The 56790-nt window shown below is 64.2% G+C and carries 51 protein-coding genes (2 of these 51 only partly in view); 30 read left to right on the forward strand and 21 right to left on the reverse strand.

The genetic code is table 11. From position 1 onward, the window contains the following. The 3 genes from RFM40_RS07860 to RFM40_RS07870 form a co-directional block, all read right to left on the reverse strand. Window positions 1–144 carry the beginning of a lysylphosphatidylglycerol synthase transmembrane domain-containing protein gene (locus RFM40_RS07860; protein WP_320225548.1) on the reverse strand. 894 nt of this gene lie to the left of the window's left edge, so 144 of the gene's 1038 nt are visible here — the first part of the coding sequence; the start codon lies at window positions 142–144; the stop codon falls past the left edge of the window. Window positions 145–397: 253 nt separating this feature from the next. Beyond that, a complete protein-coding gene (locus RFM40_RS07865) occupies window positions 398–1048 on the reverse strand; it encodes a LysE family translocator (protein WP_320225547.1) in 651 nt (216 codons plus the stop codon). Between the two features lie 37 nt (window positions 1049–1085). Next, entirely contained in the window at window positions 1086–1709 is a 624-nt protein-coding gene (locus RFM40_RS07870; protein WP_320225546.1) for an FMN-binding negative transcriptional regulator, read from the reverse strand. A 76-nt stretch (window positions 1710–1785) separates the two neighbouring features. On the opposite strand from RFM40_RS07870, the gene pdxR reads away from it, so the two are divergent. Further along, window positions 1786–3213, forward strand: coding sequence for a MocR-like pyridoxine biosynthesis transcription factor PdxR (pdxR, locus tag RFM40_RS07875; RefSeq protein WP_320277357.1), 1428 nt, complete (start codon window positions 1786–1788; stop codon window positions 3211–3213). Between the two features lie 9 nt (window positions 3214–3222). Here pdxR and RFM40_RS07880 read toward each other — a convergent pair whose 3' ends face one another. Together RFM40_RS07880 and RFM40_RS07885 are read right to left on the reverse strand one after the other, a co-directional pair. Further along, window positions 3223–4044, reverse strand: a complete 822-nt coding sequence (locus RFM40_RS07880; RefSeq protein WP_320225543.1) for a L,D-transpeptidase — start codon at window positions 4042–4044, stop codon at window positions 3223–3225. Between the two features lie 173 nt (window positions 4045–4217). After that, a complete protein-coding gene (locus RFM40_RS07885; protein WP_320225679.1) occupies window positions 4218–4880 on the reverse strand; it encodes a haloacid dehalogenase type II in 663 nt (220 codons plus the stop codon). 152 nt (window positions 4881–5032) lie between these two features. Between RFM40_RS07885 and RFM40_RS07890 the strand changes: the two genes are divergently transcribed. The 5 genes from RFM40_RS07890 to RFM40_RS07910 all read left to right on the forward strand — a co-directional run bounded on the left by RFM40_RS07890 (window position 5033) and on the right by RFM40_RS07910 (window position 10928). Continuing rightward, complete coding sequence (locus tag RFM40_RS07890) at window positions 5033–5911, forward strand: branched-chain amino acid aminotransferase (RefSeq protein ID WP_320225542.1); 879 nt, start codon at window positions 5033–5035, stop codon at window positions 5909–5911. A gap of 108 nt (window positions 5912–6019) precedes the next feature. Further along, complete coding sequence (locus RFM40_RS07895) at window positions 6020–6622, forward strand: superoxide dismutase (RefSeq protein ID WP_320225541.1); 603 nt, start codon at window positions 6020–6022, stop codon at window positions 6620–6622. Window positions 6623–6783: 161 nt separating this feature from the next. After that, the gene (locus tag RFM40_RS07900; protein WP_320225540.1) at window positions 6784–7224 is read left to right on the forward strand and encodes a c-type cytochrome; all 441 of its coding nucleotides are present in this window, start codon (window positions 6784–6786) and stop codon (window positions 7222–7224) included. A 9-nt stretch (window positions 7225–7233) separates the two neighbouring features. Continuing rightward, window positions 7234–8178: a cytochrome c gene (locus RFM40_RS07905; protein WP_320225539.1), complete on the forward strand. Its 945-nt coding sequence runs from the start codon at window positions 7234–7236 to the stop codon at window positions 8176–8178. A gap of 152 nt (window positions 8179–8330) precedes the next feature. Beyond that, on the forward strand, window positions 8331–10928 hold the full coding sequence (locus RFM40_RS07910; protein WP_320225538.1) for an AMP-binding protein: 2598 nt from the start codon (window positions 8331–8333) through the stop codon (window positions 10926–10928). A gap of 35 nt (window positions 10929–10963) precedes the next feature. On the opposite strand, the gene RFM40_RS07915 is transcribed toward RFM40_RS07910, so the two are convergent. Both RFM40_RS07915 and RFM40_RS07920 read right to left on the reverse strand, forming a co-directional pair. Further along, window positions 10964–11353, reverse strand: coding sequence for an SET domain-containing protein (locus tag RFM40_RS07915; protein WP_320225537.1), 390 nt, complete (start codon window positions 11351–11353; stop codon window positions 10964–10966). 145 nt (window positions 11354–11498) lie between these two features. Then, on the reverse strand, window positions 11499–13598 hold the full coding sequence (locus RFM40_RS07920; RefSeq protein WP_320225536.1) for a S9 family peptidase: 2100 nt from the start codon (window positions 13596–13598) through the stop codon (window positions 11499–11501). A 109-nt stretch (window positions 13599–13707) separates the two neighbouring features. On the opposite strand from RFM40_RS07920, the gene RFM40_RS07925 reads away from it, so the two are divergent. Continuing rightward, the gene (locus tag RFM40_RS07925; protein WP_320225535.1) at window positions 13708–14076 is read left to right on the forward strand and encodes an SH3 domain-containing protein; all 369 of its coding nucleotides are present in this window, start codon (window positions 13708–13710) and stop codon (window positions 14074–14076) included. 412 nt (window positions 14077–14488) lie between these two features. Continuing rightward, window positions 14489–14914, forward strand: coding sequence for a Ros/MucR family transcriptional regulator (locus RFM40_RS07930; protein ID WP_320225534.1), 426 nt, complete (start codon window positions 14489–14491; stop codon window positions 14912–14914). A 70-nt stretch (window positions 14915–14984) separates the two neighbouring features. On the opposite strand, the gene RFM40_RS07935 is transcribed toward RFM40_RS07930, so the two are convergent. Both RFM40_RS07935 and RFM40_RS07940 read right to left on the reverse strand, forming a co-directional pair. Then, window positions 14985–15413: a SufE family protein gene (locus tag RFM40_RS07935; RefSeq protein WP_320225678.1), complete on the reverse strand. Its 429-nt coding sequence runs from the start codon at window positions 15411–15413 to the stop codon at window positions 14985–14987. Window positions 15414–15651: 238 nt separating this feature from the next. Next, complete coding sequence (locus RFM40_RS07940) at window positions 15652–16044, reverse strand: DUF5330 domain-containing protein (RefSeq protein WP_320225533.1); 393 nt, start codon at window positions 16042–16044, stop codon at window positions 15652–15654. A gap of 531 nt (window positions 16045–16575) precedes the next feature. On the opposite strand from RFM40_RS07940, the gene RFM40_RS07945 reads away from it, so the two are divergent. The 4 genes from RFM40_RS07945 (at window position 16576) to RFM40_RS07960 (ending at window position 19892) form a co-directional block, all read left to right on the forward strand. After that, the gene (locus RFM40_RS07945) at window positions 16576–18318 is read left to right on the forward strand and encodes a sensor histidine kinase (protein WP_320225532.1); all 1743 of its coding nucleotides are present in this window, start codon (window positions 16576–16578) and stop codon (window positions 18316–18318) included. Beyond that, window positions 18293–19087 (forward strand): peptidoglycan-binding domain-containing protein, encoded by a 795-nt coding sequence (locus RFM40_RS07950; RefSeq protein WP_320225531.1) that lies wholly within the window; start codon window positions 18293–18295, stop codon window positions 19085–19087. Before RFM40_RS07945 ends, RFM40_RS07950 begins: the two co-directional genes overlap by 26 nt. Window positions 19088–19274: 187 nt before the next feature. Then, a complete protein-coding gene (locus tag RFM40_RS07955) occupies window positions 19275–19514 on the forward strand; it encodes a type II toxin-antitoxin system ParD family antitoxin (protein WP_320225530.1) in 240 nt (79 codons plus the stop codon). A 30-nt stretch (window positions 19515–19544) separates the two neighbouring features. Then, window positions 19545–19892 carry a DUF1491 family protein gene (locus RFM40_RS07960; RefSeq protein WP_320225529.1) on the forward strand — a complete coding sequence of 116 codons (348 nt, stop codon included), beginning with the start codon at window positions 19545–19547 and terminating at the stop codon, window positions 19890–19892. Between the two features lie 657 nt (window positions 19893–20549). Here RFM40_RS07960 and RFM40_RS07965 read toward each other — a convergent pair. From RFM40_RS07965 to RFM40_RS07975, 3 genes are all read right to left on the reverse strand, one after another. Then, on the reverse strand, window positions 20550–21560 hold the full coding sequence (locus RFM40_RS07965; RefSeq protein WP_320225528.1) for a hypothetical protein: 1011 nt from the start codon (window positions 21558–21560) through the stop codon (window positions 20550–20552). A gap of 437 nt (window positions 21561–21997) precedes the next feature. Continuing rightward, complete coding sequence (locus tag RFM40_RS07970; protein ID WP_320225527.1) at window positions 21998–22546, reverse strand: DUF1254 domain-containing protein; 549 nt, start codon at window positions 22544–22546, stop codon at window positions 21998–22000. After that, entirely contained in the window at window positions 22539–23123 is a 585-nt protein-coding gene (locus RFM40_RS07975) for a DUF1214 domain-containing protein (protein ID WP_320277358.1), read from the reverse strand. The genes RFM40_RS07970 and RFM40_RS07975 overlap by 8 nt, the downstream gene beginning before the upstream one ends. 378 nt (window positions 23124–23501) lie before the next feature. Between RFM40_RS07975 and RFM40_RS07980 the strand changes: the two genes are divergently transcribed. Next, window positions 23502–23912 carry a RidA family protein gene (locus RFM40_RS07980; protein ID WP_320220042.1) on the forward strand — a complete coding sequence of 137 codons (411 nt, stop codon included), beginning with the start codon at window positions 23502–23504 and terminating at the stop codon, window positions 23910–23912. Window positions 23913–24019: 107 nt separating this feature from the next. Then, window positions 24020–25216 (forward strand): DUF930 domain-containing protein, encoded by a 1197-nt coding sequence (locus RFM40_RS07985; RefSeq protein WP_320225524.1) that lies wholly within the window; start codon window positions 24020–24022, stop codon window positions 25214–25216. 168 nt (window positions 25217–25384) lie between these two features. Here RFM40_RS07985 and RFM40_RS07990 read toward each other — a convergent pair whose 3' ends face one another. Then, a complete protein-coding gene (locus RFM40_RS07990; protein ID WP_320225523.1) occupies window positions 25385–27541 on the reverse strand; it encodes a transglycosylase domain-containing protein in 2157 nt (718 codons plus the stop codon). Window positions 27542–27703: 162 nt separating this feature from the next. Then, on the reverse strand, window positions 27704–28342 hold the full coding sequence (locus tag RFM40_RS07995) for a TetR/AcrR family transcriptional regulator (RefSeq protein ID WP_320225522.1): 639 nt from the start codon (window positions 28340–28342) through the stop codon (window positions 27704–27706). 111 nt (window positions 28343–28453) lie between these two features. Between RFM40_RS07995 and RFM40_RS08000 the strand changes: the two genes are divergently transcribed. The 3 genes from RFM40_RS08000 (at window position 28454) to RFM40_RS08010 (ending at window position 32980) form a co-directional block, all read left to right on the forward strand. Continuing rightward, complete coding sequence (locus RFM40_RS08000) at window positions 28454–30865, forward strand: GcvT family protein (RefSeq protein WP_320225521.1); 2412 nt, start codon at window positions 28454–28456, stop codon at window positions 30863–30865. 12 nt (window positions 30866–30877) lie between these two features. Beyond that, window positions 30878–32431 carry a trimethylamine methyltransferase family protein gene (locus RFM40_RS08005; RefSeq protein ID WP_320225520.1) on the forward strand — a complete coding sequence of 518 codons (1554 nt, stop codon included), beginning with the start codon at window positions 30878–30880 and terminating at the stop codon, window positions 32429–32431. Between the two features lie 141 nt (window positions 32432–32572). Beyond that, the gene (locus tag RFM40_RS08010) at window positions 32573–32980 is read left to right on the forward strand and encodes a DUF3168 domain-containing protein (RefSeq protein WP_320225519.1); all 408 of its coding nucleotides are present in this window, start codon (window positions 32573–32575) and stop codon (window positions 32978–32980) included. 15 nt (window positions 32981–32995) lie between these two features. Here the strand turns inward: RFM40_RS08010 and RFM40_RS08015 are convergent, their stop codons facing one another. Next, entirely contained in the window at window positions 32996–33394 is a 399-nt protein-coding gene (locus RFM40_RS08015) for an ester cyclase (RefSeq protein WP_320225518.1), read from the reverse strand. A gap of 527 nt (window positions 33395–33921) precedes the next feature. On the opposite strand from RFM40_RS08015, the gene RFM40_RS08020 reads away from it, so the two are divergent. From RFM40_RS08020 to RFM40_RS08075, 12 genes are all read left to right on the forward strand, one after another. Continuing rightward, window positions 33922–34221 (forward strand): hypothetical protein, encoded by a 300-nt coding sequence (locus tag RFM40_RS08020; protein ID WP_320225517.1) that lies wholly within the window; start codon window positions 33922–33924, stop codon window positions 34219–34221. A gap of 66 nt (window positions 34222–34287) precedes the next feature. Next, window positions 34288–34953 (forward strand): response regulator transcription factor, encoded by a 666-nt coding sequence (locus tag RFM40_RS08025; protein WP_041002188.1) that lies wholly within the window; start codon window positions 34288–34290, stop codon window positions 34951–34953. Between the two features lie 22 nt (window positions 34954–34975). Then, the gene (locus RFM40_RS08030) at window positions 34976–36364 is read left to right on the forward strand and encodes an ATP-binding protein (RefSeq protein WP_320225516.1); all 1389 of its coding nucleotides are present in this window, start codon (window positions 34976–34978) and stop codon (window positions 36362–36364) included. Next, window positions 36364–36948 carry an RT0821/Lpp0805 family surface protein gene (locus RFM40_RS08035; RefSeq protein ID WP_320225515.1) on the forward strand — a complete coding sequence of 195 codons (585 nt, stop codon included), beginning with the start codon at window positions 36364–36366 and terminating at the stop codon, window positions 36946–36948. Before RFM40_RS08030 ends, RFM40_RS08035 begins: the two co-directional genes overlap by 1 nt. Window positions 36949–37066: 118 nt before the next feature. Continuing rightward, a complete protein-coding gene (gene ccmI / locus RFM40_RS08040; RefSeq protein ID WP_320225514.1) occupies window positions 37067–38200 on the forward strand; it encodes a c-type cytochrome biogenesis protein CcmI in 1134 nt (377 codons plus the stop codon). A gap of 3 nt (window positions 38201–38203) precedes the next feature. After that, entirely contained in the window at window positions 38204–38647 is a 444-nt protein-coding gene (gene ccmE / locus RFM40_RS08045; RefSeq protein ID WP_320225513.1) for a cytochrome c maturation protein CcmE, read from the forward strand. A 5-nt stretch (window positions 38648–38652) separates the two neighbouring features. Then, window positions 38653–40641 carry a heme lyase CcmF/NrfE family subunit gene (locus RFM40_RS08050; protein ID WP_320225677.1) on the forward strand — a complete coding sequence of 663 codons (1989 nt, stop codon included), beginning with the start codon at window positions 38653–38655 and terminating at the stop codon, window positions 40639–40641. Beyond that, window positions 40638–41102 (forward strand): cytochrome c-type biogenesis protein, encoded by a 465-nt coding sequence (locus RFM40_RS08055; protein WP_320277359.1) that lies wholly within the window; start codon window positions 40638–40640, stop codon window positions 41100–41102. Before RFM40_RS08050 ends, RFM40_RS08055 begins: the two co-directional genes overlap by 4 nt. 129 nt (window positions 41103–41231) lie before the next feature. Further along, window positions 41232–42776, forward strand: coding sequence for a Do family serine endopeptidase (locus tag RFM40_RS08060; protein WP_320277360.1), 1545 nt, complete (start codon window positions 41232–41234; stop codon window positions 42774–42776). Window positions 42777–43075: 299 nt separating this feature from the next. Further along, on the forward strand, window positions 43076–43750 hold the full coding sequence (locus RFM40_RS08065) for a response regulator transcription factor (RefSeq protein ID WP_320225676.1): 675 nt from the start codon (window positions 43076–43078) through the stop codon (window positions 43748–43750). Window positions 43751–43758: 8 nt separating this feature from the next. Beyond that, a complete protein-coding gene (locus tag RFM40_RS08070) occupies window positions 43759–45228 on the forward strand; it encodes a sensor histidine kinase (RefSeq protein WP_320225510.1) in 1470 nt (489 codons plus the stop codon). Further along, window positions 45228–48209: a bifunctional [glutamine synthetase] adenylyltransferase/[glutamine synthetase]-adenylyl-L-tyrosine phosphorylase gene (locus tag RFM40_RS08075; RefSeq protein WP_320225509.1), complete on the forward strand. Its 2982-nt coding sequence runs from the start codon at window positions 45228–45230 to the stop codon at window positions 48207–48209. The genes RFM40_RS08070 and RFM40_RS08075 overlap by 1 nt, the downstream gene beginning before the upstream one ends. Window positions 48210–48219: 10 nt before the next feature. Here the strand turns inward: RFM40_RS08075 and RFM40_RS08080 are convergent, their stop codons facing one another. The 4 genes from RFM40_RS08080 to pepN form a co-directional block, all read right to left on the reverse strand. Beyond that, complete coding sequence (locus RFM40_RS08080) at window positions 48220–48510, reverse strand: hypothetical protein (RefSeq protein ID WP_320225508.1); 291 nt, start codon at window positions 48508–48510, stop codon at window positions 48220–48222. 136 nt (window positions 48511–48646) lie between these two features. Then, the gene (locus RFM40_RS08085; protein WP_320225507.1) at window positions 48647–48907 is read right to left on the reverse strand and encodes a type II toxin-antitoxin system prevent-host-death family antitoxin; all 261 of its coding nucleotides are present in this window, start codon (window positions 48905–48907) and stop codon (window positions 48647–48649) included. Window positions 48908–48987: 80 nt separating this feature from the next. Beyond that, window positions 48988–51309, reverse strand: a complete 2322-nt coding sequence (locus RFM40_RS08090; protein ID WP_320225506.1) for a PAS domain-containing sensor histidine kinase — start codon at window positions 51307–51309, stop codon at window positions 48988–48990. 307 nt (window positions 51310–51616) lie between these two features. Further along, a complete protein-coding gene (pepN, locus tag RFM40_RS08095) occupies window positions 51617–54262 on the reverse strand; it encodes an aminopeptidase N (protein ID WP_320225505.1) in 2646 nt (881 codons plus the stop codon). Window positions 54263–54415: 153 nt separating this feature from the next. On the opposite strand from pepN, the gene RFM40_RS08100 reads away from it, so the two are divergent. Beyond that, the gene (locus tag RFM40_RS08100) at window positions 54416–55363 is read left to right on the forward strand and encodes a DMT family transporter (RefSeq protein ID WP_320220023.1); all 948 of its coding nucleotides are present in this window, start codon (window positions 54416–54418) and stop codon (window positions 55361–55363) included. Window positions 55364–55365: 2 nt separating this feature from the next. Here RFM40_RS08100 and RFM40_RS08105 read toward each other — a convergent pair whose 3' ends face one another. Both RFM40_RS08105 and RFM40_RS08110 read right to left on the reverse strand, forming a co-directional pair. Beyond that, a complete protein-coding gene (locus RFM40_RS08105; protein WP_320225504.1) occupies window positions 55366–56178 on the reverse strand; it encodes a helix-turn-helix domain-containing protein in 813 nt (270 codons plus the stop codon). Window positions 56179–56430: 252 nt separating this feature from the next. Further along, a protein-coding gene (locus RFM40_RS08110) for a uracil-DNA glycosylase (protein WP_320225502.1) crosses the window boundary here: on the reverse strand, window positions 56431–56790 show its end. Its footprint extends 564 nt past the window's final position; the window shows 360 of its 924 coding nt (coding positions 565–924); its start codon lies beyond the right edge, outside the window — the gene reads right to left on this strand; the stop codon is at window positions 56431–56433.

Raw genomic sequence — 56790 nt, forward strand, 5'->3', positions numbered from 1 at the left:
GTCGATCGCGGCCATGCTGGCCATGACGTCACCGAAGCCGACGCTTGAGGAAAGCATCAGGTACGCAGCAAGAAAAATGATGATCGTTGGGACAAGGAGACTTCTCGCGCGAAATGTGTTTCTGCCCTGTTCGCTACTCAGCATATGCACGCGCTCCGGAACTCGGCGGTTTTCGTGTTCGGATCTTTATGGCTGGGCCGTGAAGCGAACTTCCGGAATCCGGCCGGACTTTGCACCCCGGTGTTTGGTCGGAGGTTCGTCTCCAGGCCAGGGGCGATGACCGTCTTTTTGATCTACGCGGTCTGCCATGGCCTGTGCCTCGACTCAAGCTTCGGTGAGAACGCAGCAGATTCTGCAAAGTTCCAGACAGCGCTTGCGGCTTTATCTCGTCCGGTAATCAGAGGGCGGGACGCTTGGCTATGGCAAGGCCGATGCCGAGCGCGATCATAGCGCCGCCTGAGGCCTCTCGCAGGCAGCGTATCACACCGCTGCGCCCCGCCGCGCCTTCCCTGATGCGGCTCGCCGCAAAAGCGACGACGACATCGGCGAGTGTGTTGAGCGTTACCGATACGAAGCCGAGGGCCATGAACTGCAGGGCGACGTGGCCGGCGCTGAGGTTCACGAACTGCGGAATGAAGGCCAGGAAGAAGGCCGCCGTCTTCGGGTTCAACGCCTCGACCAGCACCCCTTCGCGAAACGCGCGCCGCGCGCCGACCGCGGGCGCCGGAATGCCGTCTTCCAGCATTGTCTTTGCCTCGCGGCGGGCTGACTGGAAGGTGCGGAAGCCAAGCCAGACGAGGTAGGCGGCACCGATCAACTTCAGTACCGTGAACAGTTGCGCGCTTGCGAGCACGAGGGCGGAGACACCCAGGCTGCCGGCAAGCACATGGACCATGCCGCCCAGGCCTGTCCCGAAACTGGAGGCGATGCCCTCCGCGCGCCCGCCGGCGAGGGTGCGCGCGGCGACGTAGAAGATGCCTGGACCAGGCGTAATGGCGAGCAGGAGCGCCGCGGCGAAGTACAAGGCGAACTGGGTCAAATCCGGCATGACGGACTCGGGCCACAGAAGTGGAGGGAGGGCGGGTTCACGACGGGATGAGAGGGGCGACCTCACGGTCGGAAGGCCGATCGCTCGCCGCGAGACCAGATGCGACACCGGCGCGGTCGGCCGGGTTGCGGTTCTGGCTCATCTTGCGCTTGCCTTCGAGCCTCGTGATAGGCATGCGCAGGCCGACTATCCCCTTTAATTGCGCCTGGATGAAATCCATTGGCGCATCCGCCACCGCCCAGGACGAGGGGCGCCCGCCTTCATGCAGATTGGTCAGACGCGTGACCACGTCGAGCAGCCTGTCGGCGTCCTCGAAGAATTCGACCGGTCCATAGGCATGGACGGCGACATAGTTCCAGGTCGGGACGACCTTTCCGGTTTCCTGCTTGGTCTGATACCAGGCCGGCGTCACATAGGCGTCCGGCCCCATGAAGATCGCCAGGCCGTCGCCTAGCGGCGGTACTCGCCACTGCGGATTTGCCTTCGCGACATGACCGTAGATAACGCCATGCTCGCCCTCTGTCTCGTCGAGGAAAAGCGGCAATGGCGTCGCCAGCGGTCCGTCCGCCGTGGCGGTGACCAGCGTCGCCAACCGCGCCGCGCGGATCGTTGCGCTCAGGCTCTCATGATCATCGTCGCGGAAGGCGGGCGGGATGTACATGGCGAAACTCCTTGCGTTGAAGGAAAAGATGCCTGAAAGCTGGCTTTCTTGGAACATCCAGTTTTGAAGGTTTTCAGTGGTCCAGTTGGAACAGGATGGCGTGGCACGCCGGATCATTGCGGCGATCAAGGCACAGATACACAGCGGGGCCTACCGGCCCGGCGACCGTATGCCGTCGACGCGGGCCTTCGCAGCAGAATGGGGAGCGTCACGAACCACGGTAACGGCGGCCTACAACCAGCTCGACGCCGAAGGCTATCTGATCATCCGGCAGGGGGCACGTGCGATCGTGGCTCCGGGACTGGAGACAGCGTCGGTGGAGTCGCCCGTCACGACTGCTTCGGCCCGGAACCTTTCCGCGTTCGCCCGACGTCTGCTCACTCTGCCTCCGCCAGCGGAACAGCAACCGGCCAGGGTCGCGGATTTCCGCTATGGCGACCTGTCCGGGGCTGACTTCCCGGTCCTGGCCTGGCGGCGGGCGTCGAACAAGGCCATTCTCCGGCGCGGCGCTCGGCTTTGCTATGGCGATCCTCAGGGGTCTTCCGCTCTGCGCAACGCGCTCCAAACCTATCTCTGGCGCGCCCGCGGCATCAGCTGCACGCCTGACCAGATCGTCATCGCCAACGGCTCGCAGCAAGGGCTCGACCTCTGCGCGCGGCTGCTGCTCGATCCCGGCGATCCGTTCGTGATCGAGAACCCGGGCTATCTGCTCGCCCGTCATGCCTTCGTGGCGGCAGGAGGCATTGCTGTGCCCGTGGCGGTCGACGCGGACGGGCTAAGAACGGATGCGCTGCCGCCGGCCCGTCTGGCCTATGTCACGCCGTCGCACCAGTTTCCGCTCGGCGGCGTGCTATCGGCGACGCGGCGGCGTTCGCTGCTAGCCTGGGCCACCGGCACCGGGGCCTATGTTGTGGAGGACGACTATGACGGTGAATACCGTCACGACATTACCCCCATCCCGCCTCTGCAGACCCTCGACGCAAACTCCGTCATCTATGTCGGCACGTTGTCCAAGACGCTCTCGCCCACCTTGCGGCTCGGCTATCTCGTCGTGCCTGTCAGCCTGCGTCGTGCGTTCAGCGAGGCGAAGCGCCTGATCGACCGGCATGCTCCAATGCTGGAACAAGATGTGCTGGCCGACCTTTTGGCGAGCGGCGCCTATGAGCGTCACGTCCGCAGCATCCGCAGGAAAAACGCCGAACGCAGGGTAGTCCTGCTGCACGCGCTGGCCGATCGTCTGGGTCCGAAGGTCACGGTCGCGGGGGCCGACACCGGATTGCATGTCGTTGCCTGGACGAACGGCATCGCCGCCGAACGCGAGCCGGAGATCATCGCGGCCGCGCGGGCTGTCGGGATCGGCCTCTATCCGGTATCGCCGCTCTATGACCCGGCCGCGCCGCGACCTGCAACGGCTGGCTTCATTCTGGGCTACGCCGGGTTCGACACGGAGGCGCTGCGACGCGGCGTTGCGGTGCTTGCGACTGTACTGGCCGAGCACCGCTGAGCCGGCACTTCAGAAGATCTCGTTTGTGAGCCGCCTTACCGGACCGAGCATCACCGAGCCGGTCGGCACGCCGTTATCGATCGGGATGGCCCGGCGCTCCGGCATGTCGGCCACCGGCTCGCCGATATCCGCTGTCACGACAACAGGGGTCTTGTTCGGCACGCGATCATAGAGGTCGATGATGTCCTGGTTGATCAGGCGCACGCAGCCCGACGAGACCGACTTGCCGATCGACCACCATTCCGGCGAGCCGTGCAGGCGGTAGAGCGTGTCTTGATTGCCCTGGAACAGATAGAGCGCGCGGGCGCCGAGCGGGTTCTTCAGTCCGCCTTGCATGCCGCCATTCTTGGCGCTGAATTGCGTCAGTTCCGGCTGGCGGGCGACCATCTCGTCCGGCGGCGTCCATTTCGGCCACTTCTGCTTCCATTGCACCATGGCATCGCCCGACCACTCAAAGCCCGCGCGGCCGAGGCCGACGCCGTAGCGGATCGCCTGGCCGCCCTCGCGCACCAGATAGAGGAAGTGGTTGGTGGTATCGACCACGATGGTGCCCGGCCGCTGTCCGGTCGGATCGGGAACGATCTGGCGCAAGAACCTGTGATCGATCTTGTTCGCCGGGATGGCCGGCAGGTCGAAGCCGTTGTCCGACATCGCCCCATACATCGTCTCGTAGTCGCCGAGCGGCGGCTCGACATAGGCCGGCGGTGGCGGCTGGACGGGTTCGGGACCCGGACCCGTGGTCGAGCAGGCGGAAACCGCGGCCGAAGCGGCGCCAAGGGCTGTGAGATTGAGGAAGCCACGACGGCTGATGCGGAAGGAAGCGTCTGACATGGTTGCCTTTTCTAGGTCTTTAATTCGCAAGAAAGCATGAATCCGCAGGCTGGCTGCCGGCAGCTCCAATAACAGTCGGTGGTGATAGGCGGTTCCAATTCTGGCCTCAGGGTGGACAAACAAAGGCGAAGCTGTGATCGCGACACATCTGTTGCACTGCAGCAACAGCGGCCTTAGACGCCTCCCAAAAGGCCTTCCAGCGAGGGCAGGATCAGCCCCGGCGGAAAATCCCGGTATTCGTCCGGCTGGTTGGTGCGGTTGATCCAAACGGTACGGAAGCCGAATTTGGTGGCGCCCGCGACGTCCCAGCGGTTGGAGGACTGGAACGACACCGCTTCCGGGTAGAGCCGCCAGCCGGTGACCACCATGTCGTAGACCGACGGGTCGGTCTTGAAGCGATTGATCTCGTCGACCGAGAAGACGTCATCCAGGATCTGGTCGAGGGCCGCGGATTTCACCGCCGCCCGCAGCATTTCCGGCGAGCCGTTGGAGAGGATCGCAAGCTTCGCGCCGGATGCCTTAAGTGCCTTCAGCACCGCCGGCACTTCCGGATAGCAGTCGAGCCGCCAATAGGCTTCCAGCAGCCTGGCCCTTAACGCCGGATCGGCCGAGGGCACCTTGCGCAGTGCGAAGTCCAGTGCCTGCTCCGTGAGTTGCCAGAAATCGGCATAGGCGCCCATCAGCGTCCGCACCCAGGAATATTCGAGCTGCTTGGCGCGCCAGATTTCGGAAAGCAGTTGGCCGTCCGGGCCGATCTCGCCGGCATGGCGGCGCACGGCCGCGTGCACGTCGAACAACGTGCCGTAGGCGTCGAAGACATAGGCCGCATGATGCATGAGGAGAAGTTTTGCGGCGCGCCGGGGCGCAGCGCAAGCGATGATTGCAGTCAAGTGCCTCTGGCCTCAACGATTTTTGCCGATGTCGGTTGACGCAGGCTGTCAAAGCATCGTCCTATGGCGCCCTGAAATCACTCGTTTGGACGGCGAACATGACACTGGCGGCGGCGGCGCAGTCCGCGACATGGACCTATGTGGACGGCGACTGGTACGAGGGCAACGTCGCCATTCTCGGACCGCGCAGCCATGCCATGTGGCTGGGCACCAGCGTCTTCGACGGCGCCCGCTGGTTCGAGGGCGTGGCGCCCGATCTCGATCGCCATGCCGCGCGTGTCAACGCCTCGGCGATCGCGCTCGGCCTGAAGCCTTCCATGACGACGGAAGAGATCGTCGGGCTGACCTGGGATGGCCTGAAGAAATTCGACGGCAAGACCGCCGTCTACATCAGGCCGATGTACTGGGCCGAGCATGGCGGCTATATGGGCGTTCCGGCCGATCCGGCCTCGACCCGTTTCTGCCTTTGCCTCTACGAATCGCCGATGATTCCGCCTTCCGGCTTTTCGATCGGCGTCTCGCCGTTCCGGCGGCCGACCATCGAGACGATGCCGACCAACGCCAAGGCCGGCTGCCTCTATCCCAACAACGGCCGCGCCATCCTCGAGGCCAAGATGCGCGGCTTCGACAATGCGCTGGTGCTGGACATGCTGGGCAATGTCGCCGAAACCGGCACCTCCAATATTTTCCTCGTCAAGGATGGCCATGTGATGACGCCGGCGGCGAACGGCACGTTCCTCTCCGGCATCACCCGCTCGCGCACGATCAACCTGCTCGGCGACTACGGCTTCACGACCACCGAGAAGGCATTGTCGATCCGCGATTTCCTCGAAGCGGACGAGATCTTCTCGACCGGCAACCATTCGAAGGTGGTGCCGGTCACCCGCATCGAGGACCGCGACCTTCAGCCCGGGCCGGTGGCCAAGAAGGCGCGCGAGCTCTATTGGGATTGGGCGCATTCGACTTCCGCCGCCTGAGCGGATAAAAAGGCGATCGGCGCTTCGTTCTGGAGTTGCCCCAACCCATTCCAGACCTATCTTAGTTCGGTAGTTTCACCGGATTTTTTCCACGAGGGAGTATCATCCATGGCTTTTGAGTTGCCCGCTTTGCCTTACGACTATGAGGCCCTGCAGCCTTACATGTCGAAGGAGACGCTGGAGTATCACCACGACAAGCACCACAAGGCCTATGTCGACAACGGCAACAAGCTGGCCGCCGAGGCTGGAATGGGCGACCTTTCGGTCGAAGAGGTCGTGAAACAGTCCTTCGGCAAGAATGCCGGGCTCTTCAACAACGCCGCCCAGCACTACAACCACCTTCATTTCTGGAAATGGATGAAGAAGGCCGGCGGCGGCAACAAGTTGCCGGGGGCGCTGCAGAAGGCCGTCGACAGCGATCTCGGCGGCTACGACAAGTTCAAGGCCGACTTCATCGCCGCTGGCACCACCCAGTTCGGCTCTGGCTGGGCTTGGCTCTCGGTCAAGGATGGCAAGCTCGCGATCTCGAAGACTCCCAACGGCGAGAACCCCCTGGTCCACGGCGCTTCGCCGATCCTCGGCGTCGATGTGTGGGAGCACTCCTACTACATTGACTACCGCAACGCGCGGCCGAAATATCTCGAAGCATTCGTCGATAGCCTCATCAACTGGGACTATGTCCTGGAGCTCTATGAGAAGGCGAAAGGCTGATCAATTCGACAAAAAAGCCCCGGCATGCCGGGGCTTTTCTTTTCCGCCTGCGCGACAGCTTGGTGCTGACAGCGAAATCCTCTGACGTCGAATGGAATAGTTCCGCCGCGACGTCCGTTAACGTTCCAGTTGCGAAACCCCCTTCACCATGGAGCCATTGAATGAGAAAGCTCGTCCTCGCCATCTCTATGCTCGCCTTTGCCGGTTCGGTCGCCTTTGCCGATCCGATCAAGGATCGCCAGGCCCTGATGAAGGAGCGCGGCAAGCTCGCCGGCCAGTTGTCGAAGGTGGTCAAGGGCGAGGAAGATTTCGACGCGGCCGCGGTGCTGACCACACTCAAGGCCTTGCAGGCCAATGCCGAGAAATTCGATGCCGAGAAACTCTTCCCGGCCGGCAGCGACAAGGGGCACGACACCACGGCTGCGCCGAAGATCTGGGAAGACATGGCAGGCTTCAAGGCAACCGGGGACAAGTTGCTGGCCGACGTCAAGGCCGCGGTCAACTCGCCGCCGGGCGATGTCGATGCGCTGAAGGCGCAGCTCAACACGATCGGCGGCGACTGCGGCACCTGCCATCAGAGCTACAGGATCAAGAAGGGCTGATCGCCTGCCATGGCCTGGCTGAAGAAGCTCGTCGGCACCGTTATCGTGCTGGGCGGCGCCGGCGCGATCGCCGGCTGGGCGCTGTCCGCGCCCGCCAGGCTTGATACCGCGGCTACCGCGCAACTCGGGCCGGGCGACGCCGCCAGGGGCAAGCGCATCTTCAATGCCGGCGGCTGCACGTCCTGCCATGCCAGACCGGGGTCGAAGGGTGACGCTCGCTTGGAGCTTGCCGGCGGGCTGGAGCTGAGGACGCCGTTCGGCACCTTCGTGCCGCCTAACATCTCGCAGGATCAAAAGGACGGTATCGGCGCCTGGAGCGAGGCGGATTTCGCCAATGCGATGCTGAAGGGCGTCTCGCCCTCCGATGAGCACTTTTATCCGGCCTTTCCTTACGCCTCATACGCACGAATGAAGCCGGCCGATGTCGCCGACCTCTATGCCTTCATGAAGACACTGCCGGCGGTCGCCGGCAAGGCGCCCGGCCACAAGCTCTCTTTCCCCTTCAACATCCGTCGCGGCATTGGTCTCTGGAAGCGGCTCTATCTCAGCCCCGAGCCGGTGATCGCCTTGCCTGACGGCGCGCCGGACAAGGTGCTGGCCGGCCGCTATCTGGTCGAGGGCCCCGGCCATTGCGGCGAATGCCACTCGCCCCGCGACTTCGCCGGTGGCGTCAAGAAGGCCGAGTGGCTGGCCGGCGCCGTGGCGGCGGAAGGCAAGGGCGTTGTGCCCAACATTACCCCGGAGGGCGGCACGAAGGACTGGTCGGAATCCGACATTGCCAACTACCTCGAAACCGGCTTCACGCCCGATTTCGATTCCGTCGGCGGCGCCATGGTCGAAGTGCAGCGCAACATGGCCCAGTTGACGGCCGACGACCGCGCCGCGATCGCCGCTTATCTCAAGGCCGTCCCGCCGCACCCCAACGGCTATCCGGCGCGCAAGCCGGCGAGCTGATTTGATGCACGCGGCGTCAGACCCGCGAATACATCGGCGATGGCGTCAGTGCCCCAGTGGTTTGGCATCGCAACCAGCATCACATTAGTTGACTTGAATACTCATGTATTATAGGCGCTTCGGGCCCATTCCCAGCGGACCGAAGCTTGCCCATGCCCTCCATCGACCTTGTGTCCGAATTCGCCCATTGCGAGCAGCGTGCGGCGCTTGTCTTCGCCGACGGACGAACGCTCTCCTATGGGGAACTCGGCAGCCTTGCGCTACGCTTCGCCTCGCAGTTGGGACAAGGAAAAAAGCGGCTCGTGGCTATCTCGGCAGAAGCCTCCGAGCATGCGGTCGCTGCCTATCTCGGAGCTCTGCAGGCTGGGCACGCAGTGGCCATGCTGCCACCCTGCGATAATAGGCAGTGGGACGATTTCCTGGCAGCCTTCCAGCCGGATTTCACCTACAGGCCGGCCGACGGCCGCTGGCGTCTCGTTGAGGAAGCTCGGCCCGCCAGAGATGCAGAGCCGCTGCATCCCGATCTCGCGCTGCTGCTGATGACGTCCGGCAGCTCGGGCGCGGCCAAGGCGGTCAGGCTTTCCTACGGCAATCTCGAAGCCAATGCGCGCTCGATCGCAACTTACCTCGAACTCTCTTCCACCGACCGGGCCGCTCTCGTGCTGCCGCTCCACTATTCTTACGGGCTGTCGGTCCTTAACTCGCATCTGATTGCGGGCGGCAGTGTCCTCTTCCCCGGCGTCTCGGTCATGGACAACGATTTCCTCGGGACGATCGATGATGGTGGCTGCACGAATCTGTCCGGCGTACCGTATTCCTACGAACTTCTGGAAAGGGTGCGTTTTCGCGACGCTGAGCTCAAGGCGTTGCGCATGATGACGGTGGCGGGCGGGCAGCTTGGCCCCGACCTCATCCGCCTTTACCGGGACCACATGCGCGCCAGGGGCGGCCGCTTCTTCGTCATGTATGGCCAGACCGAGGCGACAGCACGCATGGCTTTCGTGCCCTCGGAGAGCCTTTCCGACAGGGAGGAGCGGATCGGCGTGGCCATCCCGGGCGGCAGCCTTGGCATAGTCGATGCTGAAGGGGTGCCGATCAGGCGATCGGGCATTCCTGGAGAGCTCGTCTATCGCGGTCCGAACGTAATGATGGGTTACGGCGTGCAGCGCCGCGACCTCGCGCGCGGCGCCGAGGTCGAGACCCTGAACACCGGCGACATTGCCGTACAGGACGAGCATGGTTTCTTCCGCATCGTTGGGCGCAAAAGCCGCTTCGCCAAGATTGCAGGCCTCAGGATCGGCTTCGATATCATGGAGCAGGCGCTGGAGCGGGCGGGCATTGCCGCTGCGGTAGTTGGCGACGATCGGGGGTTGCAGGCCTATGTAATCGGCGCCGGCTCGGTGGGGAGAGCACAGCGCATCCTTGCTGAGGTCAGTCGCCTGCCAGCCAATCTGGTTCGAGTTGCGACGCTCGAGGACTTTCCCAGGCTTGCCTCCGGCAAAATCGACTATGCTTGCCTCCAGCGGGAGATGTTGAAAGGGCGGACGGAAATCCGCTCCGAGACGGGTGGCCTGCTCGGTGCCTACGCCCGCGTGTTCTATCCGCTCGCCGTCGGCCGCAATGACAGCTTTGTCTCCCTCGGCGGAGATTCCCTTCGCTTCCTGCAACTGGTTCTGGAACTCGAACGCCTCGGCATGGACCTGCCGTACGGCTGGGAACGCTTGAGCATTGCCGAACTAGCGAACCGCCAGGGGGAGGCGCGGCCTCCCGAACACGGGCACGCAAGCGAGATGCCGGCTGATTTGGTGCTGAGGGTTATCGCGATCCTGCTGGTGGTGCTGCATCACGAGACGCTGTGGCCGATCCCCGGCGGCTCCGGCGTCATGATGCTGCTTGTCGGCTACAGCCTGGCGCGTTTCCAGTCGGCCCATTTCGTTGCCGGTCGAATTCGGCACGCGCTGAGACCCGCGATCGACGTCCTGATCCCGTATTTTTTCATTGTCGCCGCCTACGCTGCTGCCTGGCGGGCGGTGCCCTGGGCCTCGATTTCGCTTACCGGGAACTTGGGCTATGCCGAACCGGAACGTCACGAGATGATCCCGTATCTTTACTGGTTCATCGAGGCCTATTCGCAGACGCTCCTGCTCTTCGCCCTCATCTTTGCCATTCCTGGAGTGCGCAAGCTCGCCCGGGCCCAACCTTTCGTTTTCTCGCTTGGCCTTTTGATTTTTGCCGCTGCCGCGCGTTTTTCAGTCCCGCTGTTCTCCGACTTGGGCAATCGCCAGATCTTTGCGATCTACTGGGTCTTTCATTTGGCCGTGTTTGGTTGGTGTGCCGGTCTTGCCGACAGTCCGGTAAGAAAGCTCGTCCTGACCGGATTTGCCGTAGCTGTGCTGGGTTATTTCGCCTTCTGGGAGTCGGTCTGGTTGGGGACGACGGTCAAGTATCTGATGGTCTTCGCGGCGCTTTTGGTTCTTCTTTACCTGCCGCGTGTTCGCCTGCCGGCCGGAGTAGGGCGGGTGGTTGCGCAGATCGCTGTTGCGGCTTTTCCGATCTACCTATTCCATCGTTTCGTCCCGGAACTGTTGATGGCCCCCGTCGCGGGTGTGCTGCCGGCTCCCATCTTCCAGCTGCTGGCGATTGCCGGCGGCATCGCTATAGGAATCATCGCCGGCAAATGCTTGGCAGGCATGCGAATCCTGCGCGGCAGATTTGCCATGGGAGGCCAGCCGGAATTGCGCTCCGCCTGAAGCGCCTCATTGCAGTCGTTCTGAACCGCTTTCCGTTACGGGTGACGATCGCCCAAAAAATCGAAGCCGTTTTCGAAAAAGTGGTTGTAGTCGCAGGTTAGTTCCTCGCCGGGCGCGATGTCGCGCAGCGCGTAGGTCTCCTCAGGCGAGGAGACGTCGCAGTTTGGCTCGTCCGCGTGGTTCATGTAGCGCGCGTCATCCGCCTCAAAGACGATGAAGTTGGGATCGCGCCGGTCCGGATAGGAATAGCGGTCGAGATAGGTCTTCACCGGACCGCTTTCGTTCTCATAGGTCTGGACGGGAATGCGCCTGTCGAATCTCGGGTCGAGCTTCCAGATGAGTGCGCCCTTCGGAATGCGGTGTTTGGCGAAGACACCAATGCCCTGGATAAGCGATTTGTCGAGATAGACGTCGACGAGCAGCATGGCGGACCCTTACGAAATTCAGTGGCGAGCGCGCAGCGAAAAAGCCGCGAATTGGGTAACGCGCAGCCATCGCAATTGCGAGCGGAAAATTGGGCAATTCCAGGAAAAGTGTGAAGCGGTTTTCCGTCCGGAATTGCGTGATCGACTAGGTCTTGCCGGTCACTTTCAAGGCATAGGCGTAGATGTACGCGATCTCCTCCAGCCGCGAGAACCGGCCGGAGGCGCCGGCGTGGCCGGACTCCATGTTGATCTTGAACAGCACCGGGTTGTCGCCGGCCTTGCGGTCGCGCAGCCGGGCCACCCATTTGGCCGGCTCCCAATAGGTGACGCGCGGATCGGTGAGCCCGGCCAGCGCCAGGATCGGTGGATAGTCGAGCGCAGCGACATTGTCGTAGGGCGAATAGGCCGCGATCGTGTTGTAGTCGTCGGCGGAAGCGATTGGGTTGCCCCATTCGGGCCATTCCGGCGGCGTCAGCGGCAGGCTGGCGTCGAGCATGGTGGTGAGCACGTCGACGAACGGCACTTCGGCGACGATGCCTCCGAAACTCTCGGGCGCCATGTTGGCGATCGCCCCCATCAGCATGCCGCCGGCCGAGCCGCCTTGGGCGACGATGCGGTCGTGTTGCGTGTAACGCTCGGCCACCAGATGGCGCGCGCAGGCGATGAAGTCGGTGAAGGTGTTCATCTTGTGCGCCCGCTTGCCGTCGTCGTACCAGCCATAGCCCTTGTCCTTGCCGCCGCGTATATGCGCGATGGCGAAGACGAAGCCGCGATCGACGAGCGAGAACCAGTTGGTGTTGAACGCCGCCGGCACCGCGATGCCGTAGGAGCCGTAGCCGTAGAGCAGGCAGGGAGCCGAGCCGTCGAGGGGTGTGTCGCGGTGGTGCAGGAGCGAGATCGGCACCAGTTCGCCGTCGGCGGCAGGCGCCATCAGCCGACGTGTGACATAGCGCTCCGGATCGTGGCCCGAAGGCACTTCCTGCGTCTTCAAAAGCGCGCGCTCGCGGGTGCGCATGTTGTAGTCGAACACCTGCGCCGGCGTCGTCATCGACGAATAGGTGAAGCGCATCACCTCGGTGTCGTATTCGTAGGAGCCGGAGAGACCGAGCGAGAAGGCCTCCTCGTCAAAGGAGATGAAATGTTCGTCGCCGTTCGAGCGGTCGCGTACCACGATGCGCGGCAGGCCTTCCTTGCGCTCCAGCCTGACCATGTGATGCTTGAAGCCGAGCACCGACAGGATCAGCCGGCCGGGTTCATGCGGCACCAGTTCCTTCCAGTTGGCGCGCACCGGATCTTCGGCCGGCGCGGTCATGATCTTGAAATCCTTGGCGCCATCGGCATTGGTGAGGATGAAGAAGACGTCGCCGCCTTCCTCCAGATCATATTGCAGGCCGGCTTCGCGGACCGCTACCAGCGTCGGCTCGGCCAACGGCTCGCCGGCGCGCAGTAGCCGGTATTCCGATGTCTCATGGTCGTTGATGCCGATCATGATCCAGTCGTTGGAGCGCGTGCCGCTGACATCCATAAAGAACCCCGGGTCGGTCTCCTCATAGATCAGCCGGTCGTTTTCAAGCCTGTCGCCAAGTGCATGGAAGAACACTTTTGACGGGCGGTGGTTGTCGTCGAGGCGGGTGTAGAAGAAGCCGTCGTCGCCGGCGTTCCACACACCGCCGCCACCGGTATCAGGGATCTGGTCGGCCAGTTCCTTGCCGCTGGCGACATCGCGCACGCGCAGCGTGAAGAATTCCGAACCCCTGTCGTCGAACGCCCAGAGCAGCTTCCTGTGATCGGCCGAATGGTCGACGCCGCCGAGACGGAAATAGGGCTTGCCTTCGGCTTCCGCGTCGCCGTCGAGCAGGATCTCGTCGGCGCCGCCGTCGCGCGGCGTGCGGAAGTAGCGCGGCTGCTCGCCGCCCTGCCGGAAGGACGAGCCATAGGCATAAGGACCGTCCTTCATCGGCACGGTGGAGTCGTCTTCCTTGATGCGCCCCTTCATCTCGGCGAACAGCTTGGCCCGCAGTTCGGCCGTGTCGGCCATCAGCGCCGCCTGGTAGGCATTCTCGGCCTCGAGATGGGCGCGGATGGCGCCGTCGAGGAGCGATGGATCCCTGAACATCTGCTGCCAGTTGTCGGCGCGCATCCAGGTATAGTCGTCGGTGCGGGTGATGCCGTGATGCACATCGAAGACGGGGCGTTTGTCGGGCCGCGGCGGGTTGGCGGTCGGGAAGGCGAAAGGTCTGGTCATTACGTCTCGCTGTGGAATTTGCTTGAATGGCAAATGAACACGCCGCTCAGCAGGGGTTCAAGGGGCGGGGTTCAAGGTGGTCTACAGAAGTAAGTTGAAGGGGGAAAAGATGAGATCCTATGTTCGCGCCGCCGCGGCTTTTGCCGTCGCTTCGACAGTGCTGGCCTTTTCCGGTCAGTCTCATGCAACCGTATTCGCCGCCTGGCAAGTGGCGGGCGTGCCGTTCGGCGACACGCTCAACGCGCGCAAATATCCGTCAAACACATCGCAAAAGCAGGCCGCCTATCCGAATGGCACCGTCTTGCAGATGACCGGCCGCTGCACGGGCGGGATGGATCTGCTCGACATTGCCGGCCAGCCGCACTGGAAGCAGCGGCAGGCGATCCGATATCGCTGGTGCGAGGTCTGGCACGATCCGGCACAGAACGGTCATTTCATCACCGGCTGGGTCTACGGCAAATATATCGCGCCCTATTGAGAGATCTGTCGCGGCCATCTGCGTTGCCCGCTCCACGCGAGGATGAGTGTTCTTGCAGCCTGTGGTCTGCAGGATTCTCCGTGCTGGCGGCCAAGCATTTGTCAAGCATTGACGACTTTCTTTGGCGCTGCCCGAGGTGTAAAGCGTACTTGACGTAGCGTCAGGCCGATCTGGTCCGGCCAGAAAAATCTCGCTAAGTTACACGGCGCACGAATTTTTGAAGCTGAATTGGCAATATTTGATGAATATCGCCGAATATAATTCAATAAGCGAATTGACTTACTTGCAGCATAGCGTCATTAAGATAGCGCGACGCGAATCGCAGAGGCTTGCCTATATGAAATTCGCGCGATGCCCAATCCCAGAAAAAGGGCGCAGTCTAAAAACAAACTCTCGTTGGGGCCTGAACACAATGGATATCGTCGAAACACCTTCAAGGAATAGTGACGCGCTGATCGAGCTGACCGCCGATGTCGTCGCAGCCTATGTCAGCAACAACCCGGTGCCGGTCGGCGAACTGCCGAACCTGATCGCCGATGTCCATGCCGCGCTCGGCCGCGTCGGCGGCACGAGCGAGCAGCCATCGGCCGAGAAGCAGAAGCCGGCCGTCAACCCGAAGCGCTCCGTGCATGACGACTACATCGTCTGTCTCGAAGACGGCAAGAAGTTCAAGTCGCTGAAGCGCCACCTGATGACCCATTACAACCTCACTCCGGAAGAATACCGCGAGAAGTGGGGTCTTGACGCCAACTACCCAATGGTCGCTCCGAACTACGCCGCGGCCCGTTCGCAACTGGCGAAGAAGATGGGCCTCGGCCGCAAGCGCAAGGGTCGCTGACCGCGCCGCTCGCGTTCGGCAATTCGACGGCGCCCTTGGGGCGCCGTTTTGCTTTCAGGAAGGCGAAGAGTCAGGCCGTCTGCTTCAAGGCGGCATCCGCTTCGCGCTTGATGCGCTTGATCATCGAGCGAAGCCCGTTGGCGCGCTGCGGCGACAGATGCTCGTCGAGGCCGAGCTCTTTCAGCGTCACTTCCGCGTCGGTGCTCTGGATCTGGCTGGCCGGCCGGCCCGAGAACAGCGCCAGCATGATGGCGACGAGGCCACGCACGATGTGGGCGTCCGAATCGCCCTGGAAGCGGATCACCGGATCGACGCCCGGTCCTTGCTCGGTCGTCAGCCATACCTGGCTGACGCAGCCCGGCACCTTGTTGGCCGGGGTGCGTTCGGCCTCGGGAAAAGGCGGCAGCGCCTCGCCGAGCTCGATCACATAGCGGTAGCGGTCTTCCCACTCGTCGAGCAGGGAGAAATCGTCGCGGATCGTTTCGATCGAGGTCCTCATTGCCCGCATATAGTGACCCGGCGCCGCCGCGTCACGGAAAAAGAAAGACGCCGCGGGCGTCGAGAGGTCGGACGGGCCCGCGGCGTTAGAGCAATTCCAGGAAAAGTGTGAAACGGTTTTCCGTCCGGAATTGCGCCAAAAACTAAACAGAGAGCAATTCCAGGAAAAGTGCGTAGCGGTTTTCCGTCCGGAATTGCGCCAAAACTAAAGAAGCCGAGCGAACGGTTGAAAAAGAATCTCAGTTCTTCGCCGTCAGCATCACCGGGATGTTGACCTTGGCGGGCAGCACGACGTCTTCGGCAACGCTGCCGGTGGTCTCGACAGAAGTCTCCGCAACCTTCGCCTCGGGCGCGGCTGCCTTTTCCGACTGCTTGTCGTCCAGCATGGCGGCGGCGATCTTGGCGGTTTCCTGGGCGCGAACAGTGATGGTGTGCATGGCCGATTTGCCGGTCTCGCAGACGTCCGGCTTGCGCTCGCAGATGCCGGCAATGTCGCCGACCGCCTCGCGCGCCGCAAACAGCGCCTGGATCGGCCCGACCGCCTCGCGGCCATCCTCGTCGGGGCCGACGCTGAGCGGCAGTGCCAGAAGCACCAGCGAAAACCAGAAAGCCATCCTGATCAGAAAGCCCATCTCAATGCCTCTCGTCGTGACAGGATCATGCATCCATCGGCATGACCTCTTTTATGGGCAGGATAGTGGCACGGGCGCGCAAAGGACGGCTTGCGCCGAAGCCGCGAATTTTCTTCAAATTTTAGATAAATTCGAAAGGATTGGTTTTCGAGATTGATTTCATTCAAGTCTCATCGATTGCATTAACTTTACGATAACCATCTATATATCTGTTTTAACATGGAAATTTCGGCAAGAGCCGGCGCCGGCGCTGGGTTTTCAGAAGACCGGGTGCGCCGGCTGCGGCTAACGCTCCATTTACCATGGGGGCAGATCGACCGGCTTTCCCATGCCGGCGTCCCAATATTTGCCGCGGGCGCGGCGATCGCCTCGTCTGCCTTATCCATTCCTTAAACGCTGGATGCCAGTTTCAAGCCAATTAAGATTCACCTGCAAAGCAGGGCAGTTTCACGACCGGGTACGAGTGCGTTGAGTTCGATTACGACCAGATACGTTCATCTGCCTGGCGCGGTTGCCGCCGGCTGCGAACGCATGGTTCACCCTACCGTCACGGGCGAGACTGAGCGCCTGCGTCAGCGCCGCTTCATCGGCGTCATGCTCGCCGCTCCGTTTCTCGCCGCGGGCGCGGCGGTGACGCTGGTCACCTCAAGTCTCGGTGCGGCCGTTACCGTGGGCGCGATCTTTGCCGCTTTCGGCCTATGCTGGTTCGCCGCGCTTCTGGTCGCCGCCACCGGCCGCATGGCGCTTGCCGGCCGTACGGCGGTTACGATTGGTGGTATCGCACTTGCTGGCGCTATTGCCGCGGCAGGCGGTCTGGCCTCGCCGGTAGCCCTGCTTGCCGTCGCTTTGCCGGTCGAAGCCTGGTGGATCGCCGGCTCACGGCGCGCAGCACTTTCGGGCGCGCTGGCGGCTCTTGCCGCCATTCTGCTGCAGCCCTTCGCGAACCAGTTGGTGCCGCTCGGCGCGGCCGGGATCGCCAGCTGGCACTGGCTGTTGCCGCTTGCCTGGGCGCTGACGCTGCTGCCCCGCGCGGCGGCCTTCGCCAATCCGGCCAGCGGGCGCCAGGCTGAGCCCGCGGCCGACCGCCTCGAGGAGATCATCGACGCCGTGGTGCTGCGCGTCGGCCGCCAGGGCGACGTGCTCGACGCTTCGGCCAAGGCGCGTTCCATTCTGAAGCTGGCGCCGGAGCTCTTGCTCGGCACGGGTCTGTTCGAGCGCGTCCATCTTTCCGACCGCGTTGCCTATCTCACCGCGCTCGCGGACATGCGCGAGGGCGCGCCGAAGCGCCGGCTCGACCTGCGCATCCGGCTGCCGCGCGACGGTGGCGGCTCGGCCGACAATTTCCGCCCGTTCCGCCTGGAATTGATGCGCGGCGGGCTCGAGCCGGAGGTCTTCACCCTCGTGCTGCGCGAGAACGACGACGTCGCTGCTCTGCGCGAAGAGCTTGCCTCGGCGAAGGAAGCCGCCGCGGCCGCCGAAGTGGCCAAGGGCCGTTTCCTGGCGGTGGTCAGCCACGAGCTGCGCACGCCGCTCAACGCCATCATCGGCTTCTCCGACATGCTGCTGCACGAGATGTTCGGCGCCTTCCGCGATCCTCGCCAGAAGGAATATGTCGGCCTGGTCAGGGAGTCCGGCCAGCATCTCCTGTCCGTCGTCACCTCGATCCTCGACGTCTCGCGCATCGAGGCCGGCGCCTATGCGACCGAGCTGGAACCGTTCCGCTTCGTCGAGGCGGTCGATATGTGCCGCTCGATGATGCGGCCGCTGGCCGACGCCAAGAGCATCGCGCTCGCCGCGCAGGTGGCGCCGGACGCCGGCGAGATCAACGCCGACCGCCGCGCCGTGCAGCAGATCCTGATCAATCTCGTTTCGAACGCCGTGAAGTTCACGCCCGACGGCGGCAATGTGGTGATCGGCGCCAAGCGCGTCGGCTCGCGGCTGCATTTCTGGGTCAGCGACACCGGCATCGGCATCGCCGAGGAGGATATGGCCAATCTCGGCAAGCCGTTCATGCAGATCCAGAACGACTATACGCGCCGTTTCGAGGGAACCGGGCTCGGCCTGTCGCTGGTCAAGGGCCTGGTGGCGCTGCACGAGGGCACGATGTCGATCGAGAGCGCCCCGGGCGAAGGCACCACGGTGACGATCAGCCTGCCGGTGAACGGGCCGAAGCGGCGCTCGGGCGCGCCGATCGGGGTGCTGCCGATGCCGGTTGCAAAGCCGAAGGGGGATGCAGATGGGGACAGCAATGGCTCGCTCCGCAAGACGGCCTAAGGTGGTCGAACCCGAGCGCGGCGTCCTTGCCGAGGGCGCTGTGGCCGTCGGCCAGGTGATCTCGCGAAATCCGGTTCTGGTCGGCGGCTCGACCGCCTTCCTGGTGACGCTCTTCTACGTTTCGGCCAACGCGCTCTGGTACCAGCCCTTCCCGCACACAGGCGCCTTCTTCGCCACCAGGAGCATCGAGAATTTCCCGCACACCGTCTCCGACGAACCGGAGACCACCATCAATATCGTGCGCCAGGCGCCGGTGCAGCCGGCTCCCAAGCCCGACCCGGTCGTCCAGCAGGTGCAGGGCATCTTGAAGGACCTCAATTTCTACGACGGCACGGTCGACGGCCTCACGGGGCCCGCCACGCGCAAGGCCATCCAGGCCTATCAGCTCAAGGTCGGCTTGCCGGGATCGGGCGAGATCGACGGCGCGCTGCTCGATCAGCTCGGCGCCAGGCAGACGACCGCGGCCATTCCGCACCCGGCGCCGCGGCCGGCCGATGGCGCAACGGCCCAGGCCGCCAAGCCGGCCCCGGCGGCAATTCCGGTCTCCGCCCCGGCCGATGGTGCAACGCAGACGCCCGACGCCCGCATCATTAAGATCCAGGCTGGCCTCAAGGCATTCGGCAATGACGAAATGCAGCTCGACGGCGTCGTCGGCACCCGCACCAAGGCCGCGATCAAGGAGTTCCAGGCGCTGTTCGGCCTGCCCGAAACCGGCGAGCCGGACGAAGCTGTCTACGTCAAGATGCGCGAGATCGGCCTGACGAACTGAGTCGGGATTTGTCCCGTCGCGTATCGTATCCTGTCGGCAGCGAGCGCCCGGTCCTCCGACAATCACGGTTTCTTCTACGCTTGCCGTTGGAAGGCCAACGAGCAGGAATGGCGCATAAAGTCGAAACCAAAGGTCCTAATGTCTGACATCTATTGCTATTGGGGCCATGCCAAGGCACGAGGTCGCGATGCCAAACTTCATCCGCAAACAGGTCGAATCCGGCCGCTGCAAGAATGCCAGCGAGGTTGTCCATGCGGGCCTGCGGATGCTTGAAGATTTCGAGGCGGAGCGGGAGAAGTGGCTGCGCAGCGAAATACCCTCCCGTCTCGCCGAGCTTCGGCAGAATCCGGCGAGGGGCATCCCGGCCGATGAAGTCTTTTCCGAACTGGATGCTCGTCACCGCGCCAACTTGGCAAAAGCCAAGTAAGGAACCGCGCATGCCATCCGGAATCCTGCCATGCGCGTGACCACCGATCTTTGGGTGTCGGCTCTTGTGCGCCGCGTGTTCGGCGCCGGCGGTTTTGCCGCCGTGGTCAAGCGCGGTGCGACCGAGGCGGGCGCCGTCTTCGTGCTGTCGCGTGGGCGGCTGGGGGAGGTGGCTCTCTACGGACCGGCGCCGCAGACGAGCTACGATTCGGCCAAGCCCGACGAGCGCTTCTTCACCATGCTCGACTCCGGCGACGAAGCCGCAGCATTCGATGCGCGGCTGGAGAGAGAAAAAAAATTCGATCCCGACATCTGGGTGATCGAGATCGAGGCGGGAGCTGCTCCTGTCGAAGAACTTCTGTCCGTCAAAGCGGAATAGGCCTCGGCCTGTTCGGGATCTTGCAAAAACAAATCAGAGCAGTTCAGCGTTTCAGCCAAACGCTGAACTACCTGGATTGTTCGGCAAGGCGACTGTCAGCGTGCGTTGGCCGCCGGCGCCGTCTTGCCCTGATCAACCGACGGTGGGGTCTTGGACGTGGCACCTGTCGCCGTTTCCGTCGCAGGCACCGTATGCTCGTCTCCCGACAGCGGACTACCTTCGCCTGAGACGGAAGTGCCCGGTCGGCCTGGGTTATCTGTGCCGTTCTGGAAAGGTTGGCTCGATGTCGTCAAGCCACCTGCTCCTACGGCAGTGAAGAGATGATCGGATGCCGACGCGGGGCCGGCAAGCAACGAAAGCGTCGCAAAGAACACAAGTGTTCGCATCATTGGGTTCTCCAATCATTGTGAGGATGTTCAGCGTCGCGTCCAACGCCCAACCTTGAGGTGGTCGGAAGGCTTCTGCAGGGGCAAGGGCGGCGCGTTTAGTGAAAGGGTCATGACCCTTTCACTGTCCTCAACGCAGCCCTGCGTAGCTCTATTCCCAAAAAAAGCGAGAAGAACGCTGAGATATCGCAGGACCGTCGAGCACCCACGGCTCATTCGGACCTTCGCCTCGCGCGAGCTGATCGGCGATTCTTCCGGACGCCGAATCGCTCTAGGACGCCTTGAGGTTGGTGGCTAAACCGTCACTGTTCGACGCTTCCCGGCGCTCGGTAGTCGCCGCGTCGGCGGCGTTGCCGCGAATCGCCCGCGACAGGGTCTCGGCCTTCCAGGTCCGCACCTTGTCGAGCGCTGCCTCGCGATGCAGCAGCCGGTAGCGGTCGAGGAACAGCCGGATCGCCTGCGGATGCGGGAACTCGCCGGGATAGACGGCGACCGCGATCAGGAAGGCCCTGTCTTCGCTGAGGTCGAGCGCCTTGAGCGCCGAAAGCAGCGCGGCGTAGCTCGGTTGCTCGGTCACCGAGCGGGCCGTGGTGAAATCGACGTCGAGCGCATCGGCAAGCGCTGTCTGGAAGAAGGCGGCATTGCCGGTCAGCGCCGTCTCGCGCAGCTTCACATAGGTTGGCTGGCCGAGGAACAGGTTGACGGCGACGCCGTCGCCGGTGGGCCGCATCATCGAGCGCAGGCGGCGCCGCGCACCCTCCTCGGCTTCGCCGGGAACCGGTTGTTTGTCTTCCGCGGTGTCGGCGGGCGCCGGTTTCACCGGCGCGAGCTTGGTGATCGTCTCCGGCGGCCGCGTCTTGACCAGCGTCGGCCTCTCCAGCGCTCGGATCAGCTGGGCGATGGTCGCATTGAGCGCCTTGCGGCGGGCGATCGTGCGCGCGTGCGGCAGGCCATGGCGGCCAATCAGCGCGATGAGGTCGATGTCGCTCAGCGCGTTCGAGCGGGTAAGCAGCGGTGCCGCGATCTCGACCGGTTCTTCGGCCAGCCGCCGCACCAGCGCGGCCGGCGCATACTCGCATTCGGAAAGGGCGGCGGCGACATAGCGGCGCGATTCGACCGACACCTCGTCGAACAGCGGCAGCGTCAGATCCTCGAGCTGGGCGATCTCGCGGCGAGAGGGACGTGTCAGCGAGCAGAACGCCGATACGGCGGCGCGGAACAGCCTTTCGGCTTTTCCAGCTTCGGTCCGGATAGCGATTTGCCTGAAATCCGAAGATGACACGGAGGATACGCCCGATACTCGACACAGACCCGGCCCTGCGCAATCCGGCCGGGCCGGTTTCGCATCTCCAGGGAACAAAGGTCAAATTAGCCGCGATCCGTTAGCGCTCCGTTAACCCTCTGCCCGTCTTAATCAACTTTGGAGGCGTTGCGTTGGGCTCCGGTCAAACCGAGAGGAATGCGCGAACCATGGGCATGGTCCTGTCTTTTGTGCCGAGAACGGCATCGGTCAATCGAGTAAATCACGCTACCGATACGGCGGCGGCGGTCATCATCTTCCCCGGCGTCCGCTACGAGCAGCCGCCGCAGGTCGGCGCGGCGCGTCCGGGCGACGCGGACAAGCCAGGTTCGCCTCGGCCTCCCGTCCCGCACCATTGACGGTCTAACCAGAGGCAGGAAAAGTGTGTAGCGGTTTTCCGTCCGGAACTGCGGCAAACGCTAATAATCCTGCAGCTCGCAGGCGCTTTGCTCGAGAAAGCGTGACACGATCGGCTTCCAGCTGTCGTCCGGCACGAAGGCGCGGACGACGAGGATGCCTTCCTCGATCGGCGCCTCGACGAAGATCGCGCCCTGAAGCTCCTCCGGAAGATCGCGCCGCACGTCGATCATCTGCGCCGGTGTCAGCACCACGGCATCGAGCTTCTCGCCGTTCGCATTGTGGTCGTTGAAAGAATAGATGTTGTGGCCGTTGCGGTCATAGACCGAAGCCGACCAGAACGGCACGTCGCCCGGTGCCCGGATCCGCACCAGCCCGTCGGCGAGATCGAAGCGGCAGGCAGCTGCGTAGAACATCGGGTCGACCGACTTCACCACCGGCGCGACGCCGGCCTCCGCGTCAAGCCGCGTCATCTTGTAGAGGTCGGAGGCCAGCGCCAGCCGCGACCAGGCGTCGCGCTCGGAAAATTCCGGCACCAGGAACAGCACAACGATATGCACGATGCCGGCGCCGAGCAGGCCGAGGATGAGCGCGTGCAGCAGGCTACGCATGGCAGCCCGCCTTCAGGATGCGCGGCAGCGTCACGTCGGAAAGCCCGGTGCTCGACGCGATCGGCGTGTCGTAGAAGGTCAGCACGAAATACATCTTGCCGAAGCCGTTGGTGAGCAGCCAGTTGCCGGGCGCAGGGCGGTCGCCGACGGAGATGACGACCGAATTGTCCGGCCGGCGCAGCACCTCGTAGGATTGCAGCGCCGCGTGTCTCGCCTTGCCGGTGCCGATGACGCCGAGCGAGTGGTCGGCGGCATAGAGCGTCCAGAACCGGGCCGTCGGATAGCCGCCCTCGATCGTGTAGGCGCATTCCCGTTTCAGCGGCTCGCCGGCCTCGTCGCGCTCGGCGACGAAGGACAGCCCCTCCGCTTGGCCGAGCGCCAGCACGCCCTCGCGCGCCACACGCGCCTTCGAATAGGGGTCGGCCGCCTGGGTGCCGATTTCGGGAAAGGCGGTCCATTGGCCGATGCGGATCGCGCCGACGCCGTCCTGCGCGTTGAGCGCGTACCAAACGCTGCCGCCGCCCAGGCCGATGGCCATGGCAAGCGAAAGCAGCGTGAGGAATGCGTTTCTGAGCATGAAGGGCCGGAACAGAGGAGGTTGTTCGGGATATCGCGGCGCGGGGCCTCGTGGCAAGCCGGCTTGCTCCAAGGCGCGGCGATATTCAGGTGATGCCGGCCTGCAAATGGGTGCTTCCTGCGCTTCGGCGCTCATGCACATGGCACACTGCCATGAAGTCTTTCTATCGAACAAGCAGCGCCGCATTCCCGGTGTTGACGACCGGCCAGTCATGGGCGAGATTCCGCCCTGCGACCTCCTGATCATCGATGCCTCATGCGGCGCTGCAGGCGGCTAGACCGCCACGCACCAGCGCCGACGCTTTGCCATCGTCCCGTGTGCCGGCGACGCGGTGATCACCAATGTCGATTTCAGTCGAACGAAGAAGGAGATTATTCAATGGCGCTCGAACTCATCAACCCAGATGGTCTGCCAGTTCCAGAGATGTACACACAGGTTGTCGTCGCGACGGGATCCAAGCTGGTATTCGTCTCAGGTCAGCAACCCGAAGACATACATGGCAAGCTCGTTGGGTATGGTGATTTTGCGGCGCAAGCGCGCCTGGCATTCAGCAATCTCGGCCGGGCGCTCAGTGCGGCAGGTGCACGGCCTGAGCAAGTTTGCAAGATCACAATCTACATTGTCGACTATAAGCGCGATGAACACGTTCCGATCATCGAAGAAGCGCAGATTTCGCTGTTTGGAGATCACAAGCCAGCGAATGTGGTGGTCGGGGTCGCGATAATGTCCCCAGGCTATCTGATTGAGGTCGACGCGATAGCGGTCATTGACGAGGCCGTCAGAAGCTAGCGTCGCACAAGGCGGCCCGCGTCTTTATCACTGTGAAAAGGTAGTAGTTCGCTCCGATCCGATGCCCGTGCTTGAAGCCGCCGCGATTTCGTTCCACATCGATCGGGATGAAGGGCGAGATAGAAGAACGACGCTGGAATTTAGCGTGGGCCTTGCCCGCATCGCTGATCCTGCATGCGCTCATCGCAGCGTTTCTGGTCTACAGCCTGCCGAGGCCTGCCCAACAGTCGGATCAGGAACAGCCAGTCAATGTCGCGCTTGTGCCTCCGCCCGAGCAGCCGAAACCGAAGCCTCCGCCCGCGCCGCGGCCAAAAGAACCCAACGCCGAAAAGCCGCCGGAACCGAAGGCTGAAAAACCGCCCGAGCAGAAAGTTGAAAAGCCGCCTCTGCCGGAAAAGCAGCCGCCGAAGCCACCGCCAATCGCGGTGCTAAAGCCCGTTTTTCAGTATGGTGACAAGGATACCGGCCCGAGGAAATCCCTGGATGGAGGCGGCGATCGAGACAACAAGCCGTTGCCGGCCAAGGATAATGAGTCGAAGCCGCCTGCCGTACCGAAGCCTGCAGAGAACCAATCTGCAGCGCCGGCAGACGCCGACCAGCCGGCGAATCAAAGCAAGGCTGACGAGAAGCCGGAAACCGCCGCGACGGACGCCAAGCCTACGCAGAGTGAGGAAAAGCAGGCAGCCCAGGACGCGGATAAACAGCAGGCAGAGAAGCAACAGGCAGGAGCGCAAACCGCCGAAAAGCAAACAACCGTGGCGCCAACGCCGTTGGGTGCTGAGAGCGACGGTAAGGTCGAGCTTCCGGCCGCGGCCGAAAAGCCAAAGCCAAAACCCGTAAATGCGCTGAAGTTCAGGCCTGCAAAGATCCCGAAGTCCCGAAGCAGGAGCGGCGGGACGCCAGGTTCCACCAACGCCGCCGTTGCCGGATCGCCGACCTATTCGGGCCTTCCAGGTGTCCGAAAACTCTACTCGCAGGGCGCCACCGGCGATGCGCTGGCCACAAGCTCCATGAGCGGCGTGCCTCGCGATCAGCGGGTTGCCAACCTTTGCGGCAGCGTTTTGAACCAGGAATTGCGGGACGCCTCTTATTCTCCCAAATGGCTGCCATCCATTCCGCTGAAGGTGGGCAATGTTCTTAGCCCTCCGGAGGCCGCGTTCAGCACGACAACCACATGGTACCGCCTGGGCTTCCGGTGCGAGGTCGATGCCGATGCGACGAGGGTCTTGTCGTTCAGCTTCCGTGTCGGCGCTGAGATTCCACCTGGCGAGTGGGCTCGTCTCAGATTGCCCAGTCTTCGCTAACGCAGATGCACGTCGCCCAAAAGTGCGCAGCGGTTTTGCGAAAGACAAGCATTAAAACAAAGACTTAAAGCATGTCTCCCGAAAGTGGGAACCGGTTTCGGGACAAAGACATGCGTAAAATCAAAAACCTAAAGCGCATGGAGCGAATCTGAAAGATCGCGACGCGCTTTAAAGCGCCGACAGCGTCTCCGGCAGGGTAGGTGCGTCGAGGACCGGCGCTGCCTGGAATGCCTTGGTGATGTCCCTCAGCGTCTGGGTGGTGCGGCTGGAGAGCACCGGCGGCCGCTCGGCCTTCGCCTGTGCCGCGGCATCCGCGGCCTCCTTCTTCGCCGCTTCCTCGGCCTTGGCCGCCACTTCCGGGTCGACCCACGGATGATCGAGGCCAGGGATCGGTTTCAGGTCGATGTTCTGATGCGCATAGACCATCAGCCGCTGCCACACCATCGCCGGCAGCGAACCGCCGGTCATCTTGTTGGTCGGCGTGAAGTCGTCATTGCCGAGCCACACGGCGGCCGTGTAATTGCCGGTGAAGCCGACGAACCAGGCGTCGCGGTAGGATTGGGTGGTGCCGGTCTTGCCGGCAACGACGATGTTGGGAAGCTGGGCGCGCCTGGCCGTGCCGATCACCGGCACCGCCGCCAGCATCGTGTTCATATAATGCAGCGCCTTTTCCGATAGCACCCGGTGCGGCGGCGGCGCGTCCTTGGTCCAATCATAGACCACGTCGCCGGTGCGGGTGACAAGCTGGGTGATGCCGTGCCTTGAGCCGACGAAGCCGTTCTGCGCAAATACGCTGTAGCCCGTCGCCTGGTCCATCACCGTCATGAGGGATGTGCCGAGCACCATGGTCTTGTGCGATTCCAGCGGCGACTCGACACCCATCGATTCCGCCATCGCCTTGATCGGGCCGATGCCGAGATAATCCTTGGCGAGCCGCACCGGCACGGTGTTGATCGACTTGGCGATCGCGGTGATCAGCGTGACTTTGCCGGCTGATCCGCCATTGTAGTTGTGCGGCGACCAGCTGCCCCAGCTGATCGCGCCGCCGGAAACCACCGAGTCCGGCGTGAAGCCGTGCTCCATCGCGGTGGCATAGACATAAGGCTTGAACGACGACCCGGTCTGGCGCAGCGCCTTGGTGGCGCGGTTGAACTGGCTGGCGCCATAGTCGCGGCCGCCGACGATGGCGCGCACCGCGCCATTGGTCTCGATCACCACCACCGCGCCTTCGGTGACGTTGTATTCCTTGCCGAACTGGCGAAGGTGGAACTCGACCGACTCTTCCGCCGCCTTCTGGATGTTGGCGTCGAAAGTGGTGTGGGCGACCAGCGAATGCTGGCCGGGCTTGGCGATCTTCTTGACCTCGTCGAAGGCCCAGTCGAGGAAATAGTCGGGGCTCTTCTGCTCGCCGCGGTCGACGACGTCGGCCGGATGCAGCCTGGCCTGCAGCACCTGGCCCTCGGTCATGAAGCCGGCGTCGACGAGGTTGGAAAGCACCACATTGGCGCGGGCGCGGGCGGCCGGCAGGTTGATATGCGGGGCGTATTTGGTCGGCGCCTTGAACAGGCCGGCAAGCATCGCCGCCTCGGCGAGATTCAGGTCCTTGACGCTCTTGCCGAAATAGAAATCCGCCGCCGCCTCGATGCCGAACGTGCCGCCGCCCATATAGGCGCGGTCGAGATAGAGCTGCAGGATCTCCTTCTTGGAGAGGTTCGCCTCCAGCCATAGTGAGAGAAAAGCTTCCTTGATCTTGCGCTCGAGGGTTCGCTCGTTGGACAGGAAAAGGTTCTTGGCGAGCTGCTGAGTGATGCTGGAGCCGCCCTGGACGACCGAATTGGCGCGCACATTCTCGAAGATCGCGCGCGACAGGCCGAGAACGTCGATGCCGTAATGATCGAAGAAGCGCCGGTCCTCGGTCGCCAGCACCGCCTTGATGACGATGTCGGGCATCTCGTCGACCGGCACGGAATCGCGCTGGATGATGCCGCGCTGGCCGATCTCGTTGCCGTAGCGGTCGAGGAAGGTGACGGCGAAGTCGCCCTGGTTGCGCCAGTCGCCGCCGGTGATCTCGAAGGCAGGCATCGCCAGCGCCAACAGCACCACGAAGCCGCCGGCGCCCATGGTGAAGCCTTCGCTCAGCACCTCGATGATGGCGCGCCGCCATCCGTGAAGGCGGAATCGGCGGGAAAAGATGGTTGCCGCTTCCCAGAATTCGCGCGCCTTGAAGCTGATCTCATAGAGGGAGGAATCGAGCCACGCGTCGACGGCAAGAGCCGCAGAGGCGATCCGGCCTCTTCTCTTGCGTGGTTTCGAAGGACTTGCCATTCCAGACTTCCGCCCCAACGCGCTTTCGACCGAAACCGCATGGTCGGTTTCGGGCGCCACCCCTCAAAGACTAATCGACCATTTTAGCACCGCTCACAAGGGCAGCGAAGCCACACCCAAGCTTTGTTGAACACTAAGGTTGATCGTGCGTGCGCGGCGATATCACCGCGCCGCGATGAAGCGCATGAAATGCGCCACATCCGCTTCGGTCGGCTCCTGGCCGGTGAAGGAGCGCAGATAGGCGGCAAGGTGGCTGACCCGGGCCTCGACCGGCTCCTTGAGGTCGAGCACGTAGTAGCCGATCTGCATGTAGTAGAGCACACGGGCGCGGATGAAGGCATCCTCGTCGTCGTAGCCATGCCGGCGGTACATGTCGCGGATGGCGCTGAGGCGCTCGTCGTCGGCCTGGTCGATCATGCGCCGCACATCGTCCGAGCGCCTTGCCCATTCGCGAACGGCGAAATCCAGCCTGGGGTCGAACAGGCGCTCGTCGGCCCAGCATTCGAAGACGTTCATCACGCCCATGATGATGGTTTCGGCAGGGCGCCTGGCACGCTCGACGATCGCGGTGGTGTTGGTGTCGTGCCAATGCTTGAGCAACTGGTCGAGCAGGTCCTGCCGGCTGTTGAAATACCAGTAGAAGCTTGAGCGCGAGACGCCGAGCTTGTGGCCGAGCGGTAACACGCGCACGCTCTCGATGCCGTCCGAAATCAGCGTTTCAAGCGCCAGATTGATCCAGTCCGAGCGCGTAACCTTGATGTTGCCGGGCGTCGGTTCGGCCTGGGGGGCGGTCATGATCATGGCCGCACAATAGGCACGGCGCAAAGCTGCGCGCAAGCTCTGGACAGAAGTGTCTAGACATATATGTCCAGGCCATATATCTTGGAGCCTTCAACGAGAGGGAGAGAGCTCGTGAAGTCGCATTACCGGGCAATCGTCATTGGGGGAGGCGTGGTCGGCGCCTCGGTGCTCTATCACCTGACGCGCTTCGGCTGGAGCGATGTGGCGCTCATCGAGCGCGCCGAGCTGACCGCAGGCTCGACCTGGCACGCGGCCGCCGGCTTCCATGCGCTCAATGCCGACCCCAATGTCGCGGCGCTGCAGGATTACACGATCAAGCTCTACCGCGAGATCGGGGCCGAGTCCGGCCAGAATGCCGGGCTGCACATGACCGGCGGCGTCAACATGGCGAGCGACCCGCAGCGCTGGGAATGGCTGAAATCGGCCTGGGCTGTGTTCCAGTCGGTCGGCATCGAGACGGCCCGGCTGGTGACGCCTGAGGAGATCAAGGAGATCTGCCCGATCGTCGATGTCAGCGACGTGCTGGGCGGCCTCTACGATTCCAACGAGGGCCACCTCGATCCCTACGGCACGACGCACGCCTATGCCGGCGCCGCGAAGAAGCGCGGCGCCGACGTGATCCTGCGCAACCGGGTCGTCGAGCTGAAGCAGCGCGCCGACGGCGGCTGGGACGTCGTCACCGAGAAAGGCACGATCGTCGCCGAGCATGTCGTCAACGCCGGCGGCCTCTGGGCCAAGCAGGTCGGGCTCATGGTCGGCGTCGACCTGCCGGTGACGCCGATGGAGCATCATTATTTCGTCACCGAGGACATTCCGGAAGTCGCTGCGCTCGACAAGGAGCTCGGCCTCGCCGTCGATCTCGACGGCTTCTCCTATCTGCGACAGGAGCGGAAGGGTGTGCTGCTCGGCGTCTACGAGCAAAACCCGAAACACTGGAATATGGACGGTGCGCCCTGGGATTACGGTATTGAGCTGATCCCCGAGGACATCGACCGCATCAGCCCGGAGCTTTCGAAAGCCTATCAACGCTTCCCCTGCCTGGCGAAGGCCGGCATCCGCAAATGGGTGAACGGCGCCTTCACCTTCACGCCGGATGGCAATCCGCTGGTTGGCCCGGTCCGGGGCCTCAGCAACTACTGGGTCGCCTGCGGCGTCATGGCCGGCTTCAGCCAGGGCGGCGGCGTCGGCAAGTCGCTGGCCGAATGGATGATCTACGGCGAGCCGCAGGCCGACATCTTCGGCATGGACATCGCCCGCTACGGCGCCTTTGCCGCCAACCGCGAATATCTCAAGCAGACGACGGGCCAGTTCTACGCCCGCCGCTTCGTCATGACCTTCCCGAACGAGCGCCTGCCTGCCGGCCGGCCGCTGAAGCGTCCGGGCGCCTATGACGGCATGAGCGCCGCAGGCTGCGAGTGGACGGCATCCTGGGGGCTGGAAATCCCGGCCTATTTCGCGCCGATGGGGTTCCGCGAGGAGACGACGCTGAAGCGCTCAAACGCTTTCGACATCGTCGGCGACGAGGTGCTGCAGGTCCGCCGTGCCGCCGGTCTCGTCGATACGACGGCCTTCTCGCGCTACGCAGTGTCGGGACCCGGTGCCGAGGCCTGGCTCGACCGGCTGCTCGCCAGCAGGCTGCCGAAGCCCGGCCGTGCAAAGCTCGCGCCGATGCTTGGCCATGACGGGCGGCTGAAGGGCGATCTTACCGTGCTCAACTGGGGCGGCGGCGAATACTGGATCATGGGCTCCTACTATTTGCGTGAGTTCCACATGCGCTGGTTCGAGGCGCATAGGGCGGACGGCGTATCGATCACCGACATTTCCGACGCGATGTCCGGCTTCCTCGTCACCGGGCCCAACGCACGCAAGATCGTCGAACGCACCACGTACCAGGACATTTCCGCCAAAGCCTTGCCGTTCATGGCCTGCGGCGAGTTCGACATCGGCATGGTGCGCGCCCGCGTCGCCCGGCTGTCGATCGCCGGCGAACTCGGCTTCGAGATCAACTGTCCGGCCACCCTGCATGCGAGCCTGCGCGAGACGCTGCTCGCCGCGGGCGAGGATCTTGGCCTCGCCGAGATCGGCTACTACGCGCTCAATGCGCTTCGGCTGGAGAAGAGCTTCGGCATCTGGTCGCGCGAGTTCACGCAAGGCTACACGCCTGGACAGACAGGGCTCGACCGCTTCATCGCTTTCGACAAGGGCGATTTCATCGGCCGCGAAGCAGCTCTCAGGGAACAGAAGACGGGCGTCGCACGGCGGATCGTGACACTGGAAGTCGATGCGGTCGACGCCGATGCCAGCGGCTTCGAGCCGGTCTGGCACAAGGGCCGGCGCGTCGGTTTCGTCACCTCGGGCGGTTATGGCTACACCGTCGGCAAGAGCGTCGCCCTGGCGTTGGTGGATGACGATTTCGCCGGGGAGGGGATAACGCTTTCCGTACACATTGTCGGCGTCGAACGGCCGGCGCTCGTCATCGCGGCCTCGCCCTATGACCCCAAGGGCGAGGCAATGCGGCAATAGGGAGGATTGGGCATGATTGACGAAGCCGCACGCGATCTGAGGCGCGAACGCCGGCGCGGACGCACCGGCGAGGCCGGCAGCGAGTCGAGCCGCCGCCCGAACTATCGCTCGCTGAAGAACCCATTCCTGCCACAGCCGGTCTTTGCCGACGACCAGGTCGCCGCGATCCACGACACGGCGCTGCGCGTGCTGGAAGAACTCGGCATCAAGGTGCTGCTGCCGGAGGCGCGCGCTGTTCTTGCCAAGGCCGGTGCCCTGGTCGACGAGGACAGCCAGGTGATGAGGATCGGCCGCGACATGGTCGAATCAGCGATTGCCTCCGCGCCGCGTTCGATCCAGGCCTATGGCGGCGACCGCTCCCGCGACCTGATGCTGGAACTCGGCACGATGACCTTTCTCGCCGGCTCCGGCGCGCCCAACGTCACCGATCTCGAGCGCGGCCGGCGGCCGGGCACGCTGGCCGTCTTCGAGGAATTCATGAAGCTGCTGCAGCATTTCGATGTGCTGCACATGCTTGGACCCTGCATCGAGCCGCAGGATGTCGATACCCGCTTCCGCCACTATGCCACCGGCCGGGCGCAGCTGACGCTCTCCGACAAATTGCCCTTCGTCTTCGCGCGCGGCACGCCGCAGGTCGACGACAGCTTCGAGATGGTGCGGCTGGCGCGCGGCCTCTCGGAGGACGAGTTCCGCGCCGGCGCCCATTGCTACACCGTCATCAACACCAACTCGCCGCGCCAGCTCGACATTCCGATGGCGCAAGGCATCATCGACTTCGCCAAGGCCGGCCAGATATCGATCATCACGCCCTTCTGCCTGGCGGGCGCCATGGCGCCGATCACGGTCGCCGGCGCGCTGACGCTGCAGCATGCGGAGGCGCTGGCCGGCTTGACCCTTGCCCAGATCGTGCGCCCCGGTGCGCCGGTGGTCTATGGTTCCTTCTCGTCCAATGTCGACATGAAGTCGGGCGCCCCGGCCTTCGGCACGCCGGAGCACATCAAGGCGACCTTGGGTGCCGGCCAGCTCGCGCGTTTCACCGGTCTGCCCTGGCGCTCCGGCGGCGGCAGCGCCGCCAACATTTCGGATGCGCAGGCGGCGCATGAGACGCAATTCGCGCTGTGGGGCTCGGTGCTGGCCGGCGCCACCGTCTGCATCCATGCCGCCGGCTGGCTGGAAGGCGGCTTGAGCGTCTCCTTCGAGAAGCTGATCACCGACATCGAGGCCTTGCAGACGGTCGCCGAGCTTTGTGCCACGACGCCGGGCGACGCCGACGCCATCGGCTTCGAGGCCATCGCCGAGGTGCAGCCCGGCGGCCATTTCTTCTCGGCCGCCCACACAATGACGCGCTACCGCACGGCCTTCTACGAACCACTGGTGGCCGACTGGTCGAATTTCGGCAATTGGACCCAGTTCGGCGGCAAGACCGCCACCGAGCGTGCCACCGGCATCTGGAAGCGGATCCTTTCCGATTTCCAGCCGCCGCAATCGGCTGCCGCCACCGCCGGCGTGCTCGACGAGTTCATCGCCCGGCGCAGCGAGGAGGGCGGCGCAGCGCCTGTGTCGTGAGTCTGAAAACGTAATAATTTCGAGACCTTCGCGGTTCACGCTACAGTCAAAACGATTCGCGATCTGGCATCCGATCGCGAGCGTGGTTACGTTGTCGATCAGGTTGGCGACGAACCGAAGGCTGTTTGCGATGGACGATAGATGACGGCGCCTGGCGATTTGATGCAGGCCTTGTTCCTGCGACTGAAGACCGACGCCTCGCTGTCGGCGTTGCTGGGCGGCGCCGGCCTGCTTGAGCGTGCCGACGACAAGGCCGCCTTTCCCAACGTGACCTACGGCCGCACCAGCGCCTTCGATCTCGAAACTGGCGCCGACAACGACAATGATCAGCTCATCACGCTGCATGTCTGGTCGAAGGCGCAAGGCGAGGCCGAGACGCGTCTCATCATGGACAGCATCAGGGCGCGCCTCGACGGTGCGGCGCTCTCGGTCGGCCCGCGCGGCCAGACCCGCCTGTCGCTGGAATTCGCGGAGGCACGCTATGACGAAGACCTGACGGTCCATCACGGGCTGCTGCGCTTTCGCGCGTTGACGCAGCATAGTGCCTGAGCGGACCAATTCCCCCTAAAGTTGGGCCTGGATCGCGGCCTTGTCGATGACCGACCAGACCTCGCTTATCCGCCCGTCCTGGAATTCGTAGAAGACGTTCTCGGCAAAGGAGACGCGCTTGCCGTTCACCGGCAGGCCGAACAACATGCCTTTCGGTCGGCAGTCGAAATGCAGGCGGGCTGCCACGCGCGGCGGCTCTGAGACCAGAAGCTCAATGTTGAAACGAAGATCGGGAATAGCCTGGAAATCGCCCTCCAGCATCCGGCGATAACCTGCAAGCCCGATCGTCTCGCCGTTATACTGCACCTCGTCGCCGACGAAGCGGCCGAGATTGTCCCAGCCCTGTTCGTTGAGGCAGGCGATGTAGCCTTTGTAGAGGTCGGCAAGCTCCTCGCGGCTCGTCGTGTTTCCCATGGTCGTCGAACCTTCCTATACTAGTTCCTCGGCGGATAGGTTGCAGTCGTCGCTAAGATGCGCTGTTCGTTTCGGCGAACCGCCGCAAACGTTCGCAATTGGCTAGGGCCTCCCGGACGTCGTCATCCTTGGGCGTAGCGACGCGAAGCGGAGCGAAGACCCAAGGATCCATGCCATAACCTTGGCCGAAGAGTGCAACGGAGCAGAATTCTGCACCGCGGCGGAGCTGCGCCGCGTCGCTTCGCTCCTTGCTCCGCCCCAGGATGATGGACTGACCGGCGCGCCTCCGCCAATCTCCACAATGTGCGATTTTGCCACCGCTGGCACTATCCGATCCATCAAAATTTCTGTGTTGGAGCTTGGGCAAGGCGAAAGATCGGCACACGAAAACCGTGGCCGCGCCTTTGATTTTCCGGCTATGAATTCAAGATCCGGCTTGAGGTAAGTTCGGGCGGCGGCATGGACGCGGATTTTCGGCCGTTCACCGTTCATTTCACGTTCAGCACAGATGCGTTAGAACCGTGATCATGAAAACGTTCCGCTCCCATATCCGCGCAGCAATGCTGGCGCTTGCCGCAGCCGGCCTTTTTGCGTCGCAGGCGATTGCCATGCCGGTCATCGAGCCGCCGGTCGAGCAGCCGGTCGTGCTTGCCGCCAGCGACTGCTACGCGATCGGGCAGCAGGTTGCCGCGCAGAATGGCGGCACGCTCGCCAAGGCCTCGCAGGCGACGCGCGGCGGCCAGCAGGTCTGCGTCATCGTGGTGCTGGTGCCCGGCAAGGAAGGCCAGCGCCCGCGTCGTTCCGAGATCGTGGTGCCGCTCAACTGACCCCATCTTCCTTTCCCAGGCCGGCGGAATCGGCCTATATCTCCACCCCTCAATAGGCTCAAAACCATGCGCGTGCTCGTCGTCGAGGATGACAAGGATCTCAACCGCCAATTGGCGGATGCGCTGGTCGATGCCGGCTATGTCGTCGACCGCGCCTATGACGGCGAGGAGGGGCATTTCCTCGGCGACACCGAGCCTTACGACGCCGTCGTCCTCGATATCGGCCTGCCGCAGATGGACGGCATCAGCGTCGTCGAGCGCTGGCGCCGCGGCGGCCGCAAGATGCCGGTGCTGATCCTGACCGCGCGCGACCGCTGGAGCGACAAGGTGGCAGGCATCGATGCCGGCGCCGACGACTATGTCACAAAACCCTTCCACATCGAGGAAGTGCTGGCCAGGGTGAGGGCGCTGATCCGCCGCGCCGCCGGCCATGCCTCTTCGGAACTCACCTGCGGTCCGTTGAGGCTCGACACCAAGGCCTCCAAGGCCGATGTCAACGGCGTGCCGCTGAAGCTCACCTCGCATGAGTTTCGGCTGCTCGCCTATCTGATGCACCATATGGGCGAGGTGGTGTCGCGCACCGAGCTGGTCGAGCATCTCTACGACCAGGATTTCGACCGCGATTCCAACACCATCGAGGTGTTTGTCGGCCGGCTTCGCAAGAAGATGGGCATCGACATGATCGAAACCGTGCGAGGCATGGGCTATCGCATGCGAGAGCCGGAGGCGTGACGCGGAACCGCTGAAGCCAAGGATGGGAACGTGGCTTTCAAGGCTGCGGCTCTGGCCGCGCTCGCTGACCTTCCGCGTCATCGCCTTTTCCACGATCTGGGCGATCCTGACGCTGGTCGTCATCTTCACCCTCATCACCACGCTCTACCGCCAGGCCAGCGAGCGCGGCTTCGACAGCCTGCTTTCGGCGCATCTGTTCAACCTGATCGGCTCCGTCGGCATCTCCGACAACGGCGCGCTGACCGGCTCGCCCGACCTTGGCGATCTGCGCTTCTCGGAGCCGAATTCCGGCTGGTACTGGTCCGTGGAGCCGGCCTCCGAAGGCGTTCACGGCGAAATCCATTCCTCCTCGATGACGACCTCGATCCTGTCGCCAAGCGTCGCCGAGGTGCCCTTCAACGCGAACTTCCAGCGCAGTTACGCGGCCGAAGGCATCAAGGGCGAGGAGCTCCAAGTCTTCGAGAGCGAGTTCGTGCTCGATGCCCAGAACCGCGCCGCGCGCTTCCGCGTCATGGGCAATCACAGCGAGCTGGAACAGGAGATCGCGAGCTTCCAGCGCCGCCTGCTCACCTATCTATCGCTGTTCGGCGTCGGCATGATCGCCATCAACGCCATCGCCATCCTGCTTGGCCTGCAGCCCTTGCGCCGGGTGCGCAATGCGCTCGCCATGGTGCGCGAGGGCACGGCGCAGCGGCTCGACGGAAGTTTTCCCGCCGAGATCGAGCCTCTGGCCAGCGAGACCAACGCGCTGATCGAGAACAACAAGCGCATCGTCGAACGCTCGCGAACCCAGGTCGGCAATCTCGCCCATTCGCTGAAGACGCCGCTTGCCGTGCTGATCAACGAGGGCCGCGCGCTCGGCGGCGCCAAGGGCCAGCTCATCGCCGAGCAGGCTGCCTCGATGCAAAAGCAGGTCGATCATTATCTGCAGCGCGCCCGCGTCGCCGCCCAGCGCGACAGCGTCGTTTTCCGCACGCCGGTGAAGCCGCTGGTCGAGCGCATGGTGCGGGTGCTGCAAAAACTCAACCCGCGGACGAAGCTGACGCTGTCGCCGCCGCCGGCCGAGATCGTCTTTGCCGGCGAGCGCGAGGATCTGGAGGAATTGCTCGGCAATCTGCTCGACAATGCCATGAAATGGGCGAAGAGCGCCGTCGCGGTTTCGGTTGCGCTCGTGCCGGAAAGCGCCAGCCTGTTTGAAATCGTTATAGAGGATGACGGGCCCGGCATTCCCGAGGCCAGCGCGCGGGAAGTGTTGAAGCGTGGCAAGAGACTGGACGAGACGAAGCCGGGAACGGGGCTTGGGCTTGCCATTGTCGCCGACCTCGTGAACGAGTATGGAGGCGCCCTGGCGCTGGAACGGTCCGGCATGGGCGGCTTGAGGGCGGTGGTGAGATTGCGGAGCCTTCAGTAATGTTTTTTGTCGATTATCGTGCGGCCGCCTGCGGCCAAATTTCCGACAAATATCAACACTATGGACTCGCCATCCTCCCCGATGGCGCGGCCGCCAATCTATCTCACTCAAGAAGTCCGTCCCGCTCAAGAGACCCGGTTGCTGGCATGAAGATTCGCGTCGCGCTCGTTTCCGCCCTGATGGCCGTTTCGGGCTGCACCACGCTGGGCAGGAGCGGTCCGGGCTCTCCGGTCACGCCCGTCGCCGCGCCGCCGGCTGGCGGCAAGGTGGGAACCAGCATCGTCGCGGCCATGAATGGCGGGTTGGTCGGCGGATCGATCGGTTCGGGTCTGAGCGACACCGAGAAGCGCAAGGGCCTCGAGGCGGAATACAAAGCGTTGGAATACAACGCCAGCGGCCAGAAAGTGACGTGGAAGGGCGACAGCTCGTCCCATTACGGCGAGGTCGTCGCGGCCCAGCCCTATCGGGTCGGCTCGCAGGATTGCCGCCAGTATACCCACACCGTTTATATCAGCGGCGCGGGAGTCACAGCGCGCGGCACTGCCTGCCGCAATGCCGACGGCAGCTGGACGCCGCTGACCTAGGTTAGGCAGCAGCCGGCGCGATTTTGATATTGATCAAGGTCGGCCGGCGCATCTGCCGTCAAAGCGTCGCACGAAGGTCGTGTTGGCAGGGCAGGGCTCTGCCGTTATTGGAATAGCCATGCTGTTCTGGGTCATAGCCGCAATCCTTACGCTCGGCGCCAGCCTGGCGGTGCTTTTGCCGCTGGCCGGCGGCACGAAAGGCGCGTCTGCGGCCGGCGATCACGACCTCGAAGTCTATCGCGACCAGCTTTCGGAGCTCGATCGCGACATGGCGCGCGGCCTGATCCAGCCGGGCGAGGCCGAGGAAGCGCGTGCCGAGATCGGCCGCCGCATCCTGCGTCTCGGCTCGGGTAGCCAGTCGGGCACGCAAGCGCCGCGCCCCTCGCGCGCGGCAAGGCTGGTTGCCACTGCCGCCGTGCTGGCGGTGCCGCTGGTGAGCTGGGGGCTTTACGGCGCGCTCGGCTCGCCCGACCTGCCGTCGCAGCCGCTGGCCGAGCGGCTTGCAAAGAACCCGTCCGAATCCTCGGTCGACGAGCTGGTCGCCCGCGCCGAGGCGCACCTTGCCGCCAATCCATCCGACGGCAAGGGCTGGGACGTGCTGGCGCCGGTCTATCTGCGCCTGCAGCGCTTCCCTGACGCGATAACCGCCTATCGCAATGCCATCCGCCTCGACGGCGACAGCGCCGTCCGCCAGGCCGGTCTTGGTGAGGCGATCGCCAACGCCGCCGGCGGCATCGTGTCGGCCGAGGCTCAAGGTGCCTTCGAGGCGGCGCTGAAGCTCGATCCCGCCAACGCCAAGGCGAATTTCTATCTGGCGATGGGCCTTGCCCAGGAAGGCAAGAAGGCCGAAGCCGCCGCAGCCTGGCAAAAGATGCTCGGCCAGCTGGCGCCGGATTCGCCCTGGCGCAACGCCGTCCAGCAGGCGCTCGCGCAGACTGAGCCCTCTGTCGCGGCAGCGGCACCGGCCAATGGCCCGGATGCGCAAGCTGTCGAGGCGGCGCAGCAGATGTCGCCGCAGGACCGGCAAGCAATGATCGAGACCATGGTCGCCGGCCTCGACGACAGGCTGAAGCAAAATCCGCGCGACGAGGAAGGATGGATGCGGCTCATTCGTTCCTATGTCGTGCTCGGCAAGGCCGACCAGGCGCGCGATGCGCTCGGCCGCGCCGTCGCTGTCTTTGGCGCCGATAGCGAGCAAGCCAAGAAATTCACCGCCTTTGCCGCCTCCCTCGGTCTGATGGCGACGGAGTAAGAGATGACGCGCAAGCAGAAGCGATTGTCGGTGATCCTGGCGGGGCTGGCCTTCCTCGGCGCCGCCGCGGGTCTCACCTTCTACGCGCTCGGCCAAAAGGCGTCCTATTTCTACATGCCGGCCGATCTCGCCGTCGCAACGGTGCAGCCTGGCCAGCGCATCCGCCTCGGCGGCCTCGTCGAAAAGGGCACGATCGTGCGCGGGCAGGGCGCCACCGTCGCCTTCTCGGTTACCGACAAGCAGAAGTCGGTCAAGGTCACCTATACCGGCATCCTGCCCGATCTCTTCCGCGAGGAGCAGGGCGTGATCACCGAAGGTGCTTTCGGCCCGGACGGCGTCTTCGTCGCCGACAGCGTTTTGGCCAAGCATGACGAGCGCTATATGCCGAAGGAAGTCGCCGACGGCCTGAAGGCAAAGGGCGTCTGGCAGGAAAGCAAGAGCGAGTAGTCATGATGGTAGAGACCGGACATTTCGCCCTCGTCCTCGCCTTCGCGCTGTCGCTGGTGCAGATGCTGGTGCCGCTGGTCGGCGCCCGCACCGGCAATCAGCGGCTGATGGCGGTCGGCGGTACGGTGGCGGTCACCGGCTTCGCGCTCACCGCGCTCTCCTTCGCGGCATTGGCCACAGCCTATGCCGGCTCCGACTTTTCGGTGGCGAGCGTCTGGGAGAACTCCCATTCGCTGCAGCCGATGATCTACAAGATCACCGGCACCTGGGGAAACCACGAAGGATCGATGCTGCTCTGGGTGCTGATCCTGACCTTCTTCGGCGCGCTTGTCGCTGTCTTCGGCGCCAACCTGCCGGCGACGCTCAAGGCCAATGTGCTCGCCGTGCAGGGCATGATCGGCGCCGCCTTCTTCCTGTTCATCCTGGCGACCTCGAATCCCTTCGTCCGGCTGAACCCCGCGCCGATCGAGGGCCGCGATCTCAACCCGATCCTGCAGGATCTCGGCCTCGCCATCCATCCGCCGCTGCTCTATCTCGGCTATGTCGGCTTCTCGATCTGCTTCTCCTTTTCGGTCGCGGCCCTGATCGAAGGCCGCATCGACGCCTCCTGGGCGCGCTGGGTGCGGCCCTGGACGCTGGTCGCCTGGATGTTCCTCACCGGCGGCATCGCCATGGGCTCCTATTGGGCCTATTACGAGCTCGGCTGGGGCGGCTTCTGGTTCTGGGATCCGGTCGAGAACGCCTCCTTCATGCCCTGGCTCGCCGGCACCGCGCTGCTCCATTCTGCGATCGTCATGGAGAAGCGCTCGGCCCTGAAGATCTGGACGCTGCTGCTTGCGATCCTCACCTTCTCGCTGTCGCTCCTCGGCACCTTCCTGGTGCGCTCCGGCGTGCTGACGTCCGTGCATGCCTTCGCCACCGACCCGGCCCGCGGCGTCTTCATCCTCTGCATCCTGACGCTGTTCATCGGCGGCTCGCTGGCGCTGTTTGCGCTGCGTGCGTCGCGGCTGGCAGCCGGCGGGCTGTTCCACCCGATCTCGCGCGAGGGCGCGCTGGTCCTCAACAACCTCTTCCTCACCACGGCGACAGCGACGGTGCTCGTCGGCACGCTTTACCCGTTGGCGCTCGAAGCCGTCACCGGCGGCAAGATCTCGGTCGGCGCGCCCTTCTTCGACCTGACCTTCGGTCCGCTGATGCTGCCGCTGCTCGCCATCGTGCCCTTCGGCCCGCTGCTCGCCTGGAAGCGCGGCGATGTCTTTGCCGCCTCACAGCGCCTGATGGCAGCCTTCGCTCTGGCGCTGGCCGCGATGCTGGTCACCGGCCTGCTCATCGACGGCGCTTCGGTCTTTGCCGCACTCGGCGTCGGCCTCGCGGTCTGGCTGGCCGCCGGCGCGCTCACCGACCTTGCCGTCAAGTCCGGTGTCGGCTCGGTCGCGCCGGCCGTCATGCTGAGGCGCTTCGCCGGCCTGCCGCGCTCGGTTTTCGGCACGGCACTTGCTCATCTCGGGCTGGGGCTCACCTTGCTCGGCATCGTCGGCACGCTGTCCTTCGGCACCGAGAAGATCCTCACCATGCGCCCGGGCGAGACGGTGGAGCTGTCGGGCCACACGCTGCGCTTCGAAGGGCTCGTCCCGCAGAAGGGCCCGAACTTCACCGAGGATCGCGGCCGCTTCCTTTTGATCTCAGACGGCAATGCCGATGGCGAGATCGCGTCCGCCAAGCGGTTCTATCCGGTGCGGCAGACGGTGACGACCGAGTCCGGCATCAGGACGCTGGGCCTCAGCCAGCTTTATCTGTCGCTCGGCGACGAGGGCAAGGACGGCTCCGTCGTCGTGCGCCTGTGGTGGAAGCCGCTCGTGACGCTGATCTGGGGCGGCGGGCTGGTGATGATGGCTGGCGCCGCCATGTCGCTGCTCGATCGCCGCCTGCGCGTCGGCGCGCCGTCTCGCCGCCGCAAGCCGGCTGCCGCCGCTGTGTCTGTGGGTCCGACATGAAGGCCAGGTTTTCGCTCGCCTCGCTGATCCTCCTGCTGGCGCTGGTCTTTGCCGGCGCGGCACAGGCGGTGAAGCCCGATGAGGTGCTGCCTGATCCGGCGCTGGAGGCTCGCGCACGCGCACTCTCCGAGGGCCTGCGCTGCATGGTCTGCCAGAATCAGTCGATCGACGAATCCGACGCCGACCTGGCGCGCGACCTGCGCGTCCTCGTGCGCCAGCGCCTCGTCGCCGGCGACACCGACCAGCAGGTGATGGACTATATCGTTTCGCGCTATGGTGAGTTCGTGCTGCTGAAGCCCCGCTTCAGCCTGCGCAACGCGCTTTTATGGGGCACGCCGGTACTCCTGCTGCTGGCCGGCGGCATCTTCATACTGATCAGCGCCCGCTCAAGCCGCCCGGCACCGGAGAGTACCCTGAGCGCCGAGGAACAGGCGGCGCTGGATAAGCTGCTGCGCGAATAAGCCGACGCAGCGAAACATTACAAAATTTTCATGTACCGGAAATGGCGCCGTAATGTGCGCCGCTCTAATCCTCTTGCCCGAGGATGCTTCGCCTGAGCGCGCATCCCTTCGAAAGAGGATACGAAACCCATGAATATTGCCTCCAATTCATCTTCCGGCACCCGCAAGCGCCTGCTTGCGGCCGTCGCTTCCCTGGCCGTCGTCGGCGCAGTCGGCGCAGGCGTGCTCGCAACCGGCACCGCCCCCGTGCTGGCCGACGCGGTGCGCGTCGAGGCCCCGCAGGTGCCGAGCTTCGCTGATGTCGTCGAGCACGTCTCGCCGGCGGTCGTCAGCGTCAAGGTCAAGGCCAAGATCCAGCCGACGGCAGATGACGGCTCCGACGATCAGAACGGCTTCGACAACCTGCCCGACAACCCGCAGCTGCGCCGTTTCTTCAAGGAGTTCCGGGGCTTCGGCGATCAGGGCGGCCAGTTCGGCATGCCCCGCTTCAACCACCGCAACCATGGCAATGGTGAGCCGCGTCCGGTCGCTCAAGGCTCGGGCTTCTTCATTTCCGAGGACGGCTATCTAGTCACCAACAACCACGTCGTCTCGGAAGGTTCGGACTTCACTGTCGTCACCAATGACGGCAAGGAGCTTGACGCCAAGCTGATCGGCACCGATCCGCGCACCGACCTCGCTGTGCTGAAGGTCGATGGCGGCGGCAAGTTCACCTATGTCGACTTCGCCGACGACTCCAAGATCCGCATCGGCGACTGGGTGGTTGCCGTCGGCAATCCGTTCGGCCTCGGCGGCACCGTCACCGCGGGCATCGTCTCGGCCCGCGGCCGCGACATCGGCGCCGGCCCCTATGACGACTTCATCCAGATCGACGCCTCGGTCAACCGCGGCAATTCGGGCGGTCCGACCTTCAACCTCAACGGCCAGGTGATCGGCATCAACACCGCCATCTTCTCGCCGTCGGGCGGCAGTGTCGGCATCGCCTTCGACATCCCGGCCTCGACCGCCAAGCAGGTCGTGGAGGACCTGATGAAGAACGGTTCCGTCCAGCGCGGCTGGCTCGGCGTCGAGATCCAGCCGGTCACCTCCGACATCGCCGAGTCGCTCGGCCTGAAGTCGGACAAGGGCGCCCTGGTTTCGAGCGCCCAGGACGCCGGTCCGGGCAAGAGGGCCGGCATCACCGCTGGTGACGTCATCACCCAGGTCGACGGCAAGGACGTCGCTTCGCCGAAAGAACTCGCCCGCATGATCGGCGCCTATGCGCCGGGCAAGTCGGTCGACGTCACCGTCTGGCGCAACGGCAAGAACGAGACGGTCAAGGTCGATCTGGGCACCTTGCCTTCGAGCGACAAGCAGGCCTCGAACGACGACAACAACAAGCAGGCCGCGCCCGCCAAGCCCGATACGCTTGCCGATCTGGGCCTCACCGTCACCAAGTCGGAAAACGGCAAGGGCCTGGTGGTCACCGACGTCGATCCGGACAGCGATGCGGCCGATCGCGGCATCCAGCCTGGCGACGTCATCACCTCGATCAATTCGAATGAGGTGAACACCACCGACGACGTCTCCAAGGCGATGACCGACGCCACCAAGGCAGGCCGCAAGGCCGTGCTGATGCAGATCACCCGCGACGATGCGAACCGCTTCGTCGCGCTGCCGGTCGGCAAGGGCTGATCTGATAGAGCGGTTCATCGTTTCTCGGAAACGGTGAACCGCTCCGTCGCTTTTGTTTGACGCAATTCCGGACGGAAAACCGTTTCGCGCTTTTCCTGGAGTTGCTCAGCGACTTTTCCTTGCGGCGGTTTCAACACCCCCGAACCGCCGCCGGGAAAACATGGGGCCGAGCACGTCAGTCAGTCACCGTGTTTCGCTCCTGGCGGCAGCGGGTTCCCATCACTCGCTGCCGCTTTACCACAAAGGTAAGTGGAATGGCCGCACCTCAATCTTCCGGTGAAATCGCGTATAACGGCTCCATGAAGATTCTCGTCATGGAAGACGATCGCGAGGCGGCGGACTACCTCAAGAAGGCTTTCGCCGAGGCGGGCCATACCGCCCATGTCGCGGGCGACGGCGAGACCGGCTTCGCGCTTGCCGATGCCGGCGACTATGACGTGATGGTCGTCGACCGCATGATGCCGCGCCGCGACGGGCTTTCGGTGATCGCCGCGCTCCGCTCGCGCGGCAACACCACGCCGGTGCTGATCCTGTCGGCGCTGGGCGAGGTCGACGACCGCGTCACCGGGTTGCGCGCCGGCGGTGACGATTATCTGACCAAGCCTTATGCGTTTTCCGAATTGCTCGCCCGCGTCGAGGTGCTGAACCGCCGCGCCGGCGCACGGGAGTCCGAGACCGTCTACCGCGTCGGCGATCTCGAGCTCGACCGCCTGTCGCATTCGGTCAAGCGCGCCGGGCGCGAGATCACGCTGCAGCCGCGCGAGTTCCGCCTGCTCGAATATCTGATGCGCCATGCCGGCCGAGTGGTGACGCGCACCATGCTGCTCGAGAATGTCTGGGACTATCATTTCGATCCGCAGACCAACGTCATCGACGTTCACGTCTCGCGCCTGCGCGGCAAGATCGAAAAAGGCTTCGACAAGCCGATCCTGCATACGATCCGCGGCGCCGGCTACATGCTGAAAGGCGGGTAAAGCCGATCATGGCTCTTTCCCTGCCGGCCATCATGAGGACGACGGCGGCCCGGCTTTCGGCGCTTTATCTGCTGCTTTTCGCGCTCTGCGCCGTGCTGCTGGTCTTCTACATGACGTCGCTGTCGGCGCGCATGCTGACCGCGCAGACCCAGGAGACCATCAACGACGAGGTGCTGGGCCTGGCTCGCGCCTACCAGCGTGGCGGCCTGCCGGTTTTGGTGCGCGTCGTCGAGGCCCGCTCCCGCCAGCCCGGCGCCAACCTCTATTTGATCGCGGACGCCAACGGCCAGATCCTGACCGGCAACGTGCAGAGCCTGGAGCCTGGGGTCATCGAGACCGAGGGTTGGACCACCGAGCCCTTTTCCTACCAGCGCTTCGGCGAGGGCGAGCTCGACCGCTTGCGCAGCGGAGACCAGGCCGCGCCTTCGACCGGGACCAGCGGCGCGCAATCCGAGGGCGAGAAGGGCCACAACGCAATCGCGCTTGTGCTGAGACTGCCCAACCAGATGATCATGCTGGTCGGCCGCGACCTCGGCGAGCCCGAGCGCTTCCGCGCCGTCATCAAACGCTCGCTGATGCTGGCGCTGGGCATGATGGGTCTCGGCGGGCTCTTGATCTGGTTCTTCGTCGGGCGCGCGGCGCTGAAGCGCATCGACAGCGTCTCCGATGCAAGCCGCCGCATCATGGGCGGCGACCTCGGCGGACGGCTGCCGGTGACCGGCGCCGGCGACGAATTCGACCGCCTGTCGGAAAACCTCAACACCATGCTTGCCCGCATCGCGATGCTGAACGAGGGGCTGAAGCAGGTCTCCGACAACATCGCCCATGACCTGAAGACGCCGCTGACCAGGCTGCGCAACCGCGCCGAGGCCACACTTGCCGGCAAGCACAAGACGACCGACTACCGCCAGGCGCTGGAGGGCACGATTGCCGAATCCGACCAGCTCATCAAGACGTTCAACGCCATCCTGATGATCTCAAGGCTGGAGGCCGGTTATTCCTCCGAGACGGCCGGCCCGGTCGACCTCGCCGCCACGGTGAGCGATGTCGTAGAGCTCTACGAGCCGGTAGCGGAGGAGGCGGGCGTTGTGCTGGAAGCCACGGTGCCGGAAGCCGTCACCATAAACGGCAACCGCGAGCTGATCGGCCAGGCGCTATCGAACATCGTCGACAACGCGATCAAGTATTCGACCGGCGCGGCCGAGAGCCCGAAAGTGCGCGTCACGCTGGAGCGTGCCGGCGGCGAGGTCAAGCTTTCCGTTTCCGACAACGGCCACGGCATTCCCGACGATGCCGACCGCGCGCGGGCCACCGAACGCTTCGTGCGGCTGGAAAAGAGCCGCTCGCAGCCGGGCTCGGGTCTCGGCCTCAGCCTCGCCAAGGCGATCATGACTTTCCACAACGGCAGGCTTGATCTTCTGCCCGCCAATCCCGGATTGTCCGTAGTCATGAGTTTCCCGTCACGGGAGACGCATTGATGGCGGCAAGGATGGCAAAGAAAAAGATCGAAACCGGATGGCAACTCCGCCCGACGCTGGCGCTTCGCCCGCTGGATGGCGACCATGCCCGGCGGGAATTGTCCGAGATCGCGGACGCAGCAGAGGAAGACGGCCTTACGCGTCTCGCCGCATTCCTCGCGGGCAAGGGGCCGCTGCAGGATCTGCTCGCCGCCATCTTCGACCTGTCGCCGTTCCTGCGCGATATGGCCCGCCGCCGGCCGGCCATTCTCGACGTGCTGTTCGATCAGACGATCGAAGCGCGGCTCAGCGACATCGGCGAGGCGATCGATCGCGCGGCGCGGGCCGAGACTGTTTCGGAAACGAGCCGGATGATGGCGCTCAGGCAATTCAAGGCCGAGGCGCATTTCCTGATCGCGCTCGCCGACCTTTCCGGCGAAGCCGAAACCGCGCTGACGGTGCGCCGCCTCAGCGACCTGGCGGATGCCTCGACGCGCGCCGCCGTCGATTTCCTGCTGCTCGATGCGCATGGGCAGGGCAAGCTCAAGCTGCCCGATCCCAAAGACCCTGCGCGCGGCTCGGGCTGGATCCTGCTCGGCATGGGTAAGCTCGGCGCGCATGAGCTGAATTTTTCCTCCGACATCGACCTCGTCGTCTTCTTCGATCCGGAGGCGCCGGCTGTCATCGACCCGCTCGACGCGGCGGAACTGTTCTCGCGCCTCACGCGCCGGCTCGTGCGTATCCTCCAGGACCGCACCGAGCACGGCTATGTCTTCCGCACCGATCTGAGGCTCCGTCCCGATCCCGGCTCGACGCCGCTGGCGATCCCGGTCGAAGCAGCGCTTCGCTACTACGAAGCGCGCGGCCAGAACTGGGAGCGCGCCGCCATGATCAAGGCGCGGCCGGTTGCAGGCGACCTTGCCGCGGGCGCGGCCTTCCTCAAGGAATTGCAGCCCTATGTCTGGCGCAAATACATGGACTACGCCGCGATCGCCGACGTCCATTCGATCAAGCGCCAGATCCACGCCCACAAGGGTCATGGCGAGATTGCAGTGAAGGGCCACAACGTCAAGCTTGGCCGCGGCGGCATCCGCGAGATCGAGTTCTTCGTCCAGACGCAGCAGCTCATCGCCGGCGGCCGCTTCCCGGAGCTGCGCGGTCGCGAGACGGTGCCGATGCTTGGCGCGCTCGCCGCGCGCGGCTGGATCACCGCCGATGCGCGCGACGCGCTTACCCGGCAATACTGGTTCCTGCGCCGTGTCGAGCACGCCATCCAGATGGTGGCCGACGAGCAGACGCATATTCTGCCGGAGGATGACGAGGAGCTGGAGCGCATCGCGCTGATGCTCGGCTTTGCGGACGAGGTGGAATTCGCGAAAACCTTCCGCGCTTCGCTGCAGCAGGTCGAGCGTCACTATGCGGCCTTGTTCGAGACGGCGCCCGAACTGTCGGCCGGCATCGGCAACCTGGTCTTCACCGGCGATGTCGACGACCCCGACACGCTGCGGACCTTGCACGGCCTCGGCTTCCAGCGGCCGAGCGACATCTGCCGCGTCATCCGCGGCTGGCATTTCGGCCGCTACCGCGTCACCCAGTCGGCCGAAGCGCGCGAGCGGCTGACGGAGCTGACTCCGGCGCTCTTGAAAGCCTTCGGCCAGACGCGCCGCGCCGACGAGGCGCTGATGCGCTTCGACGAGTTCCTTGCCGGCCTGCCGGCCGGCATCCAGCTGTTCTCGCTGCTGCAGTCGAACCCTGCGCTGCTCAAGCTGATGGCGACGATCATGGGTGGTGCGCCACGGCTCGCCGCCATCATCACGCGCCGCCCGCATGTCTTCGACGGCCTGCTCGATCCGGCGCTGCTTACCGAGCTGCCGGATCGCGCCTATCTTTCGGCGCGGCTTGCGGCCTTCATCGAGGGCGACCGCGCCTATGAGGATGTGCTCGACCGCCTGCGCATCTTCGCCTCCGAGCAGAAATTCCTGATCGGCGTGCGCCTGCTGGCCGGCTCGATCGATCCCGCGCGGGCGGGGCGCGCTTTTTCCGACCTCGCGGATCTCACCATCGAGGCGGCGCTTCAAGCGGTGATTGCCGAGTTCGCGCTGCGCCACGGCAGGATTGCCGGGGCCAGGGTGGCGCTGCTCGGCATGGGTAAGCTTGGCAGCCGCGAGCTCACCGCCGGATCGGATGTCGATCTCATCCTGCTCTACGACCACGACGCGGATGCGGAGGAATCCGACGGCGAGAAGCCGCTGGCGCCGTCGCATTACTACACCCGCATGACGCAGCGGCTGATCGCCGCCGTCTCAGCACCGACCGCCGAAGGCGTGCTTTACGAGCTCGACCTTCGCCTGCGCCCCTCCGGCAACAAGGGGCCGGTCGCCACCCATGTCGACGCCTTCAAGAAATATCAGCGCCAGGATGCCTGGACCTGGGAGCATATGGCGCTGGCAAGAGCCCGCGCCATCGGCGGCGATGCCGAACTCTGCGCCGAAGTCGAGGAGGATGTCGCGGCGGTGCTCGCCCTGCCGCGCGACGGCGTCAAGGTAAAGGCGGAGGCCTCGGAGATGCGGGCGCTGATCGAAAAGGAGAAGCCGCCGCGCGACCTCTGGGACATCAAGCTGATCCCGGGCGGCCTCATCGACCTCGAGTTCATTGCGCAGGTCGCGGTCATCACCGGCGCTATCGAGCCCGGCCGTCGGGTGACCGCGACGGCGGATGTGCTGGCGCGGCTGGCGCCGCAATTCGCTGCAGCCGACGTCAGGCAGGAACTTTGCGAGGCCTGGCGGCTCTATATGGCGTTGACCCAGATGATCAGGCTTTGCCTCACCGGTGAGTTTCAGCGCGACGATGTCCCGCCGGGGCTTTCGGATCTGCTTCTGGCGGTCACCGACCTTCCGGATTTCGCTGTGCTGGAAGCACATCTCAAGGAGACGTCGCGGAAGGTCAGGAAGGATTTCGATCTTCTGCTTCGCGCGGGAGCGGCGGCGCGCTTGGAGTCCTGAGGTCTCGCGTCTACTCGGTGCGCTGCACCCGGCCGAGCCTGCGGCGCGCGTGCGCCTGAAGGAGCCGATCGCGCAGATAAGCGTAGAAGCGTGGCGGCAGCATGCCGTAGTGGAAGCGAGAGGGGTTGCTTCCCGAAATGGGCCGCAGATCGGGGCCTGGCCAGAGGAAATCGTTGGTCTCGCTCACCACGACCCATGACGGCATGTCGTCGAGCCCAAGATAGGCTTTGAGAGGTGCGGGAATCTCGATGGCATCGGCAGGATCAGCCGGGGCGGAATGCGTGATCGGAACCACCGTCACGACCCTTCCACGACCCTGCGCGCGGCTACAATGGCGCACGGGCGATTCTTGCGACCCTCTTCAACGCCCCTCTGGTGTTCGTCCGACCAGAGGTAGGAATAGGAAATCACCAGGCCGGGAACAGGCTTGGGCAGGCTCACGGTGTCCAGTCTTTGAGCAAGTCATCCAGCTCGTCGAACTGGGACGGGACTGAGCTTTTCGCGATGGCTTTCAGCGTCTCGTCGTCAAGGTGCTCGACAGGTCGGACGACCCGCCCCTTGACCAATACCTCGAACATCGCCGCCGAAAGAAGCACGGTGTGGGTCCGGCCATTCTTCGTTATCGCGATCGGCGCCCGCTGAGCGGCGTCCTGAAAGCGGCCGACATTCTGCTGGAATTCCGTGGACGTCACGCGCATGATAAGTCACCTCTTTATCCAAAATAGATAAAAATAGATAACTTTTTCAAGAACGGCACTGCCGTGATAGTTACGGATTCTCAGGCCGCGGCCTTCACCGTCGGCGGCGACTTCTTCAGCGGGATGCGCACCGATACGATCGTGCCGACGCCTTCCGTCGAGCGGATCTTCAGCGCGCCGCCCTGCAGTTCGGCCAACGAGCGAGAGATGGCGAGGCCGAGGCCAGATCCGGTGTGGTTCTTGGAGAACTGGTTCTGCACCTGTTCGAACGGCCTTCCGAGCTTGCTCAGCGCCTGCTTCGGGATGCCGCAGCCATTGTCCTCGATAGTGAGCACCAGCGCGCCTGACGCATTGCGCGCCCGGACCATGATATGGCCGCCCTGGCCAGTGAACTTTACGGCGTTGGAGAGGAGATTGATGGCGATCTGCTTGATCGCCCGGCGGTCGGCGTAGAGCCGCATCGAGTCGGCGATGCGCGTCTCCACCGTGATCGACTTTTCCGCCGCCTGCAGCGAGATAACGCGAACCGTCTCCTTGATCAGCGGGCAGAGGTCGATCTCCTCGCTCTCCATCGAGAACTGGCCGGCCTCGATCTTCGACATGTCGAGTATGTCGTTGATGACGCCGAGCAGATATTTGCCGCTGCCGTTGATATCGGCGGCATATTCCTCGTAGCGCGGCGAGCCGAGCGGCCCGAACAGGCGCTGTTCCATCAGCTCGGAAAAGCCGATGATGGCGTTGAGCGGCGTGCGCAATTCATGCGACATGTTGGCGAGGAATTCGGACTTCGCCCGGTTGGCCGCCTCGGCGCGCTCCGTCTCCTTCATGTATTTGCGGTTGAGCTCGACCAGTTCCTTGGCGCGTTCCTCCTCGGCGCGCCGCGCGAGGCTGAGATCGTGGATCGTCGCCATCAGGCGCCGCTCGCTGTCGACCAGCTTTTCCTGGTGCAGCTTGATCTGGGTGATGTCGGAGCCGACCGAGACGATGCCGCCGTCGCGGGTTCTGAGCTCGTTGACCTGAAGCCAGCGGCCGTCGGCAAGCTGGCGCTCCAGCGTGACGCCGCCATGCGGACCGTTGGCATTGGCGAGCCTGCGCTCCGAGGCAAAGGCGAGCATGCGCTCCTCCAGCATGTCGCGGGTCGCGCCCGGCACCACGTCGCGGTCCGAGAGCCCGTTGTCCTTCTGGAATTTGGAGTTGCACATGATCAGCCGCTCCGCGGCATCCCACAGCACGAAGGATTCGTTGATGTTCTCGATCGCGGTCCTGAGCCGCATGTCTGCCGCCTCCGAGCGCAGCGCGAGATGCCGTTGCTCGGTGACGTCGACGGCGATGCCGATCAGCTGGATTTCCGGCGCTTCGGGGTCGATCACCTGGGCGCGGGCGCGCATCCACACCCATTGCCCGTCGGCGTGGCGCATGCGGAACACCTGGTCGATATGGTCGATCTCGCGCTCGACGATGCGGTTGGCGAGCTCGAAGAGATCGCCGTCGTCGGGATGGATGATCTCGTCGACCTCGCCGAACGACAGCATCGTATCGCAGGGCTCGTAGCCCAGCATGTCGTACATCGAGCGCGACCAGTACATCTTGCCGCGCACCATGTCCCAGTCCCACAACCCGCAGCGGCCGCGCACCAGCGCCATATCGATGCGCTGATGCGCCTCGAGATAGATGCGGTCGGCTGCCTGGGCGCGCGCCGCCTGGCCGAAATAGGCATAGAGGATGACGATCAGCACGCCGGCCGTCAGCACGAACAGGGTTACGTTGAGCGACACCGTCTTGCGCCAGCTCTCGAACACCGCCTCCTTGGGAACCAGCACCGCCGCGGCGTTCTTGCGGTCGCCTGTGAAGCTGACGGCAGCAAACCAATCCTTCCCGCCGATGCTGACATCCATCACGCCGGCGCGGTCGCCGAACATGAACAGCGGCTGTCCGCCGAGCACCAGGCCGTCCAGCGAGCGCCCCTGCCAGCCCGTCGACAATGGCGACACCGCGATGATCTTGAAGGCGCCGTCGGTGATGGCCAGCACATGGCTGCGGCCCATGGCGGCCCGGCGGCTGATGGTCTCCAGAAGGTCCACGGCGTTGGCGCCGGCCGCGTTCGGGTCGGCGGCGATCGACTGCGCCATCTGGCCAGCGGCTAAAGTCAGCAGCGCCTTGGCGTCACGTTCGACCTCGTCGCGGTCGTTCACCAGCGAGAGGAAGCGAAGGGCTGCGATGACGATCAGGAAGATGATGATCAGCGCCGGTATCGAGCGGCGCAGCAAGGGCTCCGCCGCCAGCAGCCGCTGGTAGGCGGGCTCCGCGATCAGACGCGCGTTGCCGGAAAGCCCGTCGCCCCTTGCCTCGCGACGCGCAAAAGCCTTCCCTCCGGGCGCGCCCCACGCGTCCGTCTTGGCCATAAATGGCACTCCCCGATTTTGCCGCATACTTGACGATCCGGCTACGCCGCACGCCCGAATCGTCAGTAAAGAATCAAAGGTGATTCGCCTTGTCCAGAGGCGCGGGCAAAAAAGATTAAAAGTTGATTGAAATTGGCGCTTTTTCCTTTCTCCCCTTGTGGGAGAAGGTGGATCGGCGCGCAGCGCCGAGACGGATGAGGGGTGTTGGACGGAGTGCTGTCGGTGCCAAGCTGGAGCACCCCTCATCCGTCGCCTTGCGCGACACTTTCTCCCACAGCGGGTCCCACAAGGGGAGAAGGAGAGGGCGCTATGCCAGCGTCCGCTCCACGATGTCGCGCAAATCGGCCGACAGGTTCTCGGCATTCGCAATCTGCAGTAGCGCCTGCCTTGCCTTGTCCTGCCGGATCGGTTCCAGCGAGCGCCATGACCGCATCGCCGTCGCCAGCCTTGCCGCCACTTGCGGGTTGCGCTTCTCGACCTCCAGTACGGTCTCGGCAAAGAAGCGGTAGCCCTGGCCGTCGGCGCGGTGGAAGCCGGTCTGGTTGGCGCTGGAGAAAGCGCCGATCAGCGAGCGCACCCGGTTCGGGTTGGCGATCGAGAAGGCAGGGTGCTGCATCAAGGTACGCACCTTGTCGACGGTCTGCGCTCCGGGCACGCCGGCCTGGATCTGGAACCATTTGTCGAGCACCAGCGCGTCGCCGCGATATCTTGCCTCGAAGGTCGCCAGGGCCTCCTCTGCTTGAGGAGAGCCGGCATGGCGGTGGGCCAGCACGGTGAGTGCCGCGGCGCGGTCGGTCATGTTGGTTGCGGCGCGGAAATGCGCGGCGGCAAGTGCCGTGCCCTCGGGCAGCAGCGACAGGTAATCGAGCAGGATGTTGCGCAGCGCCCGCCGTCCGGCGCTCGCGGCGTCGGGGGTGAACGGACCCTTGTCGGCGAGGCTGTCGTAGAGCGCCCAGAAGACCTCGCGGTTCGCGGCGGCGATTGTCCGCGCCAATGCCTCGCGGGCGGCGAAGATGGCGTCGGGATCGATGCCCTTGCCGATGTCGCGCGCGATGTCCGCCTCGCCGGGCAGCGACAGCGCCAGCGCCCGGTAGGCCGGCTCCAGCGTCTCGTCGCCGGCGATCCTGCCGGCAAGTTCGGCCAGCCTCGCCGCAGAGGCCGGCTCCTTGCCGCCGAGCACCTGGCGGAAGGCCGCGATCAGCGCGTCGGTGAGCAGCGTGTTGAAGGCCTGCCAACGCGAGAAGGAGTCGCTGTCATCGCTGGCCAGGAAGAATTGGTCGTCGGCCTTCTGCTGGACCGAGAGCGTGACCGGCGCTGAGAAGCCGCGGTTGAGCGACACCGAAGGCCGCTCCGAGACGCCTGAGAAGCGCACCGTGTGCCGCCGCTTGCGGACATGGATGACGCCGTCCTCGACGGCGGCGCCGTCGACGGCTGTCCAAGCGACAGGCTTGCCGCCGGCGCCGACCAGGCCGAAGGCCAGCGGAATATGCATCAGCCGCTTGCGGCTTTCCGACGGCGTCGGCGGCACCGACTGTTCGATCTCCAGCGTGAACGTCTTGGCCGCCGCATTGTAGGAGGAACTCACCGTCAGGTTCGGCGTGCCGGCCTGGTGGTACCAGAGCGCGAACTGCGCAAGATCCCGTCCGGAGACGTCCTCGAAGACCTTGAGGAAATCCTCGATCGTCGCCGCTTCGCCGTCATGCCGCTCGAAATAGAGGTCCATGCCGGCGCGGAAGGTCTGAGGCCCGAGAATGGTGCGGATCATGCGCACCACTTCCGAGCCCTTTTCGTAGACGGTGGCGGTATAGAAGTTGTTGATCTCGCGGTAGCGGCGCGGCCTCACCGGATGCGCCAACGGCCCTTGATCCTCCGGGAACTGGTGCGCGCGCAAGGTGCGCACCTCGGCGATGCGTTTCACCGCGCGCGAGCGCTGATCGGCCGAGAATTCGTGGTCGCGGTAAACGGTCAGCCCTTCCTTCAGGCAGAGCTGGAACCAGTCGCGGCAAGTGATTCTGTTGCCGGTCCAATTGTGGAAATATTCATGTGCGATGATCGCTTCGATATTGGCGAAGTCGGCGTCGGTCGCGGTTTCCTCGTCGGCAAGAACGTATTTGTCGTTGAAGATGTTGAGGCCCTTGTTCTCCATCGCGCCCATGTTGAAGTCGGACACGGCGACGATGTTGAACACGTCGAGGTCATATTCGCGGCCGAAGGCTTGCTCGTCCCATTTCATCGAGCGCTTCAGCGCATCCATCGCATATCCGGCGAGCCCTTCCTTGCCGGGCTCGACATAGATGCCGAGCTCGACCTCGCGGCCGGATAGAGTGGTGAAGCTGCCTGCCACCTTGCCGAGCGCACCAGCCACCAGCGCGAAGAGATAAGAAGGTTTTGGGAAGGGATCGTGCCAGACGGCATAGTGCCGGCCGTCGGCAAGCGCGCCGCTTTCAACCGGGTTGCCGTTGGAAAGCAGCAGCGGCGCCTCGTTGTGGGGCGCCTCGATGCGCACGGTGTAGACGGAGAGGATGTCGGGCCGGTCGAGGAAATAGGTGATGCGGCGAAAGCCCTCCGCCTCGCATTGCGTGCAATAGACATTGTTGGACCGGTAGAGGCCCATCAGCGCCTCGTTGCTGGACGGCGCGATCTCGGTCTCGAGACGAAGCTCGAAGCGCTGCGCCGCCGGCGGCTTTGGAATGGTCAGCTGGTCAGGCGTCGCCTGGTACTCTGCCGGCGCGAGCGCCTGCCCGTCGACGGCAACGCCGAGCAGCGTCAGCCCATCGCCATCGAGCACCAGGGGCGCGGAAGCGGCCACGTCTTCGCGCCTTTCGATAGTGAGCACGGCAGTGACGCGCGTGGCATCCGGTGACAGGCGGAAATCGAGACTGGTCCGCGGAATGAGATAGTCGCTGGGGCGGTAGTCTTCGAGTTTGAAGACATGGCCGGTATCAGTGCGCATTCCGTTGGTTTTCCTGTCGATTTTCGGCGGATGGCGGGGTGTTGCTGGCCCAAGAATTTTGAAGTCAGCGCTCTTTACACGAAACGGCCACTCGACAAAACTGCGCCGGGGTCTATTTCTGGGCTTCGTTTCCGACCATCGTCACGAGGCAAGATGACCGTCGATCATGCCGTCGGGCACAACACGCTGCGCGGCATTGCCCTGAAGATCGTCTCCGTGGCGGTCTTCGTCAGCATGCAGACCAGCATCAAGGCGGCAGGCGATGTGCCCGCCGGGCAGATCGTCTTCTTTCGCTCGTTCTTCGCTATCTTTCCGATCATCGCCTTCCTGGCCTTCAAGGGACAACTCGGCACGGCCTTCACCACGAAACGGCCGTTCAACCACATCGCGCGCGGCGTCGTCGGCGTCGGCGCCATGGGGCTCGGCTTCTTCGCGCTGACCAGGCTGCCGCTGCCGGAGGCGATCACGCTGAACTATGCGCAGCCGCTGCTGGTGGTGGTGTTCTCCTCGGTCTTCCTCGGTGAGACGATCCGGGTCTATCGCTGGAGCGCGGTCGCCGTCGGTCTCGTCGGCGTGCTCATCATCTCCTGGCCGGAACTAACGCTCTTGAATTCCGACGAGGCGCTCGACGATCAGGAAGTGCTGGGCGTCATGGCGGCGCTGATTGCAGCGGCGATCTCGGCTGTGGCGATGCTTCTGGTGCGCAATCTCGTGCAGACCGAGAAGACGGCGACCATCGTGCTGTGGTTCTCCTCGACGGCAAGCGTGCTGGCGTTGTTCACTCTGCCTTTCGGCTGGCAGGCGCTGACGCCGATGCAAGCCGCGCTCCTTGTCATAGGCGGCTTCTGCGGTGGGCTCGGCCAGATCCTGATGACGGCTGCCTACCGCCACGCCGAGGCCTCGGTCGTAGCACCCTTCGAATACACCTCGATGATCCTCGGCGTCGTCGTCGGCTATTTCGTCTTCGGCGACGTGACGTCGTTCAACACGCTTGTAGGCGGCGTGATCGTGGTGGCCGCCGGCATCTTCATCATCTGGCGCGAACGGCAACTGGGCCTGGAGCGCACGCGCACGAGGCGGGCGACACCGCCGCAGGGGTAAGTCTACGAAGCGGCTGCTCGCTCCTTCGCCAGCCGCACCAGCACCGTCCGGGTCTGTTCATCGGCCGGGAAGAAAGACTCGATCGCCAGTTCCGACAGCGTGACGTCGAGCGGCGTGCCGAACACCGTGATCGTGCTGATAAAGGAAAGCACCGTGTCGCCATGCGCAAGCCTGAGCGGATGCACGATGCCACTCGGCTCGACCGGCGCCGGCCGGCTGCTCTTCAGCCCTGACGGATAGGCGCGCAATTCGCGCTCCAGCTCGATCAGCTCCGGGTCGCCGGTGGCGTCGTTCTGGTGTTTCAGCCGCTCCAGCAGATGCGCCCGCCATTCCGCCAGGTTGACGATGCGCGGCGCGACGCCGCCGGGATGCAGGCTGAGTCTCAGCACATTGACCGGCGGCTTGAGCAGCGATGCCTCCGATACGTCGGCGAGGAATGGGCCGATCGCGGCGTTGGCGGAAACGAGGTTCCAGTGCCGGTCGACCGCCAGTGCCGGGAAGGGCTCGTGTCCTCGAAGCACTGTCTCGACCGCCGCCTTCGCCGGCGCCAGCGTCGCATCGGTCAGCGGCCTTTCGCTGAAGCTCGGCGCGAAGCCGGCCGCGAGCAGCAATTGGTTGCGCTGGCGCAGAGGAATAGAAAGCTGCTCGGCCAGATGCAGCACCATCTCGCGCGAAGGCTGGGCGCGGCCGCTTTCGACAAAGGAAAGATGCCGCTGCGAGATATCGGCTTCCATGGCGAGGTCGAGCTGGCTCATGCGCCGGCGCGCGCGCCATTCGCGAATGAGGCTGCCGGCGGAGGTTTCGGATGTGGTCATGGCCGCATGACTAAGGCGGCGAGGGGAGTAATTCAATTACCTGGAAGGTTATGGCTCCACCTTCTCCCCTTGTGGGAGAAGGTGTCGCCGAAGGCGACGGATGAGGGGTGCTGGCCGGAGTGAAACGATGGAAATCTGGCACGATACGCCGTAGTGACGAAAGGTGTCGCCAAGCTGGAACACCCCTCATCCGTCTCGGCGCTTGACGCCGATCCACCTTCTCCCACAAGAAAGGGGAGAAGGAGGGGCGCTTTACCTCAACGCCCTCAGCTTCGCCTTCACCTCGAGGAAATCCCGCCACGCCAGCTTCTTGTGCGCCGGTGTCCTCAGCAGATAGGCCGGGTGCAAGGTCGGCATGGCCGGAATGGCGACGCCCGATGCGGTCGTGTGGACGCGCCAGTTGCCGCGCAGGCGCAGGATGCCTTCTGTCGTGTTGAGCAGCGTCTTGGCGGAAGGTCCACCGAGATTGACCAGCACCTTGGGGTTGACCAGCTCGATCTGCCGTTCGATGAACGGCCGGCAGATCTCCGTTTCGTGCGGCGTCGGCGTGCGGTTGCCCGGCGGCCGCCACGGGATGACGTTGGCGATATAGGCCGATGTCCGGTCGAGCCC

The sequence above is a fragment of the Mesorhizobium captivum genome, from assembly GCF_033977165.1.
In the GTDB taxonomy this organism is placed as follows: Bacteria; Pseudomonadota; Alphaproteobacteria; order Rhizobiales; family Rhizobiaceae; genus Mesorhizobium; species Mesorhizobium captivum.

What these genes read in the sequence shown, in the direction of transcription:
- RFM40_RS07865 (WP_320225547.1), bottom strand. Translation starts at nt 1,048, where the DNA reads ATGCCGGATTTGACCCAGTTCGCCTTGTACTTCGCCGCGGCGCTCCTG.
- RFM40_RS07870 (WP_320225546.1), bottom strand. Translation starts at nt 1,709, where the DNA reads ATGTACATCCCGCCCGCCTTCCGCGACGATGATCATGAGAGCCTGAGC.
- RFM40_RS07880 (WP_320225543.1), bottom strand. Translation starts at nt 4,044, where the DNA reads ATGTCAGACGCTTCCTTCCGCATCAGCCGTCGTGGCTTCCTCAATCTC.
- RFM40_RS07885 (WP_320225679.1), bottom strand. Translation starts at nt 4,880, where the DNA reads ATGCATCATGCGGCCTATGTCTTCGACGCCTACGGCACGTTGTTCGAC.
- RFM40_RS07890 (WP_320225542.1), top strand. Translation starts at nt 5,033, where the DNA reads ATGACACTGGCGGCGGCGGCGCAGTCCGCGACATGGACCTATGTGGAC.
- RFM40_RS07895 (WP_320225541.1), top strand. Translation starts at nt 6,020, where the DNA reads ATGGCTTTTGAGTTGCCCGCTTTGCCTTACGACTATGAGGCCCTGCAG.
- RFM40_RS07900 (WP_320225540.1), top strand. Translation starts at nt 6,784, where the DNA reads ATGAGAAAGCTCGTCCTCGCCATCTCTATGCTCGCCTTTGCCGGTTCG.
- RFM40_RS07905 (WP_320225539.1), top strand. Translation starts at nt 7,234, where the DNA reads ATGGCCTGGCTGAAGAAGCTCGTCGGCACCGTTATCGTGCTGGGCGGC.
- RFM40_RS07910 (WP_320225538.1), top strand. Translation starts at nt 8,331, where the DNA reads ATGCCCTCCATCGACCTTGTGTCCGAATTCGCCCATTGCGAGCAGCGT.
- RFM40_RS07915 (WP_320225537.1), bottom strand. Translation starts at nt 11,353, where the DNA reads ATGCTGCTCGTCGACGTCTATCTCGACAAATCGCTTATCCAGGGCATT.
- RFM40_RS07920 (WP_320225536.1), bottom strand. Translation starts at nt 13,598, where the DNA reads ATGACCAGACCTTTCGCCTTCCCGACCGCCAACCCGCCGCGGCCCGAC.
- RFM40_RS07925 (WP_320225535.1), top strand. Translation starts at nt 13,708, where the DNA reads ATGAGATCCTATGTTCGCGCCGCCGCGGCTTTTGCCGTCGCTTCGACA.
- RFM40_RS07930 (WP_320225534.1), top strand. Translation starts at nt 14,489, where the DNA reads ATGGATATCGTCGAAACACCTTCAAGGAATAGTGACGCGCTGATCGAG.
- RFM40_RS07935 (WP_320225678.1), bottom strand. Translation starts at nt 15,413, where the DNA reads ATGAGGACCTCGATCGAAACGATCCGCGACGATTTCTCCCTGCTCGAC.
- RFM40_RS07940 (WP_320225533.1), bottom strand. Translation starts at nt 16,044, where the DNA reads ATGGGCTTTCTGATCAGGATGGCTTTCTGGTTTTCGCTGGTGCTTCTG.
- RFM40_RS07945 (WP_320225532.1), top strand. Translation starts at nt 16,576, where the DNA reads ATGGTTCACCCTACCGTCACGGGCGAGACTGAGCGCCTGCGTCAGCGC.
- RFM40_RS07950 (WP_320225531.1), top strand. Translation starts at nt 18,293, where the DNA reads ATGGCTCGCTCCGCAAGACGGCCTAAGGTGGTCGAACCCGAGCGCGGC.
- RFM40_RS07955 (WP_320225530.1), top strand. Translation starts at nt 19,275, where the DNA reads ATGCCAAACTTCATCCGCAAACAGGTCGAATCCGGCCGCTGCAAGAAT.
- RFM40_RS07960 (WP_320225529.1), top strand. Translation starts at nt 19,545, where the DNA reads ATGCGCGTGACCACCGATCTTTGGGTGTCGGCTCTTGTGCGCCGCGTG.
- RFM40_RS07970 (WP_320225527.1), bottom strand. Translation starts at nt 22,546, where the DNA reads ATGCGTAGCCTGCTGCACGCGCTCATCCTCGGCCTGCTCGGCGCCGGC.
- RFM40_RS07975 (WP_320277358.1), bottom strand. Translation starts at nt 23,123, where the DNA reads ATGCTCAGAAACGCATTCCTCACGCTGCTTTCGCTTGCCATGGCCATC.
- RFM40_RS07980 (WP_320220042.1), top strand. Translation starts at nt 23,502, where the DNA reads ATGGCGCTCGAACTCATCAACCCAGATGGTCTGCCAGTTCCAGAGATG.
- RFM40_RS07985 (WP_320225524.1), top strand. Translation starts at nt 24,020, where the DNA reads ATGAAGGGCGAGATAGAAGAACGACGCTGGAATTTAGCGTGGGCCTTG.
- RFM40_RS07990 (WP_320225523.1), bottom strand. Translation starts at nt 27,541, where the DNA reads ATGGCAAGTCCTTCGAAACCACGCAAGAGAAGAGGCCGGATCGCCTCT.
- RFM40_RS07995 (WP_320225522.1), bottom strand. Translation starts at nt 28,342, where the DNA reads ATGATCATGACCGCCCCCCAGGCCGAACCGACGCCCGGCAACATCAAG.
- RFM40_RS08005 (WP_320225520.1), top strand. Translation starts at nt 30,878, where the DNA reads ATGATTGACGAAGCCGCACGCGATCTGAGGCGCGAACGCCGGCGCGGA.
- RFM40_RS08010 (WP_320225519.1), top strand. Translation starts at nt 32,573, where the DNA reads ATGACGGCGCCTGGCGATTTGATGCAGGCCTTGTTCCTGCGACTGAAG.
- RFM40_RS08015 (WP_320225518.1), bottom strand. Translation starts at nt 33,394, where the DNA reads ATGGGAAACACGACGAGCCGCGAGGAGCTTGCCGACCTCTACAAAGGC.
- RFM40_RS08020 (WP_320225517.1), top strand. Translation starts at nt 33,922, where the DNA reads ATGAAAACGTTCCGCTCCCATATCCGCGCAGCAATGCTGGCGCTTGCC.
- RFM40_RS08025 (WP_041002188.1), top strand. Translation starts at nt 34,288, where the DNA reads ATGCGCGTGCTCGTCGTCGAGGATGACAAGGATCTCAACCGCCAATTG.
- RFM40_RS08030 (WP_320225516.1), top strand. Translation starts at nt 34,976, where the DNA reads ATGGGAACGTGGCTTTCAAGGCTGCGGCTCTGGCCGCGCTCGCTGACC.
- RFM40_RS08035 (WP_320225515.1), top strand. Translation starts at nt 36,364, where the DNA reads ATGTTTTTTGTCGATTATCGTGCGGCCGCCTGCGGCCAAATTTCCGAC.
- ccmI (WP_320225514.1), top strand. Translation starts at nt 37,067, where the DNA reads ATGCTGTTCTGGGTCATAGCCGCAATCCTTACGCTCGGCGCCAGCCTG.
- ccmE (WP_320225513.1), top strand. Translation starts at nt 38,204, where the DNA reads ATGACGCGCAAGCAGAAGCGATTGTCGGTGATCCTGGCGGGGCTGGCC.
- RFM40_RS08050 (WP_320225677.1), top strand. Translation starts at nt 38,653, where the DNA reads ATGGTAGAGACCGGACATTTCGCCCTCGTCCTCGCCTTCGCGCTGTCG.
- RFM40_RS08055 (WP_320277359.1), top strand. Translation starts at nt 40,638, where the DNA reads ATGAAGGCCAGGTTTTCGCTCGCCTCGCTGATCCTCCTGCTGGCGCTG.
- RFM40_RS08060 (WP_320277360.1), top strand. Translation starts at nt 41,232, where the DNA reads ATGAATATTGCCTCCAATTCATCTTCCGGCACCCGCAAGCGCCTGCTT.
- RFM40_RS08065 (WP_320225676.1), top strand. Translation starts at nt 43,076, where the DNA reads ATGAAGATTCTCGTCATGGAAGACGATCGCGAGGCGGCGGACTACCTC.
- RFM40_RS08070 (WP_320225510.1), top strand. Translation starts at nt 43,759, where the DNA reads ATGGCTCTTTCCCTGCCGGCCATCATGAGGACGACGGCGGCCCGGCTT.
- RFM40_RS08075 (WP_320225509.1), top strand. Translation starts at nt 45,228, where the DNA reads ATGGCGGCAAGGATGGCAAAGAAAAAGATCGAAACCGGATGGCAACTC.
- RFM40_RS08085 (WP_320225507.1), bottom strand. Translation starts at nt 48,907, where the DNA reads ATGCGCGTGACGTCCACGGAATTCCAGCAGAATGTCGGCCGCTTTCAG.
- RFM40_RS08090 (WP_320225506.1), bottom strand. Translation starts at nt 51,309, where the DNA reads ATGGCCAAGACGGACGCGTGGGGCGCGCCCGGAGGGAAGGCTTTTGCG.
- pepN (WP_320225505.1), bottom strand. Translation starts at nt 54,262, where the DNA reads ATGCGCACTGATACCGGCCATGTCTTCAAACTCGAAGACTACCGCCCC.
- RFM40_RS08100 (WP_320220023.1), top strand. Translation starts at nt 54,416, where the DNA reads ATGACCGTCGATCATGCCGTCGGGCACAACACGCTGCGCGGCATTGCC.
- RFM40_RS08105 (WP_320225504.1), bottom strand. Translation starts at nt 56,178, where the DNA reads ATGACCACATCCGAAACCTCCGCCGGCAGCCTCATTCGCGAATGGCGC.